At 54.1% G+C, this 53,274-nt stretch carries 32 protein-coding genes; 10 read left to right on the top strand and 22 right to left on the bottom strand.

From position 1 onward, the window contains the following. Positions 1-625 precede the first annotated feature (625 nt). From ACYVAD_RS09180 to ACYVAD_RS09170, 3 genes are all read right to left on the bottom strand, one after another. On the bottom strand, positions 626-5,695 hold the full coding sequence (locus tag ACYVAD_RS09180) for a beta strand repeat-containing protein (protein ID WP_461139203.1): 5,070 nt from the start codon (positions 5,693-5,695) through the stop codon (positions 626-628). A gap of 20 nt (positions 5,696-5,715) precedes the next feature. Then, a complete protein-coding gene (locus tag ACYVAD_RS09175) occupies positions 5,716-6,357 on the bottom strand; it encodes a hypothetical protein (protein WP_461139202.1) in 642 nt (213 codons plus the stop codon). Positions 6,358-6,829: 472 nt separating this feature from the next. Beyond that, positions 6,830-7,408: an RNA polymerase sigma factor gene (locus ACYVAD_RS09170; protein ID WP_461139201.1), complete on the bottom strand. Its 579-nt coding sequence runs from the start codon at positions 7,406-7,408 to the stop codon at positions 6,830-6,832. Between the two features lie 423 nt (positions 7,409-7,831). Between ACYVAD_RS09170 and ACYVAD_RS09165 the strand changes: the two genes are divergently transcribed. Next, positions 7,832-11,998 (top strand): hybrid sensor histidine kinase/response regulator transcription factor, encoded by a 4,167-nt coding sequence (locus ACYVAD_RS09165; protein WP_461139200.1) that lies wholly within the window; start codon positions 7,832-7,834, stop codon positions 11,996-11,998. Between the two features lie 344 nt (positions 11,999-12,342). On the opposite strand, the gene ACYVAD_RS09160 is transcribed toward ACYVAD_RS09165, so the two are convergent. After that, the gene (locus tag ACYVAD_RS09160; RefSeq protein ID WP_461139199.1) at positions 12,343-13,218 is read right to left on the bottom strand and encodes a pirin family protein; all 876 of its coding nucleotides are present in this window, start codon (positions 13,216-13,218) and stop codon (positions 12,343-12,345) included. Between the two features lie 167 nt (positions 13,219-13,385). On the opposite strand from ACYVAD_RS09160, the gene ACYVAD_RS09155 reads away from it, so the two are divergent. From ACYVAD_RS09155 to ACYVAD_RS09145, 3 genes are all read left to right on the top strand, one after another. Continuing rightward, entirely contained in the window at positions 13,386-13,742 is a 357-nt protein-coding gene (locus ACYVAD_RS09155; RefSeq protein WP_461139198.1) for a winged helix-turn-helix transcriptional regulator, read from the top strand. Between the two features lie 978 nt (positions 13,743-14,720). Then, positions 14,721-15,722 (top strand): SDR family oxidoreductase, encoded by a 1,002-nt coding sequence (locus tag ACYVAD_RS09150; protein ID WP_461139197.1) that lies wholly within the window; start codon positions 14,721-14,723, stop codon positions 15,720-15,722. A 203-nt stretch (positions 15,723-15,925) separates the two neighbouring features. Continuing rightward, positions 15,926-16,831, top strand: coding sequence for an NAD-dependent epimerase/dehydratase family protein (locus tag ACYVAD_RS09145; RefSeq protein ID WP_461139204.1), 906 nt, complete (start codon positions 15,926-15,928; stop codon positions 16,829-16,831). 139 nt (positions 16,832-16,970) lie between these two features. Here ACYVAD_RS09145 and ACYVAD_RS09140 read toward each other — a convergent pair whose 3' ends face one another. Then, a complete protein-coding gene (locus ACYVAD_RS09140; protein WP_461139196.1) occupies positions 16,971-17,762 on the bottom strand; it encodes an SDR family NAD(P)-dependent oxidoreductase in 792 nt (263 codons plus the stop codon). A gap of 328 nt (positions 17,763-18,090) precedes the next feature. Further along, positions 18,091-19,014: an OmpA family protein gene (locus ACYVAD_RS09135; RefSeq protein WP_461139195.1), complete on the bottom strand. Its 924-nt coding sequence runs from the start codon at positions 19,012-19,014 to the stop codon at positions 18,091-18,093. Positions 19,015-19,214: 200 nt separating this feature from the next. On the opposite strand from ACYVAD_RS09135, the gene ACYVAD_RS09130 reads away from it, so the two are divergent. Then, positions 19,215-20,291 (top strand): hypothetical protein, encoded by a 1,077-nt coding sequence (locus tag ACYVAD_RS09130; RefSeq protein ID WP_461139194.1) that lies wholly within the window; start codon positions 19,215-19,217, stop codon positions 20,289-20,291. A gap of 360 nt (positions 20,292-20,651) precedes the next feature. Beyond that, entirely contained in the window at positions 20,652-21,743 is a 1,092-nt protein-coding gene (locus ACYVAD_RS09125) for an acyltransferase family protein (RefSeq protein WP_461139193.1), read from the top strand. Between the two features lie 91 nt (positions 21,744-21,834). Here the strand turns inward: ACYVAD_RS09125 and ACYVAD_RS09120 are convergent, their stop codons facing one another. After that, positions 21,835-22,671, bottom strand: a complete 837-nt coding sequence (locus ACYVAD_RS09120; RefSeq protein ID WP_461139192.1) for a sugar phosphate isomerase/epimerase family protein — start codon at positions 22,669-22,671, stop codon at positions 21,835-21,837. Between the two features lie 149 nt (positions 22,672-22,820). Between ACYVAD_RS09120 and ACYVAD_RS09115 the strand changes: the two genes are divergently transcribed. Continuing rightward, positions 22,821-23,594 (top strand): DUF2490 domain-containing protein, encoded by a 774-nt coding sequence (locus tag ACYVAD_RS09115; RefSeq protein WP_461139191.1) that lies wholly within the window; start codon positions 22,821-22,823, stop codon positions 23,592-23,594. A 55-nt stretch (positions 23,595-23,649) separates the two neighbouring features. On the opposite strand, the gene ACYVAD_RS09110 is transcribed toward ACYVAD_RS09115, so the two are convergent. The 8 genes from ACYVAD_RS09110 to ACYVAD_RS09075 form a co-directional block, all read right to left on the bottom strand. Then, complete coding sequence (locus tag ACYVAD_RS09110; protein WP_461139190.1) at positions 23,650-24,309, bottom strand: SGNH/GDSL hydrolase family protein; 660 nt, start codon at positions 24,307-24,309, stop codon at positions 23,650-23,652. 138 nt (positions 24,310-24,447) lie between these two features. Then, a complete protein-coding gene (locus ACYVAD_RS09105; protein ID WP_461139189.1) occupies positions 24,448-26,745 on the bottom strand; it encodes an FAD-dependent oxidoreductase in 2,298 nt (765 codons plus the stop codon). Further along, positions 26,720-28,771, bottom strand: a complete 2,052-nt coding sequence (locus ACYVAD_RS09100; RefSeq protein WP_461139188.1) for a glycoside hydrolase family 2 protein — start codon at positions 28,769-28,771, stop codon at positions 26,720-26,722. Before ACYVAD_RS09100 ends, ACYVAD_RS09105 begins: the two co-directional genes overlap by 26 nt. Then, positions 28,768-30,504, bottom strand: a complete 1,737-nt coding sequence (locus tag ACYVAD_RS09095; RefSeq protein WP_461139187.1) for a sodium:solute symporter family protein — start codon at positions 30,502-30,504, stop codon at positions 28,768-28,770. The genes ACYVAD_RS09100 and ACYVAD_RS09095 overlap by 4 nt, the downstream gene beginning before the upstream one ends. A gap of 15 nt (positions 30,505-30,519) precedes the next feature. After that, complete coding sequence (locus ACYVAD_RS09090) at positions 30,520-31,365, bottom strand: sialate O-acetylesterase (protein WP_461139186.1); 846 nt, start codon at positions 31,363-31,365, stop codon at positions 30,520-30,522. Positions 31,366-31,377: 12 nt separating this feature from the next. Continuing rightward, positions 31,378-33,969, bottom strand: coding sequence for a glycoside hydrolase family protein (locus ACYVAD_RS09085; RefSeq protein ID WP_461139185.1), 2,592 nt, complete (start codon positions 33,967-33,969; stop codon positions 31,378-31,380). Between the two features lie 27 nt (positions 33,970-33,996). Next, on the bottom strand, positions 33,997-35,472 hold the full coding sequence (locus ACYVAD_RS09080; protein ID WP_461139184.1) for a RagB/SusD family nutrient uptake outer membrane protein: 1,476 nt from the start codon (positions 35,470-35,472) through the stop codon (positions 33,997-33,999). 128 nt (positions 35,473-35,600) lie between these two features. Beyond that, positions 35,601-38,651, bottom strand: coding sequence for a SusC/RagA family TonB-linked outer membrane protein (locus tag ACYVAD_RS09075; RefSeq protein WP_461139183.1), 3,051 nt, complete (start codon positions 38,649-38,651; stop codon positions 35,601-35,603). Positions 38,652-38,960: 309 nt separating this feature from the next. Between ACYVAD_RS09075 and ACYVAD_RS09070 the strand changes: the two genes are divergently transcribed. Both ACYVAD_RS09070 and ACYVAD_RS09065 read left to right on the top strand, forming a co-directional pair. Continuing rightward, entirely contained in the window at positions 38,961-40,004 is a 1,044-nt protein-coding gene (locus ACYVAD_RS09070) for a LacI family DNA-binding transcriptional regulator (protein WP_461139182.1), read from the top strand. A 101-nt stretch (positions 40,005-40,105) separates the two neighbouring features. Then, positions 40,106-40,336 carry a hypothetical protein gene (locus ACYVAD_RS09065; protein WP_461139181.1) on the top strand — a complete coding sequence of 77 codons (231 nt, stop codon included), beginning with the start codon at positions 40,106-40,108 and terminating at the stop codon, positions 40,334-40,336. Between the two features lie 118 nt (positions 40,337-40,454). On the opposite strand, the gene ACYVAD_RS09060 is transcribed toward ACYVAD_RS09065, so the two are convergent. Both ACYVAD_RS09060 and ACYVAD_RS09055 read right to left on the bottom strand, forming a co-directional pair. Continuing rightward, positions 40,455-40,775: a hypothetical protein gene (locus tag ACYVAD_RS09060; protein WP_461139180.1), complete on the bottom strand. Its 321-nt coding sequence runs from the start codon at positions 40,773-40,775 to the stop codon at positions 40,455-40,457. Between the two features lie 104 nt (positions 40,776-40,879). Beyond that, positions 40,880-41,692 carry a 3-keto-disaccharide hydrolase gene (locus ACYVAD_RS09055; RefSeq protein ID WP_461139179.1) on the bottom strand — a complete coding sequence of 271 codons (813 nt, stop codon included), beginning with the start codon at positions 41,690-41,692 and terminating at the stop codon, positions 40,880-40,882. Between the two features lie 184 nt (positions 41,693-41,876). On the opposite strand from ACYVAD_RS09055, the gene ACYVAD_RS09050 reads away from it, so the two are divergent. Next, a complete protein-coding gene (locus tag ACYVAD_RS09050; protein ID WP_461139178.1) occupies positions 41,877-42,722 on the top strand; it encodes an AraC family transcriptional regulator in 846 nt (281 codons plus the stop codon). Between the two features lie 105 nt (positions 42,723-42,827). On the opposite strand, the gene ACYVAD_RS09045 is transcribed toward ACYVAD_RS09050, so the two are convergent. From ACYVAD_RS09045 to ACYVAD_RS09025, 5 genes are all read right to left on the bottom strand, one after another. Next, positions 42,828-44,144, bottom strand: coding sequence for a gluconate:H+ symporter (locus tag ACYVAD_RS09045; RefSeq protein WP_461139177.1), 1,317 nt, complete (start codon positions 44,142-44,144; stop codon positions 42,828-42,830). 46 nt (positions 44,145-44,190) lie between these two features. Continuing rightward, complete coding sequence (locus tag ACYVAD_RS09040) at positions 44,191-45,471, bottom strand: McrC family protein (RefSeq protein WP_461139176.1); 1,281 nt, start codon at positions 45,469-45,471, stop codon at positions 44,191-44,193. 69 nt (positions 45,472-45,540) lie between these two features. Further along, positions 45,541-48,219, bottom strand: coding sequence for a PQQ-dependent sugar dehydrogenase (locus tag ACYVAD_RS09035; RefSeq protein WP_461139175.1), 2,679 nt, complete (start codon positions 48,217-48,219; stop codon positions 45,541-45,543). A 203-nt stretch (positions 48,220-48,422) separates the two neighbouring features. Then, positions 48,423-51,836, bottom strand: a complete 3,414-nt coding sequence (locus tag ACYVAD_RS09030; RefSeq protein WP_461139174.1) for a VCBS repeat-containing protein — start codon at positions 51,834-51,836, stop codon at positions 48,423-48,425. A 125-nt stretch (positions 51,837-51,961) separates the two neighbouring features. Beyond that, positions 51,962-53,274 (bottom strand): RagB/SusD family nutrient uptake outer membrane protein (locus tag ACYVAD_RS09025; RefSeq protein ID WP_461139173.1); only part of this gene is annotated, 1,313 nt, incomplete at its 5' end.

The raw sequence follows: 53,274 nt of genomic DNA, 5'->3' as shown, positions 1-53,274 counted from the left end.
TACATTGCATCTTGGTCGATACAAAGTTGACTCCACTACCAGTACTTTTCAATTTCCCAACACGCTCTAAAGAGAAAGTGGAAGTCCTGCGGATCCTCTAATACGGTTTTAGATTTCAAGAGTTTGAAAAAGACATCACCTCCTGAAAGTGTCCCCAGTCCCCATATGATCCTAACGGTTTTCATTTAAATACACTCTACCTTTTTACGAAGGTACTAGGTTCTTCTCTTCAGATATGTCTTCACTATCTATCTGTCTGTAAAGCTTCGGTCCTATAACAAACTGCAAATAATTAATTATCATTAGAATGCTTCCCCGTGAGACAAAGTAGGCAGACTATTGATCCTTTGTCCCATAGGAAGCGTTTTTTTGACAGTAGCCAACCAAGAGTATGACAGTTCTGCAATCCTGACAACCGCCACTCTGTCCTCAACGACCCAGCGACCTGGGTACCCAATCTCACTCTACCAAGAATCTACTACAGCAACCCATCAGATTCGTACACGACCCCCTAGTAGCCTTGGTTTGAAAACGCTTACGACTCCACTCTAAACATTAAGCCCCGTCCTGGTCGTGCCAGAAACGGGGCTTAATAACAGCATATTGTCAGATTTACTTTATCCGCTTACTGAGCCTTGAGCACCTTGACGGTCTGGTTTTGGGTGGGTGTGCTCACGCGCAGCAAATATGCCCCACTGGCCCCGCCCACCCGGAGTACCACCCGCTCCACGGATTGGGCAGCAGCCACGTCAACGGGTTTGGCAGCCGGGTAGCCCCGCTCGTCAAATACTCCCATACTTAAAGATTGACCAGCCGCACCGCTGACTTCCACTACCAACTCATCCCCATCCATAGGGTTACCCAATACTTTTACTTGTAGCGTCGACTCCACCGGCACGCCAACCCGGCCCTGACTCGAGCCGCAAGCCGAGAGCCAGTTGTAGCTGAACGTATTGCTTACCCCGCCCTGCTGGGCCACCAGCGTGATCACCGGGTTGTCGCTGTACAAACGCAGACTATAAGGGCCAGGCGCTTGAGTACTTACCAACTCATTTACCACACTGAAGCTAACGGGTTGGCCGCTCAGCCCACTGTACTGGGGAATGAACGTCACCTGCCGCTGACCTCGGGCCGCATCCACCACCACGCACGACACCGTCGTCACCCCGCTGATGGCAAAGCCCGCGGGCGGACTCACGACACTACCACTCACCGTCAGCTGGAAGCTGGTGCCAGCCGACAAACTACCCGGATCAGTGGCCGTTACCTGCACCGTGCTCACCCCCGTCACCGTGGCCACCCCACTGATGGTGGCCGGAGCCGTAAAGCGCAAGCCCGCCGGCAGACCTGTCACACTTAACACCAGCTGGGTGGGTGTCTGGGCATCCGAAAAGGTACCCCCTGGAATGACATAGCTGAAAGGCTGACCCACACTCGCTGTTTGAGCCGGGATCACATTTACCACCGTGGGGGACGTGTTGGTCGGTGGTTCCACCGAGCCCCCACAAGAAGCCAGCCAGTTGTAGGCGAAGGTGCTGGTGACCCCGCCCTGCTGGGCCACCAACGTGATCACCGGGTTATCACTGTACAAGCGCAGCGTGTAGGGACCGGGTGCTGTGGTGGCTGCCAGCTCGTTGACAATCGAGAAGGCGAGGGGTTGGGCGTTAAGCCCCCGGTACTGGGGCGTGAAGACGACACGGTGTTCGCCCCTGACCGGGTCAACCAGTTGACAGCTCACCGAAGTGGCTCCTGTCAGGGCAAAATCGCAGGTGGTCTGCCCCACGGTGGTGGAGGCCATGCTGGAGCAGCCATTAGCGCCCACCACCGTTACACTGTACACACCCGCAGAAGCAACCGTGGCCGAGTTACCGCCGTTGATGAGTGTCGCCCCCGCGCTGAAGCGATACGTACCCACGCCCGAAGCGGTGAGCGTTACGCTAGTCTTAGTGCAGGACAAAGGGCCGTCATTGATCAGCCCTGCCACCGGCACGATCTGATCGCTCACCACCGTAGTGCTGGCTACGCTGCTACACCCATTGCTACTCGTCACCGTCACACTGTACACACCGGCACTGCTCACCCTGGCCGTAGGGCCGCCGTTGATGGGGGTTGCCCCCGCACTGAACTGATAGCTGCCACCCCCACCATTAGCGGTTAAGAGAACGCTCGTCTTGGTGCATGACAACGGACCGTCGTTGGTCAGACTCAGGCCTACCACGCTCTGATCGATGGTGACTATTACACTGGCCGAGCTAGTGCAGCCGCTGGGGCCTGTCAAGGTCACGCTGTACACACCCGCGCTGCTGACGGTGATAACTTGATCCGTTGAGCCCGTGCTCCAACGTACCGTGCCGGTGCCCACCGCCGTCAGACTCGTCGTTGGAATCGCGCAGGTTAGCGTGGCACTGTTTGGGCTGATGGCCAGCGACGGCGCGGTTTGATCAGCGGTGACGTTCACGCTAGCTGAGGTGGTACAACCGCTAGGAGCCGTCAACGTAACACTATAGATACCCGCACTGCTGACCGTGATGGCCTGATCGGTTGAGCCCGTGCTCCAGCGCACCGTCCCTGTGCCCATTGCGGTCAAACTTGCCATTGGACTAACGCAGGTTAGTGTAGCGCTGCTAGGGGTGATGGTCAACAAGGGGGAAGCCTTATCACTCACAACTGTAGTGGAGGCAATACTGGTGCAGCCATTGCTGCCCACCACCGTTACCGAGTATACCCCGGCGGTTATTACACTAGCCGTGGAGCCACCGTTGATGGGGGTAGCTCCCGAACTGAACTGGTAAGTACCGCTGCCACTAGCCGTCAGCAGAACGCTGGTCTTAGTGCAGGTCAAAGGACCGTCATTGGTCAAGCCTGCCATCGGCACGCTCTGATCACCTACCACTGTGGTCGAAGCAATCGAGGAACAACCATTGGCGCCCACTACCGTCACACTGTACACGCCAGCCGTGGTTACTGTTGCTGTTGGACCACCGCTGATCGGCGTCGCCCCTTGGCTGAACTGGTAGGTGCCGCTGCCACTAGCCGTTAAGAGCACACTGGTCTTTGTACACGACAAAGGGCCGTCGTTGGTCAAGCCTGCTACCGGTACACTCTGATCGCCCACCACTGTGGTACTAGCCACGCTGCTGCAGCCGTTAGCGCCCACCACCGTCACCGAGTAGGTGCCCGAAGCGTTCACGGCGATGCTAGGCGTCGTTTGCCCGTTGCTCCATTGTAGGGTTGGGGCACTGGTGTTGGCCGTCAGGATAAGCGTGGGGCTGGTACAGGTCAGCGTACCACTGGTTGGCGTAATCGATACCGTAGGGGGCGTCTGATCCGCTGTTACGGTGGTGCTGGCCACGGACGAGCAGCCATTGGCGTAGCTTACGGTTACCGAATAGATGCCCGCCGTCGTGACCGTAGCCTGGTTGGTGGTACCAATCGGGGTGACCCCGTCACTGAAACGGTACGATTGCCCCCCTGGGCTGGCCGTCAGCGTCGCGCTGGTCACGTCACAACGTAAAGACCCACTACTGACCAGGCTTACCAAAGGAGCCGCGTTATCCTGGCTGATGGTAATACTGGCGGTGCCAAAACAGCCCGTGGCGGTGCTGGTTGTCGTCACCGAGTACACCCCGGCCTGAGCCATCGTAGCCTGGTTGCCACTCTGGGATGCCACATTGGAACTGAAGCGATACGTATCCCCGCCCGAGGCCGTCAGCGTCAGGGTGGGCTGGCTACAGGTGAGCGTGGTCGAGGGGCTGGCTGATAGCGTAGCCGTCACGACAACCGTATTACTGGTCACGCTGGTGGTCGTGGTGCTGATGCAGCCAGCCTCATTGGCAACCCGTACGGCGTAGACGCCTGGACTGCTCACCGAGCGGGTATCTCCAGCCCCCGTTAGCACTTGGCCATTACCGTCGGTAAAGGTGTAGGAGTTGCCCGGGACGCCGGCCGCCCCCGTAGCCGTCAGGGTGACGGTCGTCATCGTGCAGCTCAGGGGACCGTTGTTAGTCAGGCCCGGTGTGGGCAGATTGTTCACCGTTACGCTGGCCGAATCACTCATGGTTTGCTGACAGGTCGTGCCGGTGTTGGTCGCTTGTACGGTGTAGGTGCCCGCTACCGTCTGGTTACCGAAGCTGAGCGCACTACCGGTGCCGGCTACCGTGTTACCCACGGCATTGCCATCACGCCGAAGTTGATAGCTCACGCCGGTTTGCGAACCGGACAGGCCAACCACCACACCACTACCCGCTGCGCAATAGCTACCTCCGCCAGTGACACTGAACCGAGTCGGTAGCGGGTTTGGCGTTACGGTGGCGGAGCCGGTCATGACCTGTTGACAGGTCGTGCTGGCATTAGTGGCCTGCACGGTGTAGCGACCGGCCGTGGTCTGGCTGCCGAAGCTGAGCGCCCCACCCGTACCTGCGACGGGACTGCCCACGGCGTTACCGTCGCGTTGTAGCTGATAGGTAACCCCCGTCTGAGAACCGGATAGGCCCACCTCCACTCCATTACCCCCTGCACAGTAGCTGCCCCCGCCGGTAACGTTGTATTGAGTTGGTACTGCATTCGCAGTGACGCTTACACTGGCGGTGGCCAGGCAGCCCAGCTTATCGGTTACACTGATCCTGAAGCTAGGTGTTCCCGCGCTGGTAGGCTTGGCCAAAACCGGATTATCGCTGGTACTGCTTAGCGTGGCCCCCGCTGGAGCAACCCAAGTATAGCTGTATGGCGTATTGGGTGATCCGCTAGGAGTGGCTTGCAGACTCGTACTGACGCCTACGCAAACCACCGAGGGCGTAGCCTGAGCCGTCACGGACAGGGAGTAGGGCGTTCCCCTAAATTCAGCGGCCCCCATATCGATGGTACGCACCTTGCGGGCATTGCCCAGCAGATCGGTAGTAGTGGTATTGGCTGCATCACTGCCCGCATCGATGGCGGGCGCGCAGGCCTTGAGGGCCGGGCCGGTGCTACTCTCAAAGGGATCAAACGTGGCGATGATGTTACCGCCCTGGTCGTTGTAGTTGAAAGGAACGGGTGGCGTCAACGTGTAACTAAAATAGTTATTAAATCCAGCCACAACATTCTGTCCGTCATTACCCCATAAGACGCAATTGGTCAGGTTAATCCTGCCATCATTCAGGGAGTACACGGCCCCTCCCGCTACGCCCGACGTGTTCGAACTAATGGTTGTATTGATGCACGTGGCTATCGACCCGGTGTTGGTTATCAAACCACCCCCGTAGTTACCTCTGTTACGCGTGATGAAGCTGTTGACAATCGTCGCATTACTATTACCAGTGATGTGTAGTCCGCCCCCGAACCCGCCAAAGGCAGTGGCCGCGTTCTGATCAAAGACGCAACTCACTAGCTGGATTGGGGTTGATCCACTTATATAGAGGCCACCGCCTTGAAAGTTTACCTGGTTGGCCGTAAACTGGCAGTTGCGCAACTGGTAGTTGGAGCATTGCAGTAAAGTCGCCCCTCCTCCGGAGCCATTGCCCTGGGGCGCGCTATTGTTCGTAATCTGACAGTTTTCCCAACTCCCGCTGGTGGCGCTCTGCATATAGATGCCACCGCCCAGATCAATGCAGGTATTGCCCGTGACCAGGCAATTGGCCAGCGACACGTTACCACTGATGAATAGACCACCGCCCCGTTTGTCTGTACCAGTACTGCCGTTGGCATTACCTGCCGTCACACACAGGCCATCGAGTAGCGCTACTTCACCTGCATTAAGGCCGACGTAGACGACATGGTGGCGTTGTCGGCCTGGTCGCCGATGGTACCTAGGTCGCCTGATAGTGTCGTGGACGACGGGGTGGTCGTACGGGCACTAGCGTTGCCTTCGGTGCCTGCCGCCCCTGTAAAGCCACCCAAAATAGTCACTCCCGCTTTCGCTCTAAAGGTAGCGCTTCGGGCGTCGGTCAGCCCGCTGGTGCTGGGTTTGTAGGTGCCCCCCGCCATCCAAACCTGATCGCCTGATGCTGACGCGTTGATCATGGCCTGCAAATCACCCGAGGCATTGCTCCAGGTCGCGCCCGTACCCGTAGCGCCCGCTTTGACGTACCGGATGGTAGACGCAGCCGGGGCCATTAACCGGGCTGATCGAGCTGATGCTGGAACTGGCAGGGGCTGGTGATCCATTGGTGGTAGACTCATCTCCGGAACGCCGGGCTGTCCGGTTTGCGCCCCGGTGGTGGCTCTAGCTGGGTTGGCATTGACTTCATCGTTGCGCCCATAGCGGATGGCTGGGATCTCGTTCGATTGGGCCTGGGCCAGTAGACTACTGCTTAGTAGTAGCATGAGCAGGCTGAGCGCCTGTAGGTCAAACCGGGAAAAAGAAGGTAAAGAATACGTCATATAAAAAAAATAGTTGGTTGCGAACGAACAGCAGCAACGGGCGTCGTTGCTGGAACTGATGCATTACCCTGCCCCGCGACTACTCCACCTAGGCGGAGACAGACCAGTTGGTGTGAAAAGGAAGACGTACATGAGTGGGTTGGGTAGACTCGAAAGCGGAAAGAAACCGAAGACAGAAGACAGAGGACAATCATTCGGAATCAGATATTTTTCCGGTGGCCAATGCCTGCGCAAGTTTATCGCATAGGTACCAGACGGATGTGCATATTTCACCCAAATAGGTGCACATTTTGCTCACTACCAGCCAGGAAGCAAACAAAAAGTTCGAAAATGGGCTATTCTCGAACTTCGCAGGATCACAGACAATTTATCGTGGCTTTTCTAGCCCGGTCCTGTTCGCACCCGATGCGACAGCAAACACAGGAGACAGGCATAATTTCGTATGAACCGGGGGAAATGGCAACCGGCTCGGTTACTCATCCCCCTCCCCCGTACAGAGACTTCGCAACCGATCCCGGGATCGTTTTAAGCGCATCTTGACGGCGCCTTCCGAGAGCTGATAGCGTTGGCTAAGGTCGGCAATCGATAATCCCTGCTCGTACTTGAGTCGTAACAAGTCCCTGTCCAGTGGGGGTAGTTGGGCCAGTTGCCGTTCCAGCAGCCGGAGTCGATCCTCGTTTGCATCGTCCATGAAAGAATGATTACCGACGATCGTCTGAACATGGGCTGGCGCTAAGGGCTCGGTAGGCGGTAATCGACTGTGGCGTCGATACTGCCCCAGGCAGTGGTTGTGGGCAATGGCGTAGAGCCAACCGGGCCGCCGGGCGGTTGAAAAGCTGGATTGGTGTTCAAAGGTGTCCAGCTTACGGAACACTTTCAGGAAAATATCCTGGGCGTAATCCTGGGCGGTCTGGGTATCGTTGGTAAAGGACAGACAGGTTCGGTACACCTTTTCCAGGTAGCGCTGGTAGAGTGTATCAAAGCTTCGGGGTGAGGGGGTCGTCTGGAACGCGTAGACGAGTTGCTCGTCGGCTGGGCTGTGTTTTTTCATCGTTGTTGTCTACGCTAGTCGGCCTACCAGCAGGAACTACCTCCAATGAACCTGGTAGTAGTGAGGCCTGCTTGTCTGATTAAGCTATTCTTTATAGGGAATAAAGAGTGGTTTCTTCACTCCTTAATGCGTGGGGCAAGTTTAGCCCAGGGCCCTCAGACGGATGTGCAGATTTCGCCCAAATAGGTACACATTTTGCTCATCAAACCTGGGCAAGGCAAAAAATAACCTGTTTGGTTTAGTTTTTGACGAACAGCATAAAGAAGCTACTAGTAGAATTACTTAGTATACTTACTTAAATAACCCGGCATTGGGCGTCGCGAGATCACTCAACGAATGTCCGTCTAGTATGCATATCCGAATGGGATATCTACTTACATTTGTTACCTCATACCCGGAATCAGGTAGTAAATACAGCATAATTTGAAAGCGGTCAGCTTGATTCTAGCCCTCCTGCTTGGTTGCTGCTCATTGGCCGCAGCGCAGCACTTTGCAGCCTCCGTTCAGCAATATGGACCTGAAAACGGCCTGGCGCACCGCGAAGTGAATGCTATTTTCCAGGACCGCCGGGACTTCATGTGGTTCGGCACCAAGTTTGGGCTCAACCGCTTCGATGGGGCAACGTTCACCACCTACACCCGGGAAAAAAACGGGCTCGACTTTGACGACATTCGTTCCATTGCTCAGGATGCCGACGGACTGCTGTGGCTCATGGGTCCCGATGGTAAAGCCGCTATTACCCTCTTCGATCCGGTAACGGGTGTGGCTACTTCTTTTGAGAAGCGCTTCAAACAGCCCCGACCCAACAGTCCCGCGGCACTTCCGCAGCAGACGCTGCTGAATAATCAGGAAGGGACAGTCGCCTTCGTCGATTATCAGCCGGCCCGACTAAACACCTACCATCCCCGGTCGGGTCTGAAGACGGTATCCTTACCTCAGTACACGACACTGACACTGGTGGCCTTTACACAGCGAAATACCGTTTGGGTTATTGCGAACGGGAAGCAACTGGTGGAACTCACTCTGGATGGGCGCGCGCTACGTAGCTACGACCACACAGGCAATATCCATACCTGTTTCGGGCAGCGCCATGCGGATACGGAATTTTTTTACACGACGTCAACAGACCCGAAGCGCCCTTACTTGAGCAACCTGTTTAAAATCGATCAGTCGGGTCGGCGGCAGGAGCAACCCATTCAGCTGATCAATTCGTCGAAACTACAACAGCGAACCGTCTATGCCTTTGACCGGAGCGGATTGGTCTGGAATGGCTACCAGTTGCGTGATGCGGTCAATCAGCCAGTTGTTGACATCAGCAACAAACTACCCAGTGGTTCTGTCGACAACCGAAGCTTTTTTCGCGACAAAAATGGAAGTTTCTGGCTGGGCACCAGTTTTGGCCTCTACCAGACCCGGATTAGCCAGAACTATTTCCAGCGTTTGTTCTACCTGGCCGGCATCGGGAAACAACCCGCCGTTCGGGGTATTACCGCCGTGGGTGATACACTCTATACCAATCTGGAGAATGACATGGGACTATTCGCCAGCAGTCTTTCGGGAGCATCGGTCCGCCAGGCATTTCCGGATCGACGGTCATTCAGAAGTCTGAGCGGTAAGGTGGGAAGTAAATTATATCTGGGCGAAGAATATACACTGGTAACCTACGACTACAAAACCGCCAGAACCAACGTAACCCCCATACCCGGCCCGGGAACCATCTGGAACATTCATCTCTTTTCGACCAGTCCCCGCCGGCTGTTGGCCGGTGGCGATCCCGGTTTGTGGCTGGTCGATCCGGTCACAAGCCAGGTTACTAACTTCCGGGGCTATAACCAGTTTCCCGAACTAGCCCAGGCCCAAGTCCTGCACATTGGCACCGACCGGCAAGGCACGATCTGGCTGTGTGCCACAACGGGGCTGTACACGGTCGACCCCAAAAAGGGCGTTACGGCCCGCTACTGGCGGAGTGGCCGGGGGGGCTTCCGGTTACCAGCCGACAGCTACCAGCATTTTTACCAGGACCCGCAGGGGCTGTTCTGGCTGGCGACGGCCAATGCCGGGCTGATTCGCTGGGACCGTGCCCAGGGCCTCTATCGGCAGTTCAGACGGGCCGACGGGCTAAACAACGATAACATTTACGCGGTGTATGCCGACCACCGGAGCCACCTCTGGCTCAGCAGCGACAATGGTATCATGCAGTTTGATCCGGCCCGGCTCACCACCCGGACCTATACGGTGCAGGATGGCATCACCTACAACGAGTTCAACCGTATCGCCCACTATCAGAATGCACAGGGGCGGATTTATTTCGGTGGTCTGAACGGGATAACAGCCTTCAACCCGCGTGATTTCGACGCCGAACCGCTCCTGCCCGACCTGCCTCTGCGCGTGGTTTCCTTCCGTCAGTTCGACACGGAACGTAACAAACTAGTCGATAAGACCGCGGAACTGCTCAGAAATAATCAGATCACGCTGCAACCTAATGACCGGAGCAGTATCCTCAACTTTGCGCTGCTCAACTACACCGATGCCCGGAAAAATACGTACGCCTACCAGTTCAAGGGCGTTGATGCTGGCTGGCACTACCAGAAAGAATCCTCGTTGCGGCTGGGCAACCTACCCTATGGCGACCATCAACTACTGATTCGGGGACAGGCCGCCGACGGCCGCCTGTCGTCGGCTATGCTTTCCATTGAGGTACACGTACTGCGCCCATTCTACCTGCGGCCCTGGTTTGCTGTTGCCCTCGTGTTGTTATTGCTGGGCTTAGTCTGGGCCTGGGGTCGGTGGCGGGACCGGCAATACCAGCGGGCGCAAATCCGGCTACAAACCCAGATCGATGAGGCCACCCGAACCATTGCCCGGCAGGCGCAGGATCTGCAACAGCTCGACGAAACCAAATCCCGTTTTTTTGCTAATATCTCCCATGAGTTCCGCACGCCCCTAACGGTAATTCTGGGTATGGCTGACAACCTCCACCAGCAGCCCACCCCTCAGCTACGTCAATCGTCCGTCCTTATTGAACGTAATGGCCGCAATCTGCTGCGGCTGATCAATCAGATTCTGGATCTCTCCCGGCTGGAGGCCGGTCAGATGCCGCTTACCCTGGTGCGAACGGACCTGATGCGCGTTATCCGCTTCGTGGGGGAATCGTTTCATTGGCTGGCCCAGGCGAAGCGGATACGCCTGATCGTAGACGGTGAGCAGGAAATTGGTGACGTTGACTTTAATCCCGACAAGTTACAGGACATTGTCGCCAACCTGTTAGCAAACGCCCTCCATTTCACCCCGTCGGGGGGGGAGGTACGGTGTGAGGTGACTATTCAGACTCGCTGGCAACCACTTACGCCAGTGGGTTACCACGAGGCACTTACGCCAACCCAGCATCTGAATGCCCCGTGGATTCAGATCACCGTCAGCGATACTGGCCCTGGCATTGATCCGGCCAGCCTACCCAGAATCTTTGACCGCTTTTATCAGGCGGGGCCTGGACTGGACGGGCCACCTCAGGTTGGCCTTGAGGTAGCCGAATCCGCCCATGGCGGGACCGGCATTGGTCTCTCGATGGTGCGGGAATTAGCTAGCCTGATGCAGGGTGGCCTGGCGGTTCGTAACCGATTCCTTCCAGAGGGCCTTATTCAGGAAGAATCCTGGCTGGGTTCCTCCAAACTAGGTGCTGAGTTTGTCGTCCTTCTGCCCCTGACGCGGCAGGCCCCCCTTGCCAACGATGTGTTGCCCTCCCCCATACTACCCGCATCGGTCTGGCGGGACCCGGTCTGGCGGGACGACGGGATCGAAGCCGAGCCAGAGAAGGCCTCTGATCAGCCCCTGCTACTGCTGGTGGAAGACAATGACGACGTGGCCCGTTACATTGTTTCCTGTATTCAAGCTGATTACAACGTCCTTTGGGCACCAAACGGGCAGGCCGGCATTGAGCTGGCCCTGGAGAGAATACCCGACCTGATCATCAGCGACGTAATGATGCCGCTCAAGGACGATTTTGAACTCTGTGCTACGTTAAAGAGCGACGAACGCACCAGCCACGTCCCCATCGTGCTACTCACCGCCCGTGCGGCAACAGACGACCGGCTTACGGGCTTACGGCGGGGGGGCGATGCGTATCTAGTCAAGCCGTTCCAGCGGGAAGAGTTACTCCTTGTGCTGGGCAATCTGCTACAGGCCCAACGGCGGCTACAGCGCTATTACAGTCAGCGGGCGCTGGGTAACGTACAGCCCGATCCGGCTCCGCTTGCGGACGCCGATGCACTGGAAGATCAGTTCATCACCAAACTGCGTAGCACCCTGGAACAGCACCTGGACCATGTCGAGCTGGATACCGAGCAGATCTGTCAGTTGATGGGGATGAGCCGGAATTCGCTCTACCGTAAGACACTGGCACTAACGGGCATGTCAATCATCCCATACCTGCGCGCGCTTCGCCTGCAAAAAGCCGAAGCGCTGCTGAAAAACTCCTCATTGAGCGTAGCCGAGGTAGCCTATGCAGTCGGCTTCGAGAATCCCCGGTATTTCAGCCGGGTCTTTTCGGAAGAAAAAGGCATCTCTCCGAGTAGCTTCCGGGAGCTGGCGTAACGAATTTGTTTCTTCCCCGTTACAGCCTATTTTGTGCAGGACTAGGGTTGAACGGCCTATTCGTACAAAAACCGGCGTATATTACCGTATTTATAAGAGCCACATAGTACTTTTCGAAGGGATTTTGTACTAAATTTTTTGTGGTAATACAATGTAATATTCTACGATCATACACCTAGTACATGCCTCAAAAACAGACCGGTATTGGAGTAATCTACATGAGATTATATTCGTCTCAGTTAGGGGGATTTCATAAGAAATCAAATAACAGGGGGGTATAAATTTGAAACCGTCATTTCTAATTTATACCCCCCTGTGAGGACTTTCAGTCAGCACATCACTGATTAGTACATAATTCGTTGCTCTTTCGGCAGGGTGTCAATATGGTGCAGCTTACCCTGTCTAAAATCCTGGTAAAGCTGACGAATGTCCTCCTGTGTATTGCCAATGAAGGGTCCATGGGATACGATTTCGTCCCCCTGACGTTCACCGGCGTAAAGAATGACGCGACCGCCCGTTTCTCCAGCCGTTAAGCTCAGTTCGCTTAACCCATCATCCGCGAATCGGTCCAGCCAGCCCACTTGATCCTGCGTTAAGCGTTTCTTCGCGTTTCCAACTTCCACACTCCCCTCAATTCCGTATAAAAAGGCGGTGTAAAGCGCCGGGATGTATTGTACAGTCGATGCATGGGGGGCCAACCGGATATCAGCCAGAATCAGGGGCGTATAATTCTGAACGGGCGAAGTTACACCCGCCAACGAGCCACTGTATACCTTGATGTCCACTGACCCATCCAGCGTGACGTTGGGCACACGATCCAAGGGGATATCCTGCACCCGTGGTGTAGCCCATCGGTCCTTCTTGGGCAACGTCAACCATAACTGCAAGAGTCGCATCGTCGTTTGACGCTCAATGGTTTCAGTATGAATCACCCCACTGCCGGCCGTCATTAGTTGTAAATCGCCCCCACCCAGGCGGTAAGCCTTGTCGCCCATTTCGCCTTCCAGCAATAAGGAAACTGTTTCAAAACCGGCGTGGGGATGTGGCCCACCGACGGGTTGCTCATCCCGTTTTTCGAGCCGATCATCCATTAATGCGATAAACGGATCGCTCTCTGAAAAGTCAACCTGAATCAGAGGACTAGCCAGATGCCCCGCACCTAAAAATCCCTGCTGAGCCTGGGGTGTGTATATGTTGGCAAGATTTCGTTGAATGCTCATACCATTATCTGATTTATAAAAGGGTGCTGATTGTGTTCCCTTTTCTTCTGCAAATTTACTATATTTGCTATACTTTAGTAAGTAGTATACTGGAGTATAGTACTATACTCTGGTATAGCGACGAACCCAATAAGACCAGTTATCTGATCATTATAAACCGATAATGTATGGAACCAACCAACTTAGTGCCTGAGGAATGTAGCCGTACGTTGCGCCCCGTACGGGATGCCCTGGATGTTTTAAATGGGAAGTGGAAGCTACCTATTATCGTAGCCCTCACCTTCGGGGAGAAGCGGTTTGGCGAAATTGCCAAAGAGGTTCACGGAATTACGGATCGGATGCTCTCTAAAGAATTACGGGATCTGGAGTTGAACGGCTTGGTTAAGCGCCATCTATATGATACGTATCCTGCCAGGGTGACCTACACGTTGACCGCTCATAGTCAAACGCTACATGACGTGATCGACTCCTTGCGCAATTGGGGAGAGCTGCACCGGAAAAAGATGATCTCAGACGACAAGTAAACGAATGAAAATAGTTGACTTACTATCGTTTAGCGTGACCAGCTCAAAAAACGCCCGTTTTCAGACATGCTTGGGCGACTGAATATTATTCAATAACGAGGTCAGGCTATTTCCAGTAAAGCATCAATATTAGTAGATATTTGCTAATTCTACGGCTGACATTTTTTTGTAAAGAACCGCTTGGAGTACCGCGAAGCCATATCTAACGCTAACCAATATACCCTTGAGTCAACTTGACTTAACTGGGGCCAAGGTGGGAACGTTTAGTACACTCCCTGTCAGGCCATAGCTTGAAGACGAGCAACTACCTTCAGAAAGGATCTTGTAGCCTAGCGCGAAATGGATTATACATTTAAGCCTTTAGAAGTCTTGTCCGTACCACGACAACTAATCGATTCAATGGCTATTTGACCGCGTTCGGGGGCAACCGCACGGGGACCAGTGATTCTGGTTATAAGGGCGATAAAAATGGATCATGCAACACCTGCAGTGACAGACCATGTTCGACTCCGGTCGATTTAGTCCAGGGGAGTTAGTACGCTCATTGTTGGACTCACTAACCGGTGGCACGATTAGTAGTAGTAAAATCGTCCTGTACCGGTCACCCAAAGAGGATCCGGCTCCCCGTGCGTATTTACTTGATCCGTCAGTATCCTAGTCAATTACATCGATAAAATTCTGGCGCGGGACGAAAGTCATCGGTTGACAGTTTATCGGACCGCTCTTGCACTCATCGATTAACTCCTGCGAAAACAATACGTTGGGCCCGAACCGCCGGTATTCCCCGGAAGCGTACATCAATCTTTTTTCTTTTGGTAGACGAATTCTAGCCTATAGCGTAAAGGTAACCAAGCAGAGACGTCCCAGTCAGCAACTATAAGCCAAGAAACGTAACCTTAGCGTGGCACCGGCTGTTAATTAATAGATTCTATCTAGACTATAGAATCTATTAATTAACAGACTCAACAATACTTTCTGATGAATGACAATCAATTGAGCAGACGCCAAGTCATTGGCGGAATTGGTAGTGGTTTAGCCGCTTCGATGATGGCAACCCCCATATTGGCAACCCCAAACTCGGACACGGCCATCGCTCCGCCAGCTCTGGTCGACCCGACCAAGAACTATCCCAAACCTCCTTTTAATACCCCTATGCAGCCCTGGCCAGGCCTAGCTAGTAAAATGAACCCTCGGCCCGATCATGGGGAGACCAGCTACAAAGGCTCAGGCCGATTGGTCGGTCGCAAAGCCTTAATAACGGGTGGTGATTCGGGCATGGGCCGGGCAGCGGCTATTGCTTATGCGCGCGAAGGAGCAGACGTAGCGATCAATTACCTGCCCGCGGAAGAAGCGGATGCTAAAGAAGTGATTGATCTGATCAAAAAAGAAGGGCGAAAAGCCATAGCGATCCCCGGTGACCTTCGTGACGAAGCGTTCTGCAAACGGCTGGTCGACGAAGCGGTGAAGGGCTTGGGTGGTCTGGACATTCTAGTCAGTAATGCAGCCCGCCAGCAAGCTCGTGAATCAATTTTAGACATCACCTCGGAAGATTTTGACGCCACCATAAAAACCAATATTTACGCCCCATTCTGGATTATCAGAGCAGCCCTGCCGCATATGCCCGCTGGCTCAGCCATTATTGGTACGACCTCCGAGCAGGCCTATGATCCCTCGGCCAATCTCTACGACTACGCCCAGACAAAGGCCGCTACGATGAATTTTGTCAAGTCGTTGGCTAAGCAACTTGGTCCCAAGGGGATTCGAGTAAATGGCGTAGCGCCGGGCCCTATCTGGACACCATTGCAGCCAAGCGGTGGAGCAACCGCCGAAAAGCTGAAAAGCTTTGGTGGGGATACGCCACTGGGCCGGCCTGGTCAGCCAGCCGAGTTAGCGTCGATTTATGTCCAATTAGCGGCCAGTGATGCCAGTTACGCGACGGGGCAGGTTTATGGAGCGGCTGGCGGTAAAGGACAGCCTTAAGCTTATACCAGATCGTGTTAGACGGGCCATGGCACGTTGGCTTGTTTAACACGATCCAATCAACCATAAGCCCGAGAAGGCGGGTTGACTAGTGTAAAAAAATCCCTCCATAACCAGCAGACCTACAACCACGAAAACGTGTTCAAGTAGGTAGCCGACTTCCAGCGGGCTGGAGCGGCACATCGTACTGTAATTCCATGCACATGACTAAAAAACGAATATTGTTTACCGGGGGATCGGGAAAAGCCGGAAAGCACGTGGTTCCTTACCTGCTCGACCAGGGCCATACCGTGCTGAACGTCGACCTGACCCCGTTGACGCATCCGGGAGTTGATAACCTAATCGCCGATGTTACGGATTCGGGGCAGGTGTTCAACGCCATGACTTCGTATGCCAGCTTAGACGACCTGGAAGCCGGCCGTGGTGTACCCAAATTTGATGCAGTCGTCCATTTCGCGGCCGTACCCAGGATTCTGCTTAAACCCGACAATGAAACGTTTCGGGTTAACACGATAGGGACCTATAATGTCATTGAAGCGGCCGTGAAACTGGGCATCAACAAGATTATTATTGCGTCCTCGGAAACCACGTACGGCATTTGTTTTTCGGATGGCCAGACCAACCCGCACGTGTTGCCGCTCGAGGAAGACTACGACGTTGATCCCATGGATAGCTACGGCTTATCCAAGGTGGCCAACGAGAAAACAGCGCGCAGCTTTCAGCGACGGTCAGGGGTTGATATCTATGCACTGCGTATCGGTAATGTGATCGAGCCCCACGAATACACCGAGCTTTTTCCTCATTATTTTGCCAATCCTGACGTGCGACGCCGGAATGCATTCTGCTACATTGATGCGCGTGATCTGGGCCAGATTGTGGATTTGTGTCTGCAAAAAGATGGTCTTGGGTACCAGGTCTTCAATGCGGGCAATGATCACAATGGAGCCATTATCCCTAGTCAGGAACTGGCCAACCGATTCTTCCCGGGGGTGCCCGTTGTTCGCGAATTGGGAGAGCACGAAGCGCTATTTTCCAATCGCAAAATCCGGGAGGTACTGGGCTTCCAAGAGCAACACAACTGGCGGAAGTACGTAAAAGGCGAGTCGTGAGGCAACCCTACCCGGTGTCGACGGCTAAGCCCCCGGTTCATATCAGGTATTGCTGCTGACTGGCAGTCGACACCAGGTACGAACCGGGGGCTTTATCGTGCCGGTTAACTGCCGAAGGATTCATCGCCAGAACCCACTCTTATTGGGCTACCCATCCCCCATCGATGGAGAAACCAGACCCCGTAACATAACTGGAGGCCCGGCTAGCCAGGTAAAGTGCAATGCCGCCAATCTCGTGCAATTCGCCCCACCGTTTCATCGGAATTTTATCGATAAACGCCTGGTACTTGGCGGGATCGTTCAGCAGCGGCAGATTTATCTCGGTTGCGAAGGGACCGGGCAAGATGGCGTTGACGGTAATGCCCGCCTGGGCTACTTCCAGGGCCAGCGCGCGGGTCAATTGTAGAATAGCGCCTTTACTGGTGGCGTATGGCGTTCGGTCGGGAAGGGCAATGAGCGCCAGCATCGACCCCATATTGATAATCCGGCCGTAGCCATGCTGCTTCATGATCGGCACCACCTGGCGACAGGCCAGCCAGGTACCGGTGACATTCACCTGCTGCACGCGGGTAAACTCATCGAGTGAAAGCTCCTCAATGGCCCCCCGTATGTTGATTCCCGCCGAGTTGATCAGGATATCGATCTTGCCGAAGCGGTCGACGGTTCGGCTTACCGCAGCCTTGACGCTGTTCTCATCCATTACGTCGCACACTGTGCTGATACACTCAATGGCATAGCGCGAGCGGAGCGTTTCCTCAGCCTGACGGTTGGTTGCTTCGTCACGCGCGGCAATGACTAGATTGGCCCCCGCCCCGGCCAGTGCCTGCCCCATCGCCAAGCCCAGTCCCCGGTTCCCACCGATCACCAGGGCCGTTTGCCCGTGGAGCCGGAACAGGTCTAAAATGTTATGTTCTGGGGGAAGTTGGTTCATACGTATCTATGGAGTTCAGATTGCCTGCTTGATAACGGCATGAGACGAGCGGCTTTTGTAGGCAGCATCGGTGCCTGACCGAGTTTGGTCATCAATCGTCAAGAATAGTCAGGAATGAATGCAGCCTTACGGAGGTAGAGTTTATTTATTGCCCCCCCTTGGTTACGCTGGCATACAACATCTGGCCAATGTACGCTGGTCAGGGTTACCAATCAAACCGTTCAGAAAAAGGTCAGCTGAAAGTCGTATTTGTCACTATTGACGATTACTACAGCGATTTTCTCACGTTGAGCTTCCAGGGTTTTTCGATGGTGCGAATACTCTTGGTCTACTGTTTTGTGATGATCATTTCCACCCGGCGGTTTTGCTGACGCGACGCTTCGTGATTGTTGCTGGCAGTTGGACGAGTTGGTCCGTAGCCACGCGTTGTAATCCGGCTGGCCGTTATTCCATTCTTCACCAGATAATCTTTGACCAGATCGACCCGTTGCTTGGACAGCCGGACATTTTCGTCAAAATCGCCCTGATTATCGGTATGTCCAGCCAGCAGAATTTCGGTAGACGGATTGCTGTTCATAAACGCCAGCAGTTGTTCCAGCGCGGGTTGAGCATCGGGTAACAACTCGGCTTTACTCTGCACGAACTGGATGGCGCGTAGTTGTGTCGCTTTACCGACCGGAGCAACCACGAGCGGTGGCGTATAGACGACTTTAGCGTCCAGCGTTTTAGGGGGAATGGCAGGAGACCCCGAACTTACCGGAGTAGACGATGAAGTTGCAACAGCGCCCTGCGGCAGTTGCTGCGGCTGAGTGGCAGCAGGCGCTTTCGCCGGGGTCGGTACTTTAGCGACAGCAACGGGTGGTATTGTTCCTTTCCGGTACAAGAATACCGGCTGCCGTTGTATCTGATCTACGTACGTTGACGTCAGCATCAGTTGTTCTTCGAGAGTCGCGTAACCGTCGGCCTGCGTAACGATCGTGTAGGGTTGTCTGGGATCAAGTCTAAGCTGGTACGAACCATCGGTTCCGGTAGCGACCTGCTGCGCCCGCATCGTTCCGGTCTGACTTCTGACACTGACAACTGCACCAACGAGTGGTTTACGACTTTGGCCGTCCAGTACAGATCCCTTCAGCAGCGCCAGCCCATCGGACGAGGAAGGAGGAATTCGAGTCTGGCCCTTACTCTCCGGAGCCAATAAATCGATGAATGTACAGGAGCCAATGATCAATAAAACCTTAATCCATTTCGTCATGTATAGGCAACGTAATTCGAACCCCAAAAGTACGCACAACCTTTGAAAAAGCCTTGTACGAGGCCGGTTTTAAAGGCTATTGACAATCCTTGAAATTCAAGGCATTTTTTGTTTTCAATCAATTGATTTACAGACTACTTACACACCTAAAATAATCCTTTACTAACGAACGATAGAAACGGGTTTTTCGTTAATAATGTATGACACAGAGAACCCAAGTTTCGAACCATTCTACGAGCGTTCAGGCTCCGCTTTCGTCTACTCCAGCGGCCAGTTTGCCACAGGACGAGACCTGGCGTAAGTCTATTCCCGCGCAGGTATTTCTGAACCACTTCTTTGCTATGGATTACCACATCCAGCATCAGAACGACCTTAGTGATCTGGCTAAATTTCCTGTTTTTCAGCAGTTCTACGGTCGCTCCACCGACGAAAACCGGAAAGCCCTGGAAAAGCTACTCCTGAACAGTTGGAGCGCCGAGTACGCGCTGCGGATTACGCCTGTTGTCAACGACGAGCAGTACCTACAGAGCTCATTGCACTGGACGTTCCCGCAGGCGTATTACAGCGCCCTGTTCAGCGCCCGTGCCTTTTTGGCCGTGCAGGGTATCAATGTTAGTAATGAAGAAGTGATCCGGAAGCGGATTGGCAACGCCGTCGTACGGGGTTACTATCCGGCTTCGATTGGTTATTATGCGCTGGGGCCAATCAATAGCTACCGCATTCAACGGTTACCAATGGCCAAACGGTTTAGCGTAGCAGCTAAAACCGATCTGCTGTTACCATCGCGTTCGGGTATGGCACAGGCTGAGCTGGCTCAGTTTTTAAAAACCACCCGCGACCAGCGCGTGAAAGCGCTACGGGCATCGATTCAGAATAACCCAAAGACGGCGCTACGTAGCCCGAAGACGGGAGAAATTCTGCAAAAATTCAGCGTTGAGCAATATAAGCAGTTGGCCAAGCAGATTGGTTACACGACGTATTTTGATATGCTGAGTCGGCTACGTATTTCGTCGACCAACCGAGAGATCGAGCGTTTTGTCGATTCGGAAATTGACGTGAAGCTGTTTCACCAGAGTCTGGTCAACATCGTAGCTCATGTCAACGCTGTGCACGAAGCGTATATCGCCAAGGCGTTGGGAGCAACTGCATACCGGCAACTGGTTGCCAAGCTGCCTGCTTATCTTCAGGAAAGCTTCGTTCGGGAACGGATGAATAGTCTTATTCTACCCATGACTGAATCACAGCCAGAATCTCCTTCGTTACGGATGGCAGCCTGATACAGTGAGCTAAGCGCCAAACACGAGCTGCACGGGTTGTTTGATACAGACGTACACTACCATATAGTTTTGAAAAGCCCCTCAAGGATAGATCATCCTTGAGGGGCTTTTGTCTTTAGTAGCGTTTAAGTTTTTTCTGTACAATGAGCTTCTTGATGTACGCGCATAAAACTCCTCTAATGCTTTTATTAACAAACATTTACCCCCAATAGCACTAAGATTTTCTTTAGGTGCAGAAGACTTCCAGGAAAAAGTATTTCTGGATAGATATTTGCTTATAGTGCCTTAATCAATACTAGTAGTTTTCATCCACTCGATTACGGTCAACATAACTTCACTTTGTATTTCTTTCCTAAGCCTATGGTGACACCTTCTACCCACTCGACTTATTTTTCAGGTATCCAGGGGCTTAGGGCCATCGCTTGTCTGCTGGTCGTGTTTTTTCACCTGGCCATGCTGCTGGACAAAAATTACCAGCTACCAGTCCTGAACAACTTCTTTTCGCAGGGCTATGCTGGCGTTGACCTGTTCTTCGTTATCAGTGGCTTTGTAATTGCCCATAGCAGCAAAAACCTGATTGGTCAGCCCGTTACGTTTCGTATTTATTGGCTCAAGCGACTCGTTCGCATTTTTCCCATGTATTGGCTCGTGCTACTCCCGACGCTGGTGGGTGTTATGCTGACGGGGTCGGCAGACAAGATACCAACGGGCTCGTTTCTGGATGTTTTTGCGCACTGGTCATCAACCGCGCTCCTCCTGCCGGAACATGACGCGGTAAACGGTGTAAGCTGGTCGCTGAGTCATGAGCTTTACTTTTACGGCGTTTTCAGTCTGCTTATTTTATCGCCCCGGCTATGGATCGTTCCGACCGGCATTGGCCTGGGAACGCTGCTGTTGATGCACGAGCCAGTAACGGGCACTTTTCTCGGCGACTTTTTACTAAGCCCGTTCAATCTGGAGTTCGGTCTGGGTGTACTGGCTTGGTATCTTTCTCAACGTAAAACGCTTTCCGTACCACAAAGCTTTACCCTCTTTGGGACAGCTTTCCTGATAGTCGTGTTTTTCTACTCGACAGTCGCTAACGAAGATCACCTCCAGCGCGTGTTAGTCTTTGGAAGCGCATCGTTTATGCTTTTGCTGGGTGTGCTTGGCTTAGACAGCCAGAACCGGTTGAGAAATCCAGTTTGGTTGGGCAAGATCGGAGATGCTTCGTATATGTTGTACCTGATCCACTTCCCTGCGTTGATCATCGCCAACAAACTCATTAAACCGCTGGTACCTGATCCGTTTTTTATTCTGGGCCTAAATCTGGCCCTGACGGTCTTTATCACGTGGTTGAGCGTATACCTACATCAGCATCTTGAGAAGCCGGTTATGCAGTTGCTTCTTCAGCGAGCCTTACCAAGCCGACCAAAAGTCGTCATGCCCGCCCCTGAAACCGTTGTTGCTTAGCCAGAAGCCAATTCAGTTTAGCCAGAGCGCCCCCAATGACGCGAAGTCATTGGGGGCGCTTGTATTACATTCAGAACGTAACGGGTGGTTATTAATAGTCCAGCTTCGCCAGGTAGTCGAAGTCATAACGAGCACTTTCCATTGCCGTTTTGGGATATTCTTCCTGTTCAACAAAGAAGTACTTCACCCCCGACTTCTTCATATTTTGCAGCATCTGCTTGATGTTGATATTCCCCTTACCGAACTCAGTACTTTCCTGTTTCGCCCGATCCATATCCTTCAAATGCCAGAGCGGGAACCGACCGGGGTACTTGTTGAAGTACGTGATGGGATCGTTCCCCGTGACGATAACCCAACCCAGGTCCAGTTCCATTTTCACCAGCTTTGGATCGGTATTCGTCAGCAGAATATCGTAGAGGGGTTTGCCGTCGACTTTCTGAAACTCATAATCATGGTTGTGGTATCCAAAGACGATATTGGCCTTCTTACACACGTCAGCGGCCTTCGTGAACGTATCAGCGCAACGTTTGTAGTTATCAACTGTCTGCCCTTCCGACGGCAGTGATGAGCAGATGAGGTACTCCTGTCCTGACTCGGCCGCCTGATCAACGGTTTTCTGCCAGTTGTCGTCGATGGCTACGTGACCACTCCGTAACGTCATCCCCAGATCGCTGGCTATCTTTTTCATTTCTTTTGGCTGTAGCCCGTAATAAAGTCCTTTTACACTTCGGGCCGATTCCAGCTCTTTGTAACCAATTTTAGCCAGCTCCTTCAACGTACCCACCGCATCCTCCAGCATTTCCTTGCGAACGGTATACAGTTGAATACCGACATCCTTAACGGTAGCGGCCTGACTAATCCGGGGTACTAAAAGGGCTCCGAGGGTTGCTCCACCCGCTGTTTTTAGAAATTGACGTCTCGTGTTCATAAAGTTCTTCGCCGGGCTCTATAGCACCGATTCCCGGCTAAGGTAAGCAACCCATTGTAGCGATCTACTGCTGATTCAGTAATCGATTGGTTAACCTTATGGGCGAGTTACGGTTACACTAGCCAGTACATTGTCACTGGTCCTAGTTCATGCGATTAACTTTTTTACTATTTTTTCTACTTCTGATCGCTCATTACGCATCGGCCCAGCAGACCCGTCTATTGGATCACAACCCGATTGGCTGGTTCACGTATAATGGCGATCATAAGCTTAGCAAGCGCTGGGAACTCCATACCGAATACCAGTGGCGTCGTACGAATTTTCTCCAAATCTGGCAGCAGGGGCTGGCCCGGATTGGGGCTACTTATCAGTTGACCGACCAGCTTACAGTTGGGGGCGGCTACACGAATCTTATTACGTATCCCTACGGCGATTATCCCGAAGATCCCGAAGTCACCTTTGAGCACCGCTCCTACCAGGACCTGGAAATCAGCAACCCGGTTGGGATTGTTAATCTATCGCACCGCTTCCGGCTCGAACAGCGCTGGCTGAGCGTAGGAGCTGATGGTAATCCACGCGACATCGTCGACTGGGATTTTCAACATCGGATTCGTTACCAGATTTCGGGCGAGTTCCCGCTCGATGGTCAACGTATTGACGACGGGGAGTTCTATGCTAATTTCTTCGCCGAACTATTCATCGGTTTCGGCAAAAACGTGGGCAACGACATCTTTAATCAGAACCGGCTTTCGATTGGACCAGGCTACCAGATCCGGGATGACATGAAACTAGAGCTTAATTTTATCAATCAGATTAAGCAGCACGCCACCCCCGAACCGACCTCAAACCGACCTGTTTACGAGATCAATAATGGCTTCCGCCTGAACCTCGTTTACAATTTCGATTTCACAAAAAAGCCGTAGCGGCACCCAAGCTGATACCCGAATGCCGCTACGCCCAATGGTTTGTTTCGACAATTTATTTCGCAGCCGTCAGGACTGCTTTCATTTGATCAGCGACGAACTGGTTGCCCTTTTCGTTAAGGTGCACCCGGTCGGTAGTCAGCACACCCCGGTCTTTGTTTTCGGGGTTGTTTTTCAGGTCATACTCCTGAAACGCTTTCCGCAGATCGACCAGCGGCAGGTTGTTGCGGGTGGCCAGGTCGCGGATAAAGGCGCTGTATTGATTCAGATCACCGTCCTGCTGGTTGGTCATGTCCGTTTTTTCGCCGATAGCCGCGGGCGTGCAAAGAACCACTCGGATATTATTCGCTTGGAGCTTCTTAATCACCGCTTCGTAGAACCGGACAAACTTGTCGGGGTCGGTTCCAGTACCGCTACTAGCTTTGTGCCATACGTCATTGACGCCTACCCAGATGACAACCACGTCCGGTTTTTTGGCCAGCACGTCATCCTCCATCCGCAGGTATAGGTCATAAATTTTATTCCCGCCGATTCCGGCCCCAATGAGTTCAAACTGATCGGCTGGCAGCACCTTTTTCAACATGTCAATGTACCCACCGGGGTTAATGCCCGCCTGGGTAATGGAATCCCCGAAGAAAATGACCCGGGTTGGTTTACTGATAAATGCTGTTGACAGCAGCAGGATAAACGCAAATAAATAGATGCCGGTACGCATGGTTTTAGTAATGATAGCAGCGGTTAAAAAAGCCCGTCAAAAATAGTGATTCGCCCTTGTAGGTTATCATTACCGCTGTAAAGTCAGTTCGTCCCTGCTTCTACCCGATGCGTTTTTCGCGGCAATCGAAACGTCCCATTATTCTTCGTAGCACCGAATTTCTAGCAGAGCCGCCGGTGCCGACTTCGTCTGCGCATCACCGTTGACGCCTTTCAAATGGACGGTCAGACTACTTGTCTGCAGGGGCGTATCGAAACGGATTGTGTTACGACTTTGGTAGTTGTTCGTAGTGCTGACTACCTGCTCCCGACGATCGTTGCAAAGCACGTAGTCACTAACGCAGAACGGCGACGCCGTTTCCGGATGAGTCATCAGGACGGTTTCCATAGGATGGTCGAAATCACTATCGAAACACAACTCTACCCAACCGATACGTTGTGTTTCCGGCCAGGTCAGCGTCACCGTCGGGTTGGGATCGGCGGGATCAGCAACGTACGCATTCGGCTGATTTGTTGGGCGCTGGATACCGTTTCGTAGGTTTTCTACCCCAAACAGGTTCAGCTCCGGCTCGATTCGCATAGCGATGTTATGGCCTTTTGGTCGCCGTTCGGGGCACCAGAATTCGAACGTATCGACGCCAATATCTTCCGTTGGCTCCTGCTTGCCGTAATTCGATACGGCAGGGTTTGTTTTGTTAAAAACCGACAGGACGCCCGTTACGCGCAGCTGACTGTATTGCAATTGCACCTGCTCGTTTTTCAGGAACGTAACAAACACGTAGCACGGCTCGGCGATCACGGCAGTGAACGGCAGCTTCAGTTCCTGCCTGCCTTTTTTCAGCGGCAGTGTCAATGTTTCCAGCGTTACGTCGGGGGTGTGATTATCTGCCCGGCGGCTTCGGCGCAGCTCAATAGTCAGCTCAGTATCCTGATCGGCCGTAACGAACACGGTCAGTTGCGGCACCGGTCCGGCGGGAACGGGCAGCATCTGCGCCGAGGATGACGTTAGCGGCTGAAGTGGGCCGTCGGGCGGCAGTTGATTCAGCACCAGTTGGCTCGATGCGCTCAGGCTAGCCTGCCTGGCCAGATCGCTTTCGTCGCGCAGTTGGATACCCGGAAGGTGCTGCCCGGTTTTTAACAGTTCCCGTTGCAGTTCCTGCATCCGGCCGGGCTCGTTCAGATCGCGCGGCAGCAGTCCATCGCGCGTGCAGAGCGCAGCCGCCATGCCCACCGCCTGCCCGCCATGGGCGCTTGTGCCCATCACTCGCGACGACCCAAACGCGACGTGCGACGCACTGATGATCCGCCCGGCCAGGAACAAGTTGCTGACGTTCCGGCTATAATAGCATCGGTACGGAATTCCGTAAATACCCTTGCTGTGCCACTGGTTGCAGCCCGGTTTTTCAGAAAAAACGCCGTCAGCGGGGTGCAGGTCGATGGACCAACCGCCAAACGCTACGGCGTCGGGCTGGGTGCGTTGTTCGACAATATCCTGCTGACGGAGTATGTAATCGCCTTCGAACCGGCGGCTCTCGCGCTTACCCGGTATCTGACCGACCCATTCCAGGGTCATCGTTTCCGCTTCTGGAAACTGGCCGGAGTTTTTGATATAATTCCAGACGCCGTATACCACTTTCCAAAGCTCCCACTTGATCGCTTCCGTATCGTGTACGGTGTCCAGCCGACCGCCATATTCCAGCCACCAGAGCTGGCACCCCTGCTCTTTGGCGTTAAAACGACGATAACGCGGAATTTTGGTGATGTCCTGCAAGGCATAAGCTGGCGGAATAAACCGCACGGGCTTGCCGGTATCTTTGGTGTAGAAATACAAGGAGTGGCCCAGCAACTCGCCGTACTCGGCGGAAGGAGCGAATTTTTCGTCAAACTCAGCCTGTGGTTCAGCGCCCATCCGGAAGGCAGCCCCGGCCTGAAACGCGACGACACCATCCCCCGACGCGTCGCAGAACAGCGGGGCCACCAGGTCGTATTGCGTACTATTCTGGCTACAAAACGCCTTTACCGACGTAATCGTCGTCGCATCGGCCTTCGCAACGTCGTACACCGCCGTGTTCAGGAGCAGTTTGATATTGGGTTCGGCAATAACCTTCTCCAGTAGAATCGTATCGAGAATGAGTGGGTTTCCTTCCGGGTTGCGGTACAGATTATCGAGCAGGATTTCGTCGATAACGCCCCCCTCCCGCGCCCAGCGGTTGTTATTACCCATGTGCGACGTAGCGCCCAGCACCCAGAGCCGTACTTCTGACGAAGCATTACCACCCAGCACCGGTCTATCCTGCACCAATGTCACGCGAATACCTGCCCTGGCTGCCGTAATGGCACAGCAAACACCCGACAACCCTCCTCCTATCACCACTAAATCTGCTTCGTGCCGTACTGTCTTTAGCGGACGACTATCGACTGCTTGTTCGCGTATCATTCGTTAAATCAATTAATTGCGTAAGAATAGAAAAGCCCGTTGGTTTGACAATCTCAATCGTAAGTGTCTTCTCAAAGCCACGAACGGACAGGGTCAGTTCAGCGCTTTGCCCCGGCTGGAGATCCGGAATCGACACCGTCTGGTTGTTGGTTTTCAATTTATACTGCCGGATGGCATAGGCGGGAAAATCATTCCGTGCCGTAATTCGCAGCTTGAGCGTGTGAACACCCGCCGGACCAGGCGTCCAGCTTTCCCGCTCCACCGTCAGCGGAGCCATACCGGTCTGGTGGGTTTTGTAGAGCGGTCGCTTACTACGGTCGGGCTCAACCAATCCCCAGGGGCGGTAGCCGTTGGCGTTGGTACCCTGATACCGGCTCTGGTAATCGTTGAACGCCCACCAGGATGCACCAATTACGTAGGGTAGCTGCCGCACGTCGCTGAGGAATTTGTTGAGATGAGTCACCTGCCCTGCTTCACCATCCTTCCCGTCGGCGCGGGTTCCGTATTCGCTGATAAAAATGGGTTTGTTCGGATAGAGCGCGTGAATGTGTTTCAGGATTGCTAGGTGATTCCCGTACGTATTGGTCGACACGAAATCACAGTACTGCGAGGCTTCGTCTTCGGGCTTCTTCGGCAGGATATTCAGTCGCATCGACGCGAAGGTGTACAGACGGGTGGGGTCCAGCTCGCGGGCGTAGGCAATCATGTCTTTTGTCCACCGCTGCCCGGCGGGCTGTTCAGAAAGGTATTCGTTTCCGACGCTATAGGCAATTACGCTGGGGTGATTCCAGTCACGCTCGGCCATCTCCCGAAACTGCTGCCGGAATTTAGCCCGTATCGTGTCGTTGTCCATCTGGGTGGGTGTCAGCTGCCAGTTACCCGCTTCGGCAATAATCAGCATCCCGTTCCGGTCGGCCCAGTCGTAGATTGTTTCCGAGGGGGTGTAGTGTGTCAGACGCTGCAGTTCCATTCCGGCTTCTTTCATCAGCCGCATGTCTTTCTCCACCACCCAGTCGGGTTCGAGTGAACCCAGCCCCTGGTAATCCACCACCCGGTTCCCACCTGCCATTTTGATGGGTTGCCCGTTGAGCAACAGTTGAGTATTACGTACCTCCACTTTCCGAATGCCGAAGTTGGTCCGTACCGTATCGTCGCCGGTAGTCACCCGCAGGGCGTACAACGTAGGCTGATCCACGCTCCACAGTTTGACATCAGCGGCTTTGAGCGCCGTTTCAGCTTCCAGTACGCCCGTCTGACCCGCGGCTACCGAGCCGGTTTGGGCCGTCCATTTCACCGCGACGGGTTTTCCATCCTGTTGTACCAGAAAAGCCAGCTTCGGTGCTACTACCTGACCGGTCGCATTACGAATCCGGGTTTTTACCCGCAACGTAGCCGTGCCTTTCGCCAGATCGGGCACCGCTTCAACCTTGACGTTGTCGACGTACACCGCTGGCTCAACAGTCAGGTAAACTGGGCGGATGAGCCCCCCATAGTTGAGCCAGCCCATAAACGGGTCGTTGGGTTCGCCGTTGTCTTTGGCACCAGGGATGGTTCCGGGACGCCAGGTGTTGTTGTTGACCGAAACCGCCAGCGTATTATTATCAGCCTTCAGTTGGTCGGTTATGTCAAGCTGAAATGGTGTGTATCCCCCTTCGTGCGTACCGACTTTCTGTCCGTTCAGCCAGACGGTGCATTGGTAATAAACAGCATCGAAATGCAGCAACACCCGCTTGCCGGCGGTGGGTTGCCAGGGAATAATGCGTCGGTACCAGACAGTGCCCGTATAAAACTGGTAGCGAGGATCGACCGAAAAACAGTGGGGCACAGTCACCTTGTCCCAGCGGGCCAGCGATAACTCCGGCGCGAACCATTTCCGCTCGGCCCCAACCTCGGCAGGGTCCATAGTAAAGTACCACTCGCCCTGTAGCGGAATTGCGTCGGGTTGACGAATGGTGTATTGACTAAAAGCAGGCAGGTTAAACAACAGATAAGCCAGCGGTATCAGCAGACGACGAAAAACGATCATAACGGGGTGGTTGACTTAACGAATGGTTGGGTTTCTGGCGTAGCTACTGACAGGCTGATTCGCTGGGCGGCCCGCCAGGGAATGATCGCCGAGAACAGAATGACGACAGCAATACCCGCCGTTGCGCCAGCTCCCTGCGTGGTCAACAGACTCAGGATAAAGAGGATAAGCGCCGTAAAAACCAGCGCCCCGGCAATAACCTGCATTCCGAACCGATTCTGCCGTTTGGTTTCCAGCGCTTCTTCGCCCTGCCCCTCTTCGTTGGCCTCATCTATCTTTTGCTGACGGGCCATCCGGTACCGGAGCTCTTCCCGCGCCACCTGATCCCTCGACCGCGCCCAGAGTTCATACCCCAGCAGCAGGAGCAGCGGCAGGCCGATACCAATCATCGTTTCGGCTCCACGCGTCAGTTTAAATTCCAGTAGCCAAGGCGAAAGCACCTTAAAGAACAGATTGACGGTCAGTCCAATACCGGTGATCCAGAGCGTTGCCCGGCCAGTCAGGCGTTTGGAGAACAGCGCCCAGAGTGGCGGAGCCAGCAATGGGCCGCCCGAGATGGACGAGATACTCAGCACCACTTCGACAATGCCGCCAGCCGCCGGTACTAGTAGGGCAATTCCAATCATGCCCAGCCCAAACACCCAGGACGAGCCCCGCGCTACCCGGATCAGCTGGTTGTCGGAAGCTGCCGGATTGATCAGCGTTTTGTATACATCGTTGGTGAACACGGCCGATACGACGTTCAGAGCGGTATTGGCACTGGCAGAGGTCGAGAAATACATGCCCGTCAGCATCAGGCCCAGTAGCCCCGGCGGTAGCACCAGTTTGCAGATCATCAGGTAGGCGTTCTCCGTGTCCAGACCCGTCAGTGCAGGGTTGATGACCTTGTAAATCATGGGCGGCATCATCCAGATAACCGGGCTGATCAGGTAGAGACCAGCGAACAGAAAGGCCACTTTTCGGGCCGATTTGGGACTATCGACGCTGGTGTAGCGCTGCACGAACGTCCAGTTGCCACCGATGTAGCAGATGTGATACAGCACGAAGGCCATAATGAAGCCCATGGTGTATTCGCCGTTTAGCGGGCTGAAAAAATCCTCGGGTACGCGCTGCAAAAAGCTCTCGAATCCGCCCACCCGGTCCAGCGACAGGGGCAAGAGAATAAACACGGCCGCCGACAGGACAACGAATTGCAGAATATCCGTCACCATTACGGCCCAAAGCCCCCCGACGGCGGTGTAGGCGATCATGAAAATACCCAGGCCAATCGTACAGGGCACCAGCGGCAGATCCAGCGAGGCACTCACGAGTTTGGCAACCGGGTACAGCACCGACCCTTTGATGAACAGGGAAACCAGCGTAAAAATGAAGATGTAGACCTTTTGCACCGTAGCTCCCAGCCGCTCCCGGATGAACTGAGCCGCCGTCAGAGCACCGGTACGCTTCCAGCGGGGCGCCAGAAACAGCCCCGTAACCAGCGCACCGATGCACATGGTCCACTGAATGGTGATGGCCACCCACCCATGTTTGTAGGCGATGGAACCCCAGGCCACGAACGTACCGGCGGAGAAAAAGCTCATGAAGAGCGAAAGGCCGCCGATAAACCACGGCACCGCTTCGCCCCCCGCGAAGAACGACTTCAGATTGCGCCCCGTCCGGGCGAACAGCATCCCGATACCCAGCACAAAGGCGGAGAACACGAGGATGACGAAGGTATCAATGGTTGTATTCATAGTGGGTTCAGGTTCTTATTTGTGCGTGGCGGCAATACGTTCGGCCACCGTTCTACCAAGGTCATTCAGGGCGTCCTGGTTGTAATGGACAAAGTCTTTCATCCAGCGTTTCTCCGGAAAGTGGTCCGTGTCGGTATACACAACCGATACGTTTGGCAGTTGCCGGGCAACCCGGCGCTGGGTCATCCGAACGGCTTCATTACCCGTTGGTGCGCGGCCGATCTGATTACCCGTCAGGACGATGTAAAAAGGAATGGTAGCCCCCAATGCCTCACGAAACCGCTGGATTACGCTGATCAGGGCGGCTTCGTAGGCCTGCGCCGTTAGTTTTCCGTCGAAAATAGCGTTGGCATCCCGTTCGCCCTGGAGCCAGATGATGCCACTCACCGACTGTTTTTCGTGTTGCTGCGCCCGGTTGATTTTCTGCACGGCGTTCGCTAACAACGGCTTCCGGCCGTCGGCCGACCATGTACCGTAATCGGCCATCTCGGCATTGCTGTGACACGAACTCCCGCCCCGGGCCGCCGGTATGATGATGACCTGCTGGCTGGTTAGCTGCTGGTAACGCTGCGCAAAGGCTGGCCAGGCGCTTCCCGTTCGAGCCGGTTGAAACGCCAGTGAATTCTCCCCCACCGGATCGGCCAGCGGCACCAGCGTATCGTGCTGATACCGGTACTCGAACGCCACGCCCGCCGGTACCTGAACCGACGAATCTGCCTGCCCCTGACCCACCGCGTTGCTCTGTCCCGCCACGACAAATAAAGCTTTCGACTGCGCCAAACTGATGGTCAGTCCACAGCCTAGCAGCGTAGCGGTTACGAAGAGTATAGTACGTATTCGGATCAGGGCTATGCGTTTCATTGTCAGACAGGTTTATTCCAGATCAACGGCGAGCACTTCCATCCCGAACCCAGGCAGTTCAAACGATAACTCGTTTGACTTCTTACCTTTAGCTGGGGCTACCAGACGTGTTACCGACTTCAATTTCTTACCTTTCTCTATCGCTTCGGGCTGGAGCGCTACCAGAAACGTAGCTGGACTAGCGTTATCATTGAGTAGCAGGACGTAAACGCGATTGCTTTTTTCGGCGCGGGCCAGCAGGCAGTCGACTGACGGGCTACTTGGCTGCGCGAATCCGTCCTGCATGAACAGGTCGGCTTTCTCGCCGTAGATGGTTCCCGGCGCAAAGCCGTAGGTCTGGTGGGGACCCACTTTAGGCGTAACGAACCCGCGGGGGAAGCTAACCTTGCCGCCAGACCGCAGCTCGGCTTCGGCCAGCAGGTAATCGGTCAGCCAGCCAATCTGCCACCAGGCGTGGTGCGGATACGGCCCGGCCCCTTTGTTCATCGTATTCCAGTAGTAGGACGCGACGCTGGTTTTCGGATCGACGAAGGCGTCGCGGCCAATGGCACCAGCGCGGGCCATGTCGGCAAACAGCGGCTCTTTCGTCAGTCCATACATCCGGATGAACAGACCGGCGTGGCTGCATAGTTGGATAGGGCCGTGACGGGTGGCCGATCCAAAAATACCGCCGTGCTCAAAACTCAGCCCCGACTGGCTAATCTCCCAGTCTTCGCGCGGAGTCCCGTTCACCTGCTTTGACTGATGGCTGGCAATCGGATGCGTATAGATCGAGGTTGTGTAGATTTTGGCCGCCGTGATAGCAGCCTCTTTGTAGCGGGCATCCTTTGTCAGATCGTACAAATCCAGCAGCGCCTGCGCCGACTGCCCCGTTGCAAAATCGGGGGCGTAACGGGCATCGCCACACACGCCCAGGAAACTGCCCGTTTCCACCGCATTTTTGATGAACCAGTCCGCCCCTTTCCGGGCCGCCTGCAGATACTTGGGATCGTGCAGAATCCGATAGGCCACAAGCAAGCCGTAGAAGGTCGGCCGCACATCCTGAATGTCGGTAAAGACTTCCCGCTCCGAATGTCGGTCGTAGGCTACCGCCCAGCTACCGTTGGGTTTCTGCCAAGTCAGGAGTCGATCAGCACCCAGCCGGAGACGGTTTTTCAGCTCGTTATTGGTCGGTTCAAACAGGATCATGTTACCTAGATCAAGCATGGTGTAGTACGTCAGCCCAATGGGTTCGACCACTTCGCCCCACTCCTCCACAAACTTTTTGGACTTCGCCAGGTAATACTGGCCGACGGCTGACCCCTTGAAAAATCCGCTTTTGGTCTGCTGCTGCACCAGCTTGAAATTCTCGGCGTATGGTAGTACGTTCTCCGTCAGGAGTGGGTCTTTGGTGGCCGTTGCCAGCATCCACATCGCGCCGTAGTCCGAGTTTTTCATGGCGTCTTTGTTCGAGCCAACGACCCCACCCAGGTATGACTGCGCCCCGATCTTTTTCCCGTCGAATTCCTCTACGTTCCAGAGCGAGGTTTTCGGATCGGTCAGGTAGCCGTGCATGTTGGCGATCCGGTCGGTTAGCGACTGTTTGCTTTGGCGCATCGCCAGCGACTCCTGAAATTGGTACACGTCATAAACGGCGTGGTTAAGGGCTTTGAACCAGTCACCATCGGTCAGGCTGTAGCGGAACGTGTACCGAATCGTCTCCCCGGCTTTCAGGGCCGATTTCGGTTCGCCCAGCACCGGGTAGTACAGCGTTGGCGCCAGCTGGGCTTTTCGGTTCATATGCGACAGGCCGATGTTCCAGTCGATCTGGGTCATCTGGTCCTTTGCCCAGGGGTCGCGGGCGAGTCCGGGTTCGGGAATGACGGCCAGCGTCAGGCCCGACTGCGTACTCACCATCGGGCATAACGTACTGGCGCAACGCTCCCGGTACACAACCGGCAGCGACGGAATACCATGCCCGTACGCATAGGCCAAGGCAAAGTTTTTCTGGATCGTTTTGCCCTGAAAATAGCCCGGCACCGTCGCCCAGCTCAACTCGCTCTCCGGTACCGTCGCCAGCGTCGGGCTGGCCAGCGAGAAGAAGCCGTCTTTCTTCGCCGTCAGCGTCTGGGTGATGACGATGTCCGACGGAAACCGGGAATCCAGCGTCCACTCGCTGCTGATGGTAGCTACGTCCGTTTCATGCTGAAACCGCAGTTTGTTCTTGTTGATGTTCTGGGCCTGAACCGGAAAGAAATGATACGCTTTTCCGGCCGTGTTCAGCGAAACGGGGTTCGTGCTTTCGTTCCACTGCACGGTCTGGTAGTGATACTTCGGCCCCGGAAACTCCTCGCCCGTAATCGACCGAAAGGTCGTATCGGGCGCAGTCGACGGTTTTTCGGCGGCATACAGGAGCGTATGTTCGCCGGAGGGTGCGGCCAGGCTTACCCACTGCTTTCCGTGTTGAACGGCCAGTTGTTGCACCTGCCAACCTTTCGGCGACGGCGCGACGACAAGTTTCACCTGTTCGTTTGCCAGCGAGAGCGTCTGGCCGGACTGAGCCAGCGTTGCCGACCAGGCCAGCCAGAGCAGGAACCAAAGTTTATGTTTACAAGCGTACTGCATCAACGCGCGTCGTTTCAGGGTCAGGGTTTATTGCCAGTCGGGGTTCTGTTGCAGCTGTGGGTTGGCGTTGATCTCGTCCCGCGGAATGGGGAAATATTTGTTTTTGGCCTGCACGTTCCGCATTGGATATACGTCGTTCACCGCTTTCGGAATCACCGTCAAGAACTTATCGGTACGGGTCAGATCATACCAGCGGTCGCCCTCCGCGAACAACTCCCACGAACGCTCCTGCAGGACCCGATCAATAAAGACGTCTTTGCTCAAACCTACCACCAGATCGGCCAGGCCCGCCCGCTTGCGGATGGTATTGATATAGCCATAAGCCATCGTAGTTGGGCCATTCTGCCTGGCTTCGGCTTCCGCAGCAATCAGATATACATCAGCCAGCCGGAAGATGGGGATGTTAACGGCGTAGTTGCCGCCGTTCGAGTTGGCATCCTGGTATTTCTTCACCAGAACACCCTTCGTCGTTACGGGCGTAATGCTCCGCTGGCGCACCACCTGGCCCTGTGCGTTTACGTAGTTCGTATCCAGTAGTTGACGCCGTTTGTCTTTGGGATCAAACGAATCGAAGAATGACTGATACGCAAAAGCCGAACCGAAGGACGAGCGGCCATATTCAGGGGCCGCGCTATTGGCGGGACCATATAACGAACCAATCTGTGAGGTTTGCCCCGGCGTGAAGTTTTCGCACTCATAGGCCCACATATTTTCCTGCCGGGCCGCGTCCTCTTTTGTTACGTTGTACACATCCTTAACCTCCGGCATCAGGCTGTATTTACCCGACGTAATGACGGCCTGCGCTTTTTGCAGCGACGTAGTCCAGTCCTCGTTGTAGAGAGCGGCTTTGGCATACAGCGCCAGGGCCACTTCTTTCGACGCCCGTCCTTTTACCAGTGTAGCCGAGTACGACGGTAGCAGCGCCACGGCCTGATCCAGATCTTTGTAAATCTGCGCGTACACGTCCTTGCGTGGACTTTTGCCGACCGTAGCGTTCGCCAGACTAGTACTAGCGCTGGTTTTGACAATGATGTCGCCAAAGTTTTTGGTCAGCATCCAGTGGTAGAATGCCCGTAGGAAATAGGCCTCCCCCACGATTTCATCCCGGCGTTTGGTATCCATCGTGATACCCGGCACCCGGTCAATCGTCCAGTTAGCCTTTTCGATGCCGCTATAACACCGCCAGATATAGAGGGGCGATTCGTTTTCCCGGCTAAAGCTCCGGGCCGCCGAATACTCCTGATCGTAGGTGAACAGAGTGTACGTGTTGCGGGCCACCACTGGGCGCGGATACACCTGATCGGCGCTGAAATCGGACGCCATCAGGGGGGCTGGTCCACCATACAGTGTCGCCAGCGTTCCGTAAGCCGACGTGATAGACGCTTCGGCATCCTGGGGCGTCTTGTAAAAGTTCTCGGTAAAAATGGACGAATACGGCGTCTCATCCAGCTGGCAGGAAGCCAGCCCGAAAACGAAAAGGATAGGAATGAGGATATTTTTCATAGATAAATAGCGAAAGAATGAAAGAGTGAAATCGGACCGCCGAAGCGGAGCGAAAGCTTGTTATCGGAGCGGAACGGGAAACATCCCGAAACTCGCTCTTTCTATCTTTCGCTCTTTCACTCTTTAGATTAGAACGTTACTTGTAAGCCAGCTATCAGTGATTTGGCCGTTGGGTACACCAGGTTGTCAATGCCGATCAGCGTGTTGGAGTTGCCATACGTATTGACTTCGGGATCAAAGCCGGAATAGTTGGTGAGCGTGAATACGTTGTTGGCGCTCACGTAAACCCGTGCGTTGTAAACTGCCTTGATCTTGGGCAGCGTGTAGCCCAGCGTGATATTCTTGCAGCGCAGAAACGAGCCATCTTCCATAAACCGGTCTGAGATGGGCAGGCGTCCGCCCTGGAATCCGCTAACGTATTCGTTGCTCGGGTTGGTAGCCGACCAGCGATTCGCCAGTCCCGCAAACACGTTACGTTGTCCGAGGGGGTTTTCGAAGGTGTAGCGAATCAGGTTAAATATCTGATTGCCCTGAACGCCCGAGAAGAACGCGCTGAAATCGAAACTCTTGTACCGCAGATCGGTCGAGAAACCGTAGATAAATTTCGGATTCGCGTTCCCCGTAATGGTCTGGTCGGCCGCCGAAATCTGACCGTCGCCATTCAGATCTTTCACTTTGGTACCGCCCGCGCGGCTATCGGAGCCGGGCAGTACGGTTTCGCCATTCTGATAGATACCGTCAAAAACGTATGTTTTGAAAACTCCCAGCGGCTGACCGACTTTCAGGATGCTGTAGTTATTTAGGATGAACTCGTCGGTTTGCCCATCCAGGCTCAGCAGCTTGTTTCGGTTGATGGTTGCGTTTCCCGATACGTTCCATTTGAGCGGCCCATCGAGCAGCCGGGCATTGGCCGAGAACTCAATACCCCGGTTTTGCAGCGAGGCAAAATTTCCCGTAATGGTTGTGTAGCCCGACGAGAGCGGCAGGTTTTTGACAAACAGCAGATCGCGGGTTCTCTTGTCATACACGTCAATCACCAGATTCAGCCGATTGCTAAGCAGGCCGATGTCCACGCCGATGTTCGTTTGCAGCGACTTCTCCCAGCGCAGATCGGGGTTCGGAATGCCCGACGGATTAATGCCGGTATTATAGATGTGATCGAATACGTAGTTGGCCCCCGATGATACCAATGCCAGCGATTGATACGAGCCAATGGCACCGGCATTCCCCGTCAGACCGTAGCTGGCCCTCAGTTTCAGGTCCGTGAAGACGGGCGTTTTCTTCATGAACGACTCTTCAATAATGCGCCAGGCCCCCGAGATGGCGGGGAAGAAACCGTATTTGTTGTTTGCGCCAAACTTGCTGGCGCCATCGGCCCGCGCCGTCAAATCGACGAAATACTTGTCTTTATAACCGTAGTTGATCCGGCCCATGTACGAATCCAGTCGGTCCTTACTCCGGCTGCTCGAAACGCTCCGTTCCGTAGCCAGTTGAACCGCTTCGTTCAGGGTCGCGTCATTCGGAAATTTACTCGCCGTAATGCTGTTCGAGTTGCTGGCTCCCGTCTGCGTGGCAAACAGACCGGTGAATTTCAGCGAGTGTTTGTCGGCAATCGTCGTGGAATATGTGAGTACGCTTTCGTGCAGCAGGCCGAGGAAATTACCGTTCCCTTTCGTAGCACTGCCGCCCCCCGCGGCCAGATCGGCCTGGTTGATAATGGAACGCGGTGAGTAGTAGTCGCTCAGCGTATTCTGCAGGCTGACATTCAGCGAAGCCCGGTACGTCAGCCCTTTCAGGATGCTGAACTCGGCATACAAGTTACCCAGCGTGCGCCGTTCGGTCGTGCGGTTCAGTATCTGCGCCAGGCCGATTGGGTTGGCGACCTCCCGGTACGCCCCTACCCGCTGATCCCCAAAGGGATACACGGAACCATCGGCGCGATACGGCACCAGCGTTGGCGCAGCCCCCAGCGCCGAGCCCAGAATACTGGAATAAACAGCCGGGCCATCAATGCTGCTTGAGCCTGTTGGGGTCCGGTCGTTGATCGAATACGTTGTCAGCAGACTGGTGCCCACTTTAAGAAGCTTGCTCACCCGGTGATCCAGATTGAGCCGTAGCGAGTAGCGATCAAAGCCCGAGTTGATGATAATACCCTGCTGGTTGAAGTAGTTAGCCGTCAGGGCCAGCTGCGTTTTTTCGGAACCGCCAATGATGCTGATCTGGTGGCTCTGGATGGGCGCATCCCGAAAAATGAGCTTTTGCCAGTTAGTCCCTTCGCCCAGCGAAGCGGGGTCTGGGTAGTAATTGTTCTTGTAGATTTCGTTTTCGAGTTGTCCAAACTGGGCCGCGTTCAATACATCCAGTGTTTTGTTCACCCGCTGAACGCCATAGTATCCATCGTATGACACCCGCGTATTACCCGCTTTCCCGCGTTTAGTCGTGATCAGGACTACGCCATTGGCCGCCCGCGACCCATAAATAGCCGTCGCCGATGCGTCTTTCAGCACCTCAACCGACTCGATATCGTTGGGATTGATGGCTGACAGCGGACTGACGTCATTAACGCCCCCACCGTTGGAGTACTGAATGCCATCGACAACGTACAGCGGCTCCGACGTACCGTTGATGGAGTTAGTACCCCGAATCCGGACGCTGATATTACCGCCGGGCGCGGCTGAGTTCTGCGTGATCTGCACCCCGGCTACCCGCGCCTGCAAACCCTGCGCTACGTTAGCCACCGGGGTTTGCAGCAGATCGGCCGCCTTGACGGACGCAATCGACCCCGTTGTTTCAACCTTTCGCTGAGTACCGTAGCCCACCACCACCACCTCGCTCAATGAGCGGTCGTCAGATAGAAGATCAACGCTGATCGTCGTGCGATTATTCACTGGTACCTCCTGCGATTGGTAGCCAATGTACGAGAAGGCCAGCACGGCATCCCCACTGGGTACAGTCAGGCTGAATTGCCCGCTTGCGTCGGTCGTTGTGCCCTGCTGCGTTCCTTTTACTAATACATTAACGCCGGGCAGTGCCTCCGTTCCTGAACTAACCTTACCTCGTACGGTCATCACCCGTGGGGACTGCCCAAAGCTGGTCGTGACCAACGCGACCAACAGGCCGGACAGATAAATCGCCATCCGAAAACTCCTCGTAAACGACGTTTGTAAACAGTGAAACATTCTATAAAAGATTAAGGGTAGAAAATCAGTAAAATACAATTTGAATTAAAATAACCGGTCGAGTCAATTTTCATCTACAACTATTCCACTTAGCCGGGCGTAGCAAGTAAAACTGTCTCTCACGGGTCTTTTTTGATTACACTGGTTGATTTTACCCCCAAACAATAACCATTCAAAGTTTTTATTGACTTATTTTTTTGGGAACGATCCCAATTTCATGAAACCGTTCCCAAAAACTTGACATCTTATTTCACATAGTTCTCCTAAGCCAAGCTAAACAAAACGCCTAAAATATAAAAAGTACAATTTATGAAAAATGAACAGGTTACTATAATCGATATTGCCAAGGCGTTGAACCTGTCGAAGTCCACGGTTTCCAGAGCACTAACAAATCACCCGAACGTAAAGGAGAAAACGCGGAAGCAGGTGCTTGATCTGGCAGCTCAGCTTGACTACCAGCGAAACCAGCTGGCGATATCGCTGCTCACGAACCGGACGCAGACGATTGGCATCATTGTCCCAGAGTTTCTGAGCTTCTTCTACCCCAAAGTGATCATTGGGGCGCAGGCCGTTTTGGCCGAAGCGAATTACAATGTGGTTATCTGCCACTCAAACGAGTCGTACGAAACGGAGGTGGCCAACACGAAATCACTGCTGGCCAGCCGGGTTGATGGACTGCTGGTGTCACACACGAAAGAAACCCGCAACTTTGACCATTTCAGCGTGTTTGACCGGCGGGGGATTCCGGTCGTGTTTTTCAACCGCGTGGTCGACAGTCTGAACGTATCAAAGGTTGTAGTGGATGATTACGCGGGGGCTTTTCAGGCCGTCGAGCACCTGATCAAAACGGGAAAACGACGTATCGCGCACCTGGCTGGTCCTGATACGTTACAGAGCAGCCGCAACCGGCTGAATGGTTACCGCGACGCGCTACAGCAGTACGGAATTCCGCTCGATCCGGCACTGGTTATTTCGTACGATCTATCGCTCGACAAGGCCAATATTTACGTCAACCACTTGCTGAACTTACCCGAGCCTCCCGACGCGCTTTTTACCATCAACGACCCAACAGCCATTGAAGCCATCAAGGTGATCAAAGGTCGAGGGCTGAATATGCCCGACGATATTGCCGTCGTAGGATTCAGCGACGATCCGGTTTCGTCGCTCATTGAGCCCGGCCTTACTACAGTGTCTCAACCCGTCGACGCGATTGGTCAGCAAGCGGCTCATTTACTCATCAAACAGCTCGTTGCGGACGATCAACGCCCACCCGCCGAAACAGTCGTTCTACCCACGCGTTTATTGATCAGGGGCTCGACGCTGACCGGAGCGACCGGCGACCTAAATCCGTAAAACCCGAACTGATGACTAAACATCAGGCGTATGATCAATTACATCAATCCGGATTCCATTCTCGATAAAAAAAATGATTAATCGCTAACCATTATACCGATATGACAATGTGCTATTTCAGTCCGGACATGGACCCCGATACGGGCGGGGAAGATATTCTGAACCCAAAAGCCGAGGCCGAGCTAAGCCACGACCTCTACGACGACGAAACGGCTTATGAAGAGCGGGGCGAAATCCGGAAGGGCATTTTTGAGGAAGACGACCGCCACGAAAGCTCACTGACTACTGACACCCAGGTGGGCGACAATGAGAATGTAACACCGGGGGCCTAGGCCAACTCAGCAAATCATGTTCACCCACTGCCATAGTTGTCTGCGACTACGACACTAACTGAATGGCAACGCAATACAATCAGGACGACATCGACCGATACGCTGGTTTAGCCAAAGCCTATTGGGCTAGTGCTCTACCTCGTCGAGCGTCCTTCGTCTGCCGTCGAAGCTCCTCCATTTCTTCCGCCTGACGAGTTCGTAAAGCCTGACGGGTCTGGTTGTGCCGCTGCTCTAGGGTCGCCAAGGCCTGCTGATGCTGCTGGCGAAGTTCGAACAGATCTCCACTACACTGCTGACGTTGCTGTAGCTGCACCATCAGTAGGTTATTACGTATCCCCTCCTCGTGCGTAACAAGTCGGCGCCACTCAGCCGTATGCTTGCACCGCAACCGGGTTTGCTGGTGAGCCCATTCATCTTTGGGCAACTCGTAGAAAGACATAACAGGAAAGCAGCTTCACGCTGGCAATATTAACGTAATTGTAAGCAACTGACATTCAACGACTAGTTCGTTCATCGCGCGGAGATTAGAAGGCTGGACCGGTTTTAAAATAACCCTGCGTACGCTTTGGGCAGCGCGGTTAATGGCTTGATGCGAATGTCCCGATAAAAGACTTCAGCCGCTTCACTTTGTAGCTGTATCTTCCCCTGCCGCATGGGAATCTCCTGCCCATCAGGCTTTGTGTAGCGAGAATCCTTCAGTACCATTACTACATGGCCGTTGACGATATGGAGGCTTTTCCCCTCGAAGCAAATCAGTTCCAGCCTTGTCCACTCCCCCGCCGGGCTTTCGAAGTTCGCCGAACGCATGCAGTAATAATCCCCCCCGCTTTTGAATGGGGCGAAGGGTTGTTTGTCGTCGGCCACCCGGTTCATGATTCCCTCTGACTGAAACGAGCGAATATCGATGGCGGAGTTCGCCTGGCACCAGAAATCCCCCATGTGTCCTTCCATCACCTGAAACTCCTGCGAGAGCATCCACGACCGCCAGTATTCCGCGCCAGCCTCACCAGTGGAATGATAAAGAATACCCGAATCCCGCAATTTGTTTTGTCGGGGTTCATACTTCTGCTTACCCCATTTTACGTCAAGGGTGAGGTGATAATTTTCGTAGGTCTTACGGGTGAACAAGCAGCCATACTTCTCTCCGCTTACCCGTAAGACGGGCCCTTCCGCTTCCTTCAGTACGGAAAAAACATGGGTCTCATCCTTATTATACCCAATAGGTGGTATCGGAGTACCCGTAGCGTCCGTTGGTAGCTTTCCATTATAGTCTGACTTATGGGCATAGCTTAGGTAGGTTTCCCACTGGGACAGATTTGAATCAAGCAGGGGTGTCCATTCATCGGGCTTTTGCATCGATGAAAGTGAAATCAGCAAACAGATCGATGCTAAACTAGTGATTGAGAGGACACGGTGTTTCATGGCTGGTTTCGGGCACGGGGCAATTGCCGATCTGCTAACAAAACTAGGTCAGACCCAGCGTGAAGGAATGGTACAAATCCATTCTTTACTGGTAAGTTTATAACTTTGGTAAAAGCCTATGAAGCGATACGTCCTACATTCTCCGTTCAATATCTACCATTTCGAAGCGACGAGCTGGGCGCACGCCGTTCATACCCATACCTACTTCGAGATCATCTTTATCCTAAAAGGAGACGGTACGCACAACATCAATGGCAATACGTTTGCCTATACGCAGGGTGATGTATTTCTGCTGGGGCCAGAGGATTTCCATTCGTTTGCCATCCACAACCTAACCGAGTTTTGTTTTATCCGCTTCAATGAAGCGTTCCATACGCATCGGGCAGAGAACAAAGACAACGGGTGGCCGCCCGTTCTTGAGAGCTTACTGACGACCTCTTCGCAGAGTCGGGGTTCGATTGTTTTACACGAGCCGGAGAAGCAAAAACTACACGCACTGCTGGCCGTATTGGAGGAAGAATATGACCACCATCAACATACCCCTCATTTTGACTTCATCCGGGACAGCCTGCTGCGGAGTATGTTAATGATCCTGGCTCGTAACCTCTTTGGTCAGACATCGACCCAGCCCGTTGTCAATAAGTCCGTCGAAGCGATTCTCCTGTACATCCGTCAGCACATTTACCAGCCTCAAAAACTCACGATCGACAGCTTGGCCAATGCGTTTCATTATGCACCTGCTTACATCAGCATATTCTTCAAGAAGCAGACGGGTGAGTCGATCAAGCATTACATCATTCGCTACAAGATCAAGCTCATCGAAGCTCGACTGTTATACAGCTCGTTAAGCCTGGCCCAGTTGGCCGATGAGTTCGGCTACACGGATGAGAGTCACCTGTGCAAACAGTTCAGGAAGTACACGGGGAGAACACCAATCTCGCTGCGTCACCGCGTCAACGAGTAGGACATATTCAGAACAGAAAATCTCTTGGGGAAGCAGCATAAACCGTTGCGGAATCTTCTCGACAGATCCTACAACGGTTTAAGTAGGCAATGAATAACATCTGGTCTATACAACCAGATCCAGCAGCAGCACGCCCACCAATCCGATGATCGATACGATTGTCTCCATGATTGACCACGACCGGATCGTCTGCGAAATGCTCAGGTTGAAATACTCCTTGAACAGCCAGAAACCGGGATCATTGACGTGCGAGAACATCAGACTCCCCGAACCAATGGCTAATACCATTAATTCCGGCTCAACGGATTGCGCCTGAATCAGCGGCAGCACAATACTGACCGTTGTCAGACCCGCAATAGTTGCCGAACCAACGCACACCCGAATAAAGGCGGCAATACCCCAGCCCAGCAACAGTGGCGGAATCGATAGCCCGCTCAACAAACTCCCGATGTACTGGCTGGTTCCGCTATCCGCAATGATCTGCTTCAGTGCGCCCGCCCCGGCAATTACCAGCAAAATGGGCGACACGGCTTTGATCGCATCCTCCAGATCCTTCGTAACGGCTTTCATGGTCTGCCCCCGTCGAAGACCCAGTGCGTAAATGGCTACCAGCACCGATAACAGCATGCCGACGTAGGGCTCAGCCAGGAGAGCAACCAACGGTTTCAACGCCGACGTATCCGGCAAGCTCGTCTTGAGCGGTCCAAACGCGGTGAGCAGAATAACCGGCAGCAGGGCAACGAAAAAACTGATCCCAGTACCGGGCAGATTTTCGTCGGGCACCTCCCGAATATCGAACAGTTCGCGGTTGGGTGAGGCAGGAATATTGACCAGTGTTTTGCCGAATATCGGTCCGGCAATAATGATCGCTGGGATCGCTACGATAATGCCGTACAGCAACGTCTGGCCAATGCTGGCGTTCAGTTGCCCCGCCACCGCCGACGGTGATGGGTGCGGAGGCAAGTAGCCGTGCGCGACAGATAGAGCAGCCAACATCGGGATGGCGACCGAAAGCAGGGGTAAGTTCAACGTAGCGGCAACGGTAAACACCAGCGGTACAACAATAATGAATCCGGCATTATAGAAGAGTGGAATACCAATGATGAATCCGGCAACGGCCAACCCCCAGCGAATATTTTTGACGCCGAAGAGACCTACCAAGACGTTATTGATACGTCGTGCGGCTCCACTTTCGGCCACCAGCCGTCCCAGCATGGCTCCAAAGCCAACGATCAAAACCAGATCGCCGAGCGTTCCACCGATTCCCGTTTGGATGGCTTTCCCCACTGCCGACACCGTCATTCCGGACGCCAGCCCGATACCGATGGAAATTAAAACGAACGAGATAAACGTATCCAGACGGACGAAGACAACCAGGAAAACGAGAGTCAGAATCCCGATCAACGTTAGAATAAGGGGCATAAGCGGTGGGTTAACGGCCGGGAGCGGACCTCTTAGCCCACCCGACTTACCTCGACAAAGTCTGCTGTACCAGCTTTTCTACTTCATCCGCCAAGCGATTTCGCGGATCGACCGACACGATGTGCAGCCGGGTACTGGCATCGTAGCCAAAGCTGGGCAGCGGTTCCAGGAAATGTTCGTTGGCCGGATAGATCAGGAAAAGGTCATCAGCCCCGTATTTTTTTCCGTAGGCATACAGTTGATACAGATCGGCCTGATCAATGCCATAGCTACTGCCCGGCTCCCGACTGTCGATCCGTTTCCATTTCGTATCGAGTACGAGCAGGCGGTCAGCCTGACGAATAAGAATATCGGGACGCAGTTTAAATTTCGGTATGCCCGCGTGTTCATCGACCAAATGGGCCGACGATTCCTGCACCGTTACCCGATCCGATTCGGGCCAGTACGTTCGAATACCATAGGTTACGTAATCTTCGAATACCTGCTCCATCGGAAAAAGCAACGACAAACTCCCCGTCGAGCCAGTTTTTACCCCGTAGGCTCGTTGCCCCAGCAAGGCTTCGGCCCACCGCAGCGCCGATTCGTACCGGGCAAATAATCGATTAGTCTGCAGACTTTCCCGCAGGGCGTCCGCTACCGAATCAACCGGGGCAACGTCGTCCAGCAAGGCCAGCAACTGCCGAATCCGTTGTTGCAATGCCGGAACGACCGTACGATGCTGGAGATAAAGCAAGGTTGCTTTCAGCACGCGATTCGGCGGGACGTCCGCCGTCAGCCGATCATACCGGACGGCCAGGCGTTCCGCGTGCCAGGCATTCTCGCGCTGCTGCCGACTGGCCTGAAACTTTCCTTTCCAATAGCGCTCATTACGTTCCACCGCCCGGTACGTCTGCTGAATCCCCTGCCCGGCCAAGGTTTCCACTGTCGTTAGAAACGTCGATACGAACACATCCCAGAGCGGTAACTGAGTAGCGCTGGTCAGGGCGTTAGGCAGCGTTTTAAACGGACTGTGACGCAGGTAGCGCAACATACGCAGCAGGCTGGCCCGCCCCTCGCCCATCGTACCGACTTTGGGCAGAATTTCGAGCTGAATATCCCGCGACACCATCAGCAAACCAACGTAATTACGTACCCGGATCAAGTCGCGGCCTTTCTGCCGGAATAAAGTTAGCAGTTCGTCCGCGCCCTCTGTTTCCAGCACAAACTGACGAATGGCCTGAAACACAGCATCAGGAACCGAAACCAAGCCTGGCAACTGATTCGCCGGTGCATTTTCGCTACCAATCAATCCGTTTTCTAACACGGCTACCAGTTCAGGACGCTTCATTCGTTACGAACAACGAAAAGGGCCTGGTTTATCAACGCCAAGCCCTTTTGCTACTTTTTATCCAGTTATTTATTGCCCGAACGTGATGGTTTCGAGCGTGATTAAATGATCGGCGGCAGGATCATCCTTATGAATAACGAAATATACGTCGTGTTTGCCTGTTGTAGCGGTCACTGGAGCCCGTTTTGTCTGATAGTTGTCCCATTTACCGGTACTCTCGTAAGCCAGCGTGCTGATTACGGGGCCCGTCGGCGAATCCAAATGCACGTCAATCGTAGCCGCCTGATCCTTGGACGAGTATTTGTAGTCGAGTTGGTTAATCCCCTTCAGGTCAATGTCCTTAAACATGAAGTACGCCTGATTTTTAGCTCCGCCCAGTCGTTTACCCTGTTTATTGAGGTTATGCAGTTTGTCGGCGGTTCCAGCATCGACCGTAGCGGGACGTAACACCAGCACGTCGTTCTGCGTCAGGGCCAGCTTGGCCTTGGGCATAGCCACATTTCCCTTATCGGTATACGACGCCGTCAGGACGTAGCGTCCGCCGGTTTCTTTACCAACGTGTTCCGCAAGCATGGCCGTACCGCGCTGAGGCAGCCGTACGTCGGGTTGCTCGTTCGACAGCGACAGGACGTATTTAACAATATCGGTGGCTTCCTCCCGCGATAGCTGAGGGTGGGCATTCATGGCGTGATCCCCCCAGACGCCCCCGCCCCCGGTGATGACTTTATTCGCCAGGCGGTTCAGCGCTTTGGCATCCCCCCGGTACCGCTTCGATACGTCCATAAAGGCCGGTCCAACGGATTTGCCATTGATCTGGTGGCAGGCTTTACAATCGCTGGACGCCATCAGCGTTTTTCCCGCGTTGTACGATCCCGTCAGCATCTGGTGTCCCAGCTGTTCATCATTTCCTACCACCTTCGGTACGTAATTCAGCGCTACTTTCAGGCGTTTGGGATCAATAAGTTTGTCTTCCTTATCCGTTACCGAAACTGCGTAGGCCAGGGCTGTCTTGTCCGGGAAAAAGAACGTACTGTTCGAGGCCGTATTGATGGCCACCTGCGGCTGTGTATTACCGACCTTCACGATCAGCGTATCGGTATGCTTCATCCCGGCGGGGTCGGTTACCGTCAATCTTACGTCGTACACGCCATTTTTACGAAACGTATGCGACGGATTTGGCTCAGTCGAGACTGCATTGCTATTGTCAAACCGCCATTCGTAGCGAAGTTTATCTGCTTCGTCAAAATCGTAGCTTTTCCGGCTGTCGAACGCAATCGTCAGCGGGGCCAGACCGATGCTGTCCTTGGCCGTGATCTGCGCGACCGGCGCCCGGTTACCGGGGTTAAAATCGATTCGCACCAGCCGAGCGTCGTCGTTGTCAATTCCGTAAACGGAGCCGTATTCCAGTACGTACATGACGCCATCGGGACTAATTTCCATATCAACCGGCCGACGGAAATCACCCTGCTTAGGCATGAACGCTTCCATGCTTTTGTAGTTCTGCTGCTCATCCAGCCGGACGGCATACACCCAGTTCCGCATCCAGTCGTACACAAACAACGCCTTGTCGTAATACGCAGGCAACTTGCCACTGGCTTTGCTGGCGGGGTCAAAATGGTAGACTGGCCCACCCATAGCGCAGCGCCCTCCCTTGCCCAGTTCCGGAAACTCACCCGATTCGTTGTACGGATACCAGACCATCGCTTTCTGCACGGGCGGCAGCGTTTTCGCCCCGGTGTTGTTAGGCGAGTTGTTCACCGGGCCGTTCGGATCAAAGAGTGGTCCAACGGCTTTCGTCGCAAAATCGTACTGGTGATACGGTTTACTATCGCCCACGAAATACGGCCAACCGAAATTGCCCGCCTGTTTCGCCTGGTTGAACTCATCGTACCCCCGCGGCCCCTGTTCGCCATCTGTACCCGAATCTGGACCGATTTCGCCCCAATAGACGATACCCGTTGCCGGATCAACCGAAATACGGTAAGGATTACGGCACCCCATGACGTAAATCTCGGGGCGTGTCCCCGGCATGCCTTTGGCAAATAAGTTTCCTTCAGGAATCGTGTAAGCTGGTGCGCCAGCAGGAATGTCGGCCGCGACGTGGATACGCAGGATCTTACCCCGCAGATCGTTCGGATTTCCGGCCGAGCGCTGAGCATCAAAAGTTGGGCGACCCGAGCGGGCGTCGATGGGCGCAAAGCCGTTCGACTCGAATGGAACCGTATTGTCACCGGTCGAGATAAACAGGTTCCGGTGGGTATCCCAGGCCATCGACCCACCCGTGTGCGCACTCACCTCCAGGTCGATGGGCACCTCGATAATGACCTTCTCCGACGCCAGGTCCAGCCCGCCATCGGTCCCAATGGTAAAGCGCGAAATGAGTTGTTTGTGCTGCTCACCCGTGGCTGCCGTGTAGAAAAAGTAGAGGTAACGATTCTTACTAAAATCGGGGTCGATGGTCATGCCCAGCAGCCCGTTCAGATATTTGTCGACGGCTTTCACCGGAAAATCGTGCAGCAACCGGGTTTTGCGGGTAGTTGGTTCATAGACGTAAAATTTGCCCGACCGTTCACAAAAAAATACCCGACCATCGGGCGCGACGGCCAGTTCCATCGGCTCGTTCAAATCGTTGGATAAGACCGTTTTGGTGAAGCGGTTTTCAGCGGGCGGCTGACCAGCCGATTGACCCAGCACACCGGACAACGTGCCGGCCACGAGCAATGAGGATAAGGTTAACGTAAATTTCATACGTCGGTCGGGGTTGAAACCCGGACAAAAAGTAGGGTTGATAGATACTAGTGGGCAACCGTGAAGGCAACAAGACAGTAGCCTTCACAATCAGACGAGTGGTCAAACTTCGACATTAGTCGGATTTGAGCAGTCGCCCGATCGTGAAATGACAAAAAACACCCCTTCTTTTGGCGAGAAATGACGCTACCCAGCGGCCCTTTCTATTTTTTCAACTGATACGCCCGGACCGATTGCTGGTTGATTCCAACGAGTAATGTATTCCCAATCGGTACTACGCTACGGACGTCGCCGGTTAAATTGAACCCTGACTGCGCGGGCGGTACTGCCCGGAAACCTCCCCGGCCATCGTTTTCCAGCAGAACGCCATAATTGGCATCAGCACGTCCAAAACGAATGCGGGTCTGCGCGGTATTACCGCACAGGAGCAAATCCTTACGTCCGTCGTGGTTCGCGTCCAGGGTCGTCAGCGTAAATACCGGTGAAACCTGAGCGGCCAGCGGCAGCGCTTTCTCTTCCAACTTCCCGCTGGTCGTACTGGCCAGGTACGTCGTAGTCAGTTGATTAGCGGTCAATGTCTTGGCATCCTTCAGTTCGTCGGCCGTAAACACATTGCTTAACGTAGCGTTAGAATACGTTTCATAGTTGGTAAAACGGGGCCGTAACATCCCGAGTTGATCGAGCAGTTCGTCGCGAGTAGCGTGCGGATAACTTTTCCCCTGTACGTACAAACACAAGACCGGATCGATCTTCCCGTTATTGTCGAAGTCTTTGTAGACCAGTTCCGCTGGCTCCTTATCGCTGGCCCGGCACTGCGTGTTGAGCCCCTGATTGCCGATAACCAAGTCAGGACGTCCATCACCGTTTAAGTCATCAACCAGGAGTTTGTTCCACCAGCCCCGGTATTCTTTAGGTAAATAGTCACTGGTTTTGTCCGCAAACTGTCCATTCTGCTGAGCCAGTACCGTAATGGGCATCCACTCGCCCACCACGACCAGTTCCGCTTTTTTATCACCGTTGAGGTCCGTCCAGGCTGCGTCGGTCACCATCCCAATTCTGGCCAGCGCTGGAGCCAGTTTCTCGGTCTGATCGCTGAATTTTGGTTCTCCGCCCGGCCCTTTGCCGGTATTAATAAGCAGATAGGAACGGGGCGCTTCGGGGTAGCGACCGGGCACGACCCGCCCACCCACGAACAAATCGGGTTTACCGTCGCTATTGATATCCGTTACCCGTACGCAGCTTTTGCTCGTCTGCATTACCGGCAGCGCAGCCGCACTTTTTGAAAATTTCCCTTTTCCATCGTTCAGGTACAGGCGGTCCTGCAAGCGCGCATCACCCTCGGGCTGAAAGTCGTTATAGCCACCGCTGCATACGTAAAGATCCGGAAAACCGTCGCCGTTGGCATCAAAGAAAACCGCGTCGGCATCCTCGCAACCCTTATCAACATCGAACGCCGGTTGCGCCAGCTGCGAAAACTGCCCCGATGGTTGCTGAATAAACAATGCGCCGGGCTTGCCGCTGCCGCCCCCGGCAAAAACGTCTTCCCGGCCATCGCCATTGACATCAGCTTTAACCAGACAAGGGCCGCCAAACGACTGCGCATTGACCAGCAGAGGTTGCCGTTTGAAATCATTGACTGTACTGGTCGGGTACTTATGCACTAACGGCGAAGTTACTTCCTGGAATAGCGGACTCGCGGTGGTCCGGGCTGGCTTCCCGCCCGCCCGGGCATCTTTTTCCTGGACAACCAGCAATTGATCGGCTTTTACGTTCGTCACATGTTGTTGCTTACCCGTTGGCCAGGTCACCCGGATCGAATCGATTATTGGATCGGTGCCCAGACCAAAATGCAATCGGGGTGACACGCTTGACTGATAGCCGCGGGTAGGCATCTGCTCCAGGTATTGTTCCTTTCCGGCCCGGTACAACGTAACCGAAGCTCCCACACCCTGCGTATTGGCCCCTGCTCCGATCAGCTTCAGCGCCAGATAGTGGTGTTTCTGCGTCTTGTTAGCGTCGTTCTGGTAAATAAAAGCGGGCTGATTCGTGTTGTTTACGACCAGATCCAGATCACCATCGTTATCCAGATCAGCGTAGGCCGCGCCCGTACTGTTCGACGCCTGCGACAGCCCCCAGGCTGCTCCAATATTGGCAAACGTCACTTCGCCACCACCACGCTGGTTTCCCAGCTGATTTCGGAACATATAGTTCGTTACGTTCGACGCGGGCATCTGGTGCACCAGTTGCAGAATGTCCTCCCGACTGGGATTAGCGGGACGATTCTGCATGAAATCGTTCATGTACTTTAAAAAATCCAGGTTGGTATAATCCCGAACGTAGCCATTGGTTATGTACAGATCTTTCCAGCCATCGTTGTCGTAATCAGCCATCAACGGTGACCAGCTCCAGTCGGTATTCGAGATTCCTGCTAGCTGTCCTATCTCCCGGTATGTGGGCACCCCAGCCTTGTCCGACCCATTACTGATCTGGAGCATATTCCGCATATTCTGGTGATGAAATCCGGATGCTACGGCCAGCGCGTACTTTTCGTAGTTATCAGGCGCCATCAGCAGTTTCTGCCGCTTGTTATCTTCGGGCAGCATGTCGAGGGTAAAAATATCGGGCCGCGCATCGTTGTTTACATCGGCGACGGCGTTCCCCATCGAAAAATTGGAGGTGTGTCCAACGCTTTGTTTTAGCACATCCTGAAAGATTGGCCCGCCCTTTTTACCCTGATTGATGTAAAGGTAGTCTGGCACTCCATAGTCATTCGATACGTAGAGATCCGGCCAGCCGTCCCCGTTTAGATCCGACACGCCAACGCCCAACCCATAGCTCAGCGTCGAGCTACTCATGCCCGACTTGCTGGTCACGTCGGCAAACCGGTTCCCCGTATTTTGGTAGAGCCGGACGCCGATTTCGGCATTAGGCTGTTTCATCAGTGCGGCCGTAGCCGATGGGTCCAGAATAGGTAGCAGTCGGGGATTATGATTCAGCTGAAACAAATCCAGATCCCCATCGCGATCATAGTCAAAAAAGACCGCCTGCGTGCTCTGTACGGGCTTATCCAGGCCATAATCAGCGGTACGATTAGTAAAGTGAGGTATGCCTTGCGCATCAGGCCCATCGTTGATGAGCAATTCCGGAATACGGTTTTCAGGACGTATGGTACCCGAACGCGAGATGTAGAGGTCAAGCTTGCCATCACCATTGACATCGGCCATTGTCACGCCCGTTTTCCACGCATCATCCTTTCCGCCCGCGCCCGATTGTGCCGTGATATCGGCGAAGCGCATATTCCCTTTGTTGAGATATAGCTTATTAGGGGCCATGTTGGCCGTAAAGTAGATGTCATCGAGACCGTCGTTATTCATATCCCCTACCGCGACGCCACCGCCATTGTAGAAGTACTCATACATCATCACGTTGGTGTTCAGCCCTTCGGTCAGATTGTTACTGAAGAGGACACCGGTTTGATCGGGCGACAAGAGCGTGAATAGAGCGGGTCCGGTCGGATTATCAGCAGTTTGAGGGAGGGAGGATGAATCAGAGGAGTGCTGACAAGCAGTTGTGGCAAACAGTCCAACGGTTAGCGTAAGGTAAGTAAAGCGTTTCACGGCGGGCAAGTAAAATCACGCATCTATGCAGTGATCAATTTATCTTCTAAAAATAACTAAAAAATGCCAGCACCCGAAAGCGCTGGCATTTTTGATCTTCCACAAATCGTGTGTGTACTACCGATTTAGTAGCCTGGGTTCTGAATCAGCTTGTTGTTGCGGTTCATCTCGTCCCGGCTGATGGGCAGGTAGTACATCTTGTCCAGCCACGCCCGGTTCTCCTTGCCCGGATCGATCTCCACCACCCGGTACGTGTAATCGTAGCTGGTCGGATCGTACTTATACAACGATACCGTCTTGCCCGCTTTCAGCGTACCCGTGATGCTGATGGTGTTGGCTTTGCGGCCCAGCGTCGATGGCGCAATCATCCACCGACGAGCGTCGTGGTAGCGCTGCTCCTCGAACACCATCTCGATCCGCCGTTCGTTGCGGTACCGCTGCCGCAGCGCGTCGCCCGTTTCCGTCAGCGCCGGCATACCCGCCCGGAAACGAATCTTGTTCAGCCAGCTCTTCGCTTCGGCATCTTCGCCCAGTTCAATACACGCTTCAGCGTAGTTGAATACCGCTTCCGTGTAGCGGAAGAAAGGCCAGGGAATCTGCTGGTACGTGTTCTGATCAACAATCTCGGGGTTTGGGTCGATGAACTTACGCATGTAGTAACCGGTGTAGCTACCGTTCCAGTCTTCTACTGTACTCTTGCGGGTGTCCAGACCAGCAACGGAAACTTTACCGCTGCCGCTGGTTACTTCGTACTGACCCGTCTGGATTTGGTTGGCCGGATCTTTAGCCGCTACGTCAGCGGTACGCGGTTTCCAGGGCGCCCCGTCGTAGAGAATCGACGCGTAGAAGCGCGGATCGCGGTTGGCGTACGGCGTCGTCGCTTTCGTTGGATCGCTCCAGCTGAACTTCGACCCGTCAATCATTTCGTAATCATCAACCAACAAGGACACTGGTGTGTTACCTGCCCAGTTGTGGTAGCCGTTCGGTCCGTTAAACAAACCCTGCTGGCCACCCGCTTCTGGCTTCTGATTAATAAACGACCGCGAGAACAGTACGTCCTGATCGCCACCGCTACGCGATAACGCGATATTCATGTAGTTCGTCGTACCAGCATCTTTACTTGCAGGTGCTGATAAACTCAGCTGATAACCACTCGTTGCATCCAGTACGGCTTTAGCAGCAGCTTTTGCTTTCTGCCAACGATCCGACCGGCTGCCACTCACGTAGCCCAGCAACGCAGGCTGGGCGAAGGCCGCGTGCGCCGACGATTTTGCCTTTGCTGTAGCCGCGTCATACAGGTCACTGGCCGCGTAAGTCAGCACCCGGGCTTTCAGCGCCAGGGCCGCCACCGAATTAGCCCGCCCTTTGGCCAGCGATTTGCCTTTCAGCAGGGCAGCCGCTTCATCGCAGTCCTTGGTGATGAAGTTGATGCACTCCT

Source organism: Spirosoma pomorum, from assembly GCF_054776615.1.
The sequence above is the reverse complement of the archived record's forward strand: the minus strand, read 5'-3'. Positions and strand labels throughout refer to the sequence as shown.

Excerpts from the sequence above, each read along its gene's own strand:
- ACYVAD_RS09175 (WP_461139202.1), bottom strand. The coding sequence starts at position 6,357 with ATGACGTATTCTTTACCTTCTTTTTCCCGGTTTGACCTACAGGCGCTC.
- ACYVAD_RS09170 (WP_461139201.1), bottom strand. The coding sequence starts at position 7,408 with ATGAAAAAACACAGCCCAGCCGACGAGCAACTCGTCTACGCGTTCCAG.
- ACYVAD_RS09160 (WP_461139199.1), bottom strand. The coding sequence starts at position 13,218 with ATGAGCATTCAACGAAATCTTGCCAACATATACACACCCCAGGCTCAG.
- ACYVAD_RS09155 (WP_461139198.1), top strand. The coding sequence starts at position 13,386 with ATGGAACCAACCAACTTAGTGCCTGAGGAATGTAGCCGTACGTTGCGC.
- ACYVAD_RS09150 (WP_461139197.1), top strand. The coding sequence starts at position 14,721 with ATGAATGACAATCAATTGAGCAGACGCCAAGTCATTGGCGGAATTGGT.
- ACYVAD_RS09145 (WP_461139204.1), top strand. The coding sequence starts at position 15,926 with ATGACTAAAAAACGAATATTGTTTACCGGGGGATCGGGAAAAGCCGGA.
- ACYVAD_RS09140 (WP_461139196.1), bottom strand. The coding sequence starts at position 17,762 with ATGAACCAACTTCCCCCAGAACATAACATTTTAGACCTGTTCCGGCTC.
- ACYVAD_RS09135 (WP_461139195.1), bottom strand. The coding sequence starts at position 19,014 with ATGACGAAATGGATTAAGGTTTTATTGATCATTGGCTCCTGTACATTC.
- ACYVAD_RS09130 (WP_461139194.1), top strand. The coding sequence starts at position 19,215 with ATGACACAGAGAACCCAAGTTTCGAACCATTCTACGAGCGTTCAGGCT.
- ACYVAD_RS09125 (WP_461139193.1), top strand. The coding sequence starts at position 20,652 with ATGGTGACACCTTCTACCCACTCGACTTATTTTTCAGGTATCCAGGGG.
- ACYVAD_RS09120 (WP_461139192.1), bottom strand. The coding sequence starts at position 22,671 with ATGAACACGAGACGTCAATTTCTAAAAACAGCGGGTGGAGCAACCCTC.
- ACYVAD_RS09115 (WP_461139191.1), top strand. The coding sequence starts at position 22,821 with ATGCGATTAACTTTTTTACTATTTTTTCTACTTCTGATCGCTCATTAC.
- ACYVAD_RS09110 (WP_461139190.1), bottom strand. The coding sequence starts at position 24,309 with ATGCGTACCGGCATCTATTTATTTGCGTTTATCCTGCTGCTGTCAACA.
- ACYVAD_RS09105 (WP_461139189.1), bottom strand. The coding sequence starts at position 26,745 with ATGATACGCGAACAAGCAGTCGATAGTCGTCCGCTAAAGACAGTACGG.
- ACYVAD_RS09100 (WP_461139188.1), bottom strand. The coding sequence starts at position 28,771 with ATGATCGTTTTTCGTCGTCTGCTGATACCGCTGGCTTATCTGTTGTTT.
- ACYVAD_RS09095 (WP_461139187.1), bottom strand. The coding sequence starts at position 30,504 with ATGAATACAACCATTGATACCTTCGTCATCCTCGTGTTCTCCGCCTTT.
- ACYVAD_RS09090 (WP_461139186.1), bottom strand. The coding sequence starts at position 31,365 with ATGAAACGCATAGCCCTGATCCGAATACGTACTATACTCTTCGTAACC.
- ACYVAD_RS09085 (WP_461139185.1), bottom strand. The coding sequence starts at position 33,969 with ATGCAGTACGCTTGTAAACATAAACTTTGGTTCCTGCTCTGGCTGGCC.
- ACYVAD_RS09080 (WP_461139184.1), bottom strand. The coding sequence starts at position 35,472 with ATGAAAAATATCCTCATTCCTATCCTTTTCGTTTTCGGGCTGGCTTCC.
- ACYVAD_RS09075 (WP_461139183.1), bottom strand. The coding sequence starts at position 38,651 with ATGTTTCACTGTTTACAAACGTCGTTTACGAGGAGTTTTCGGATGGCG.
- ACYVAD_RS09070 (WP_461139182.1), top strand. The coding sequence starts at position 38,961 with ATGAAAAATGAACAGGTTACTATAATCGATATTGCCAAGGCGTTGAAC.
- ACYVAD_RS09065 (WP_461139181.1), top strand. The coding sequence starts at position 40,106 with ATGACAATGTGCTATTTCAGTCCGGACATGGACCCCGATACGGGCGGG.
- ACYVAD_RS09060 (WP_461139180.1), bottom strand. The coding sequence starts at position 40,775 with ATGTCTTTCTACGAGTTGCCCAAAGATGAATGGGCTCACCAGCAAACC.
- ACYVAD_RS09055 (WP_461139179.1), bottom strand. The coding sequence starts at position 41,692 with ATGCAAAAGCCCGATGAATGGACACCCCTGCTTGATTCAAATCTGTCC.
- ACYVAD_RS09050 (WP_461139178.1), top strand. The coding sequence starts at position 41,877 with ATGAAGCGATACGTCCTACATTCTCCGTTCAATATCTACCATTTCGAA.
- ACYVAD_RS09045 (WP_461139177.1), bottom strand. The coding sequence starts at position 44,144 with ATGCCCCTTATTCTAACGTTGATCGGGATTCTGACTCTCGTTTTCCTG.
- ACYVAD_RS09040 (WP_461139176.1), bottom strand. The coding sequence starts at position 45,471 with ATGAAGCGTCCTGAACTGGTAGCCGTGTTAGAAAACGGATTGATTGGT.
- ACYVAD_RS09035 (WP_461139175.1), bottom strand. The coding sequence starts at position 48,219 with ATGAAATTTACGTTAACCTTATCCTCATTGCTCGTGGCCGGCACGTTG.